Source organism: Variovorax sp. dw_308 (genome assembly GCF_019207085.1).
GTDB lineage: Bacteria > Pseudomonadota > Gammaproteobacteria > Burkholderiales > Burkholderiaceae_C > Variovorax.
This window is the reverse complement of record NZ_JAATOM010000010.1, coordinates 168,762-223,443: the sequence shown is the minus strand read 5'-3', so window position 1 is coordinate 223,443 and position 54,682 is coordinate 168,762. Positions and strand designations below refer to the sequence as shown.

The window sequence follows — 54,682 nt, the reverse complement described above, 5'->3', positions numbered from 1 at the left end:
CTGCTGTTCGCCGTGTGGGCCTGCGCGCCGCTGGTGGCCTGGTGGAGCAGCCGCCCGCCGTCGCAGGCAGGGCCGCAAGCGCAGTTGCCCGCCGACGAGCGCGACTACCTCGCCACCGTCGCGCGCGACACCTGGCGATTCTTCGAGAAGGTGGTCGGCGCCGAGGACAACCACCTGCCGCCCGACAACCTGCAGCTCGAGCCGGAATTCACTGTCGCGCACCGCACCTCGCCGACCAACATCGGCATGTACCTGCTCGCCACCTGCTGCGCACGCGAGTTCGGCTGGATCGACAGCGCCGCGCTGGCCGCGCGCATCGGCGCGACACTCGACAGCGTGGAGCGCTTGCCCAAGCATGACGGCCACCTCTTCAACTGGTACGAGACGCGCTCGCTGGAGGTGCTGCGGCCGGCCTATGTGTCGAGCGTGGACAGCGGCAACCTGGCGGGCCACCTGATGGCCGTGGCGCAGGCCTGCCGGGTGCGTGCGCGCGACGGCGGCGCCGCCCTGGACGCACTCGAGTCCCTCGCGCGGCGCTGCGACACGCTCGCCGGCGCAATGGACTTCAGCGGCCTCTACGACGCCAAGCGCCACCTCTTCCACATCGGCCTGCGCGCCGACGAGCACGTGCTCGATGCGAGCTACTACGACCTGCTGGCTTCCGAATCGCGGCTGTTGAGCTTCATCGCGATTGCCAAGGGCGATGTGCCGCGCCGCAACTGGAGCGCGCTCGGCCGGCCGTACGTCACCGTCGGCGTGCGGCCCGGGCTGAAGTCGTGGTCGGGCTCGATGTTCGAGTACCTCATGCCCGGCCTGGTGATGCCGGAGCCGGACGATGGCTTGCTGCAGGTGGCCAGCATTGCCGCCATTCGCGAGCAGCAGGCCTTCGGCGTGGCGCAGCAGTTGCCGTGGGGTGTCTCGGAGTCCGCGTACTACGCGCGGGACCATTCGCTCGCCTACCAGTATTCGCCCTTCGGCGTGCCCCGGCTGGCCTTGCGTCGCACGCCGCTCACCGACCGGGTCGTGGCGCCCTACGCCAGCCTGATGGCCGCGCAACTGGCCCCGCATGAGGCGGTGCTCAACCTGCGACGGCTGGAGTCGCTCGGCGCGCGCGGCGAGCTCGGCTTCTGCGACGCGGTCGACTTCACCGTCTCGCGCCAGGCCGAGGGCCAAGCCTTCAGCGTGGTGCGCAACTTCATGGCGCACCACCAGGGCATGTCGCTGGTGGCGCTGTGCAACCTGCTGTGCGGCGAGGCGCCGCGCCGCTGGTTTGGCGAAACCGCGCTGGCCGAGGCCTACGCGGCCCTGCTGCAGGAGCGCACGCCGCGCCAGGTCATCGGCAGTGCCGACCCGCGCACGCCGCCCGAACCCGCGAACGGCGATGCCGCGCCGGTGTTCCAGCCACGCACCGTCGATCCGATGGTGCCCGGCTTCCAGCCCACGCACCTGCTCTCCAACGGCCGCTACACGGTCGCGTTGCGGGCCAACGGCGCCGGCGTCAGCCGATGGCAGGCCTTCAACGTCAGCCGCTGGCGCGACGATCCGCTGCGCGATGGGTATGGCACCTTCTTCTACGTCCGCGACAGCGACAGCAGCCTCTCATCGCTCACGGCCCTGCCGGCACCGGGCGCGGAGTGGCGCTACCGCACCCGCTTCCTCGCCGACCAGGTGCAGTTCGACGCGAAGGGCCCCGGCCTGCAGGCGCGCACCACCGTGCTGATCAGCCCCGAGGACGACACCGAGCTGCGTACCGTGACGCTGCACAACACCAGCGACCAGACGCGCGAGTTGGAGCTGATCTCCTGCTTCGAACCCGTGCTGTCGCTGCCCAAGGCCGACGAGGCCCATCCCGCCTTCGCCAACCTCTTCGTCGAGACGCGCTGGGAGCCGACCTGGCGGGCGCTGCTCATGACGCGCAAGCCGCGGCTGCAGGGCGATCCGGTGGTGGCCGCGGCGCATTTCGTCGCGGCGGTCGATGCGCACATGCTCTCGGTGGAATGCATGGCGGACCGGCGCGCCTTCATCGGGCGCAACGGCCGGCTGTCGATGCCCGCGCTGGACCCGCAGCCGATGACGCCCGACGGCGCACCGATCAACGGACTCGACCCGATCGCCTGCCTGCGGGTGCGCCTGTCGATCCGGCCCGGCGCCACGGCGCGCGTGACCTTCGCGACGGCAGCGGCCGACAGCACCGACGCGCTCATCCCCGTGATCGACCGCTACCTGCAATTCACGCTCGTCGAGCGCGCCAGCCGCATGGCCGCGACGCTGGCGCAGGTGCGTCTGCGCGACCTCGACATCGGGCCGGCGCAAAACCTCGCGCTGCAGGACCTGACCACCATCCTGACCTACACCACGCCGCGGGTGATGAGCGATCGCGGCCTCATCGACCTGCGGCTGCTGTGGCGCTTCGGCATCTCGGGCGACAAGCCGATCGTGCTGGTGCACATTCATTCCGGCACCGGCATGGGCCTCATCAACACGCTGCTGCGCGCCCAGCCCTGGTGGGGCTTTGGCGGGGTGGCCTGCGACCTGGTCGTGCTCAATGCGGAGGCCGCTTCGTACCAGATGCCGCTGCAGCGCGAGATCGAGGCCCTGCGCGATCGCATCAGCCACCAGACGCAGAACAGCTTTCCGCGCAACGACTCCGCCGGCTTCTACCTGTTGCGCGACGAGGAGGTGACGCCCGCGGAGAAAGCGGCGTTGTCGAGCCTGGCGCGGGCGGTGTTCACGGCCGATGGGCGGCCCCTGGAACTACAGGTGGCCGCGTTGCGCGAGCCCGCACCAATCACGCCATCGCCGGGCCAGGCCTCTACGACAACCAGCGTGCCGCTGCTGGCGCCGCTTAGAAGCGCGGCCACGTCGGACAGGGCCGCTCACGCGGTCGTCGGCGACTTCGACGCGGCCAGCGGCGAATTCCGCTTCGATGTCGACGCGACGCACCGGCCCGAACGGCCCTGGATCAACGTGATCGCCAATGCCGGGTTCGGCTTCCAGATCTCGGAGGCGGGCGCAGGCTACACCTGGGCCGTCAACAGCCAGATGCAACAGCTCACGCCCTGGTCGAACGATCCGGTGCAGGACCCCGCGTTCGAGCACTACCTGTTGCAGGACCTCGACTCGCGCGAATTGCTGCCGCTCACCCCCGCGGGTCGCGGCCCGGGCAGCGACGCGGTGCATCGCGTGCGGCACGGACAGGGCTACACCGTGTTCGAGTGCACGCACGGTGGGCTGGTGTTGGCGACCACCTTCTTCGCCGACCGCGACGACAGCGTGAAGCTGGTGCAGGTGGAGGTCCGGCACGAAGGCGCCACGCCGCGCAACCTGCGGGCGCTGGCGATGGCCGAATGGCAATTGGGCCCGGCGCGCGGCGCGCGGCGCACGGTGCATTGCTGGAAGCCCGACGACCTGCCCGCCGTGTTCGGCCAGCAACGCGAATCGAGCACCGGCATGGGCGGCGGCACGGCATTCCTGATGCTTGCGGGGCTGCAGGCGGCGACGCACTGGACTTGCGACCGCAACGAGTTCTTCCGCCGTGGCGGCGTCGAGATCCCCAGCGCATTGGGGCGACGCGCAGGCAGCGGGCTCGATGCCTGCGCGGCCATCGCTGGCGACTTCACGCTCGCGCCGGGACAGACGATGCGCTTTGCCTTCGCGCTGGGCTACGCAGCCGATGCGGCGGCCGCGGCACAGCTGGCCACCCGATGGCAGCAACGCGACGTGCCTGCGGCCCTGGCGCAGGCGCGAGGCTTCTGGGACGAACTGCTGGGCCGCGTGCAGGTGCGCACTCCCGATCCGCTGTTCGATGTGCTGGTCAACCGCTGGCTGCTCTACCAGACGCTCGCCTGCCGGCTGTGGTCGCGCGCCGGCTTCTACCAGGCCGGCGGCGCCTTCGGCTTTCGCGATCAACTGCAGGACGCGATGGCCTTCGCCGCCATCGACCCCGCGCGCCTGCGCAACCAGATCTTCGTCAACGCCGCACGCCAGTGGCCCGAGGGCGACGTGCAGCACTGGTGGCACATGCCGGGCGGCGCCGGCGTGCGAACGCATTTTTCCGACGACCTGCTGTGGCTGCCCTTTGCATGCGCGCACTATGTCGAGGTCACGGCCGATGCCAGCCTGCTCGACCAGCCGGTGTCCTTCATCGAGGGCCCGCAGATTCCACCGGGTGCCGAAGACGCGTACTACGTGCCGCAGACCAGCGACCAGGTGGCCACGGTCTACGAGCACGGCGCACGCGCCATCGACCACAGCCTCACGAAAGGCGCGCACGGCCTGCCGCTGATGGGCACCGGCGACTGGAACGACGGCATGAACCGCGTGGGCAGCGAAGGCAAGGGCGAATCGGTGTGGCTGGCCTGGTTCCTGTGCGCGGTGGTCGAGCGCTATGCGCCGCTGGCGGATGCGCGCGGGGAACACGAGCGGGCGTCCAGGTGGCGGGCTGCGCGCGATGGCTGGATCGGCGCGCTGCACGATGCGGGCTGGGATGGCGCATGGTTCCGGCGCGCCTTCTTCGACAATGGCGCGCCGCTCGGCTCGTCGGCCAACACCGAATGCCGCATCGACCTGATCGCGCAGGCGTGGTCGGTGTTGTCGGGCGCGTCGACCCCTGCCTTCACCGACAAGGCCATGGCGGCGCTGAGGCAGCAACTTGGCGACGAGCAGGCCGGGCTGCTGCGCCTGTTGACGCCACCGTTCGAACACTCGGCCAACAGCCCCGGCTACATCCAGGCCTATCCACCGGGCGTGCGCGAGAACGGCGGGCAGTATTCGCACGGCGCCGTGTGGGCCTTGATGGCGCAGGCGCTGCAGGGCGACCATGAGGCTGCGTGGCGCAGCTTCGAGGGCCTGAGCCCCGCGCACCGGGCACGGCATCCGCAGCGCGGTCCGGTCTATGAGATCGAGCCGTATGTGATGGCCGGGGATACCTATGGCGCCCCACCCTATGTCGGGCGCGGCGGCTGGAGCTGGTACACCGGCTCCGCGGCCTGGATGCATCGCGCGGCGGTCGAGACGCTGCTGGGGCTCGAACTGCGTGGCCCGACATTGCGCATGACGCCACGCGTGCCGGCGCACTGGCCCGGGTTCGAGATCACGCTGCGGCTCGATGGGCGTACGCTGCGGGTGCGCCGGGGAGAAGTCGACGGGGGCGACGCGGACACGCATTCAGTCCGGGTCGGCGAGTGGATCGACTGGCACGCGCTGCCGCTGGATGGCGTGCTGCGGGTTGCCTGATGTGCTCGCTCCAGGAGGCCGTGCGGCAGAACATCGATCACGGAAATCTGGACGCCGCATCCCTCTTCGCTAGGAGAGATGGGTTCTCGCTAACCCCTACGGCAACAGTTCGTTGACGATCTGACACTGGCCCTGCCCAATATTGGGCGGAGGAGAACACCATGATCAAGAACATTGCCATTGCCGCCTGCGCTTGCCTGCTTGTGAGCGGTGCATTTGCGAGAGGCGGCGGCGGCCACTCTGGTTACAGCTCGGGGACGGGGGTCAACAGTTCAAGCCACTCCATCAGTGGCTACTCGAAATCGAACGGAACCTACGTCGCCCCCTCGCACGCCACCAATCCGAACAGCACCAGGAGCGACAACTACTCGACTCGCGGAAACTTCAATCCGTACACCGGCAAGCCCGGAACGAAGTAGCCGCGGCACGATTGGAATCTGGCGGGCGGCGTCACGTTTTTACTTTGCAAGGCTTGAGGTAGTGACGCCCGCCTCGGCGGTTGCATGGAAAGGCCGGCGCAGTTGGATGCCTGGGGCTCGGAGCCGCATCCCGGCCATGAGCAACCTCGTGGGACTCGACAGCTAGGCCTGTGCACGCGACGCCGCCGTGACGTGATGAAGGTCGGCGACCTCCACTTCGCAGCCAACCTCGCCGTCGAGCAAGAGCCACAGCGCGCTCCCGTCCTGCTCGTAAACAACGTCTGCGATGGGATAAATGTCTGTGAGCGAGCAACGCTTGGTCTGCACGTCCTTGAGGATGCCGAACATCGGCAAGCCGTCATTGTTGGCAATGTCGATGGCACTCCACAGGCTCTTGCGGTTGTTGTTGTTCACGCCTGGCTTTTCTTTGGCGACCCTGTACCAATACGATCCGCTTGCGCGATCCTTCCTGATGGCGCATTCGCGCACGACAGGTGCCGTCTTGGTCTGGTGGTAGTTCCACAAGGTCATCACAAACTTGGTCGCATGACCTTTTCGGGCCAGCGGCATCAGTACGTCGAAGGCGTACCAGCGTTGGCCCGGTGCAAGCACATCCTGTTGAAGATATGCCGCGTTGTGTTCGGAGGTGAATTTGCTTTTGTCGGTCATCGGTTCGTTGTGCAAGGGTGCATGGCACATGCCGACGCTTCTGCAGTCTGATTGTCGTAGTGGACTCGGCAGCCTTCGTGGGCATTTCGGTTGAATCATGGCCCACGATGGATCGCCAGGAAATCCAGCCTAGAGACCCTTCTCGATCATGTCCAGCAATTGCTGCCCCAGCGCCTCCGCATGCTTCTCCGGCACGCCGCGCAACGGGCCTTCGATCATCAGCAGGGCCAGCCCATGGACGCCGGCCCACGCCAGGAACTCGGCGCCCTGCCGGCGCGCAGCAGGCATCGCACCCGCCGCGACCATGCGGTCCAGTGCCGCGCCCAGCAATTGGAACGGGTTGAGGCCGCCGGGCCCCACCGCGCCCGGTCCGGCGTTCAGAGGCTCCAGCAGTTCGGGCTGGCCGAAGAAGGCGGTACGAAACAACCCCGTCTGGACGCGCGCGAAGCGCAGGTAGCCTGTGCCGACGGCACGCAAACCGGCGCGTGCCAGGTCCGTAGCCCTGCCCTTGGCGGGGACGGCGGCAAGCTCCTTCTCCATCGCAGCAGCCACTGCTGACAGCGCCGCGGCGCGCACCTCCCGCAGCAACTCGAGCCGGCTCGCAAAGTGGCGATAGGCCGCGTTGGGCACGACGCCGGCACGACGCGTCGCCTCGCGCAGCACCACGGCCTCGGGCCCGCCGCCTCGCGCGAGCTCGATACCCGCCTCCAGCAAGGCGCGCCGCAAGTCCCCATGCCGATAGCTGTCGCGGACCGGTGGCGGAGTGGGCTCTGTGCGCATTTGTTTCCAATGTGGACGCTGTCCATTATGTCTGCTATCTTTTGTGGACGGCGTACACAAACCACCCTTTTCCACCTGAAAGGAACTGCATTGAGCACCAAGATCTTCGTCAACCTCCCCGTCAAGGACCTCGACAAGTCGGTGGCCTTCTTCACCGCGCTGGGCTTCAAGTTCAACCCCCAGTTCACCGACAAGAACGCGACCTGCATGATCGTCAGCGAAGAGGCTTTCGTGATGCTGCTGGTCGAGCCCTTCTTCAAGACCTTCACGCCCAAGCCGATCAGCGACGCGCACAAGAGCACCGAGGTGCTGGTCTGCCTGTCATGCGAGAGCCGCGGGGAGGTGGACGACATGGTCGCCAAGGCCGTGGCCGCCGGGGGCGCCACGCCCAACAAGGCCAACGACCACGGCTTCATGTACCAGCATGGCTTCCAGGACCTGGACGGCCATCTCTGGGAACTCGCATGGATGGACATGAGCGCCATGCCCGCCAACCCCTGACCTCAACGCAAGGAGAACCCGTCATGAAAGTCCAACCCTATCTCTTCTTCGACGGGCGCTGCGAAGAAGCGCTCGAGTTCTACCGCTCCGCCCTCGGCGCAAAGGTCGGCATGGTGATGCGCTTCAAGGACAACCCCGAGCCGCCGCAACCGGGCGGGCCCGGCAGCGCGCCGGGCAACGACAACAAGATCATGCATGCCGAGTTCACCCTCGGCGAATCGCTGCTGATGGCCTCCGACGGCTACGCGACAGGCAAGCCGGAGTTCAAGGGCTTCTGCCAGTCGATCAGCACCAGGGACGATGCCGAGACCCAGCGCATCTTCGACGCGCTGGCCAAGGGCGGCTCGGTCCGGATGCCGCTGGGCAAGACCTTCTTCGCGTCGTCCTTCGGCATGGTCGAGGATCGCTTCGGCATGCCGTGGATGGTGATCACGCAGCACGACTGAACCTTCGAAGGCGCTGCGACGCTGCCGGGTTCGCCCCGGCACAACCCCTTGGACAGGCCCGCAAGTGGCTACACTGCACGCCCGCTGACCAGCGTGCCGCCCAAGGAGACAACTTGATGCGCAAGCGATTCGTCGTTCTGGCCGCCGTCTTCGCGGCCCTGTGGTTTCAAGGGCTGGCGGCGCATGCCGCGTCTCCCTTGCCGCGCCTCAAGATCGACCCGGCCCAGACCACCGTGTCGGGCCTGTCCTCCGGCGGCTTCATGGCCAACCAGCTCGGCTACGCCTACTCGGCCACCTTCCGCGGCGTCGGCGTCTTCGCAGGCGGCCCCTACATGTGCGCCGGCCACAGCTACTACACGGCCTGCATGTACAACGCGACGATCAGCAGCCAGATGCTGAACACGATGCAGTCCGACCTCAACAACTGGAGCGACACCGCGATCGACAGCAAGGCGAACGTCGCGCAGCAGAAGGTCTACCTCTTCGTCGGCAACAGCGACACCACCGTCGGCCCCAATCCGATGAACGCGGTGCAGACGCAGTACACGGCCAACGGCGTGGCCGCCGCCAACCTCGACTATGTCAAGCGCGCCAGCACGGCCCACACCTTTCCGACCGATTTCGACGGCGCCGGCAACAACAGCTGCAACTCCGCCGCCTCTCCCTACATCAGCAACTGCGGCTACGACGGCGCCAAGGCCGCGCTGACCCGCTTCTACGGCACGCTCAACGCCCGCAACAATGCGCCAGCCGCCGCCAACTACGTCGAGTTCGACCAGACCGCATTCACCGGCAATGCCGGCATGGCGCATACCGGATGGATCTACGTCCCTTCGGAATGCGCGAGCGGCGCCGCGACCTGCCGGCTGCACGTGGCGCTGCACGGCTGCCAGCAGAACTACGCCACCATCGGCGACAAGTTCATCAAGAACACCGGCTACACCCGCTGGGCCGACACCAACCGCATCGTCGTGCTCTTCCCGCAGACCCGCGTCGACAACACGAGCCACCCGACATCGGCCAGCGGCACGCTGCCCAACGGCAACGGTTGCTGGGACTGGATCGGCTGGTACGGCAGCAACTTCGCCCAGCGCGCCGGCAGCCAGCAGGCGGCCATCAAGGCCATGGTCGACCAGATCGCTTCCGGAGGTAGTGGAAGCGGCGGCGGTGGGGGCGGCGGCGCATTGCCCGCGCCCACGGGTGTCACGCTGTCCGCGGCGACATCCAGCAGCATGACCATCGGCTGGACCGCGGTGGCCGAAGCCACGGGCTACAACGTCTACCGCAATGGCAGCAAGTCGAACGCCGCGCCCGTTGCCGCCACCAGCTTCACCGACACTGGCCTGGCTGCGGGCACGTCCTATTCATGGACCGTGGCAGCCGTCGATGCCTCGGGGGTCGAAGGCGCCGCCTCGACGCCGGCCACGGGCACCACGACGGGCGGCGCCGCCGCCTGCTTCACCGCGTCGAACTACGCGCACGTCAGCGCCGGGCGCGCCTACGTCAGCATGTGGCTTGCCTTTGCCAATGGCTCGAACCAGTTCATGGGCCTGTGGAACATCTTCGCCACGACCACGCTGAAGCAGACCGGCCCCGGCTACTACGTGCTCGGTAGCTGCCCGTAATCGCTATTGCTGCTGGTGCCCTGCCTGCAGCATCGCGCCCATCTTCTGGTGGATCAGGTTGATGGCCTTGAGCGGGCGCAACATGACCTTGAACTCGACGATCTGGCCCACGTCGTTCCAGGTGATCATGTCGACCCCGTTCACGCTGATGCCATCCATCTCGACCTGGAACTCCAGCACCGCATGGTCGGCCGCCACCGTCTCGCGCAGGTAGCGGAAGCTCGGGTTGAAGAACACCCGGAAGGCGGCCGTGAGGTACTGCAGCGTCACCGCCTTGCCGACCTGCGGCGTATGGACCACCGGCGAATGAAAGACCGCATCGTTCGCCAGCAAGGCCTCCAGCCCCTTCGAATCTCGCTCGCGCACCAGTTGATGCCAGGTGGCGAGCACTTCGCTGCCGATACCGCTTGTGTTGTTCATGATGTTGACGGTGTTTCTTCGATTCCAAGTTCAGCGCATACGCGTGCCACCAGCGCCTTGAGGCTGGCCACTTCCGATTCCAGCCGGGCCACGTTGGCCTTGAGCGCCGCCACCTCGCCGAGCGAAGCCTCCGCGCCCGCAGGCTCCGGACCCGCCGCATCTTCCACGGGCGGCCCGCTCAGCAGATGCGCCCAGCGGTTCTCGCGCGCGCCGGGCAGCCGCGCCAGCTTGACCACCAGCGCACCGGCCGGTCGCTCCGCCAGTTCTTCGAGGAAGCCCTCCACCGAAGAGATGTCGGCGAAGTTGTGCATCCGGTCGCAGGCGATGCGCAACTCGCCCGGCGTCTGCGGGCCGCGCAGCATCAGCACGGTCAGCAGCGCAATCGACTGCGACGGCACCCGCAGCACGCGGTCGGCATTGTGCGCGTAGCGGAAGGCGCGGCCACCGCTCGATTCCGAGACCAGGCTGTAGCCCTTGAGGCTGTCGAGCGCGGCCTGCGCCTGCGTGTCGGTCACCTCCAGCACCGGGTTGCGGCTGGTCTTCTGGTTGCAGCCGGAGACGACCGCGTTGACCGTCAGCGGATAGCTGTCGGGTACGGTGCGCTGTTTCTCGGCCAGCACGCCGAGCACGCGGGTTTCGATCAGCGACAGGACAGGCAGGGTTGTCGACATGGCGTCCTCAACCTCCCGCGATGCGGCTCACCAGCGCCTTCGTGAATTCGGCCGTGCCGGCGCTGCCGCCGAGGTCGCCGGTGCGCACCTTGTCGATGTTGAGCGTCTCGTCGATCGCCTTGCGCAGCCGCGTTGCAAGCTCCGGCAACTTGCAGTGGTCGAGCATCAATGCAGCCGCCAGCAACAGCGCGGTCGGGTTCGCGATGCCCTTGCCCGCGATGTCCGGCGCCGAGCCGTGCACCGCTTCGAAGATCGCCGCATTCGTGCCGATGTTCGCGCCCGGCGCCATGCCCAGTCCGCCGACGAGTCCCGCCACCAGGTCCGACAGGATGTCGCCGAACAGGTTGGTCGTCACCAGCATGTCGAACTGCCAGGGGTTGAGCACCAGCTTCATCGCGCAGGCGTCGATGATCACCGTGTCGAGCTCGAACTGGCCCTTGTACTTCTTCTCGTAGAGGTCCAGGCCGGTCTCCAGGAAGATGCCGGTCAGCGCCTTCATGATGTTGGCCTTGTGCACGATCGTGACCTTCTTGCGGCCCGTCGCAACGGCCGTCTCGAAGGCGTATTCGAGCAGGCGGCGGCTGCCTTGGCGCGTGTTGATGCCGGTCGCCATGGCCACCGCATGCGGGTCGCCATCGATCGGCACATAGTGTTCATGGCCGATGTAGAGGCCTTCGAGGTTCTCGCGCACCACCACCAGGTCGATCTTGTCGTAGCGCCCGCCGGGCACGATGGTGCGGGCCGGCCGCAGATTGGCATACAGCTCGAACTCCTCGCGCAGGCGCACGTTCGACGAGCGATAGCCGCCGCCCGACGGTGTCTCGAGCGGCCCCTTCAATGCGAGGCGCGTGCGGCGGATGCTGTCGAGCGTGGCCTTCGGTAGTGGGTCGCCGGACGCCTGCACGCCGCCGAGTCCGGCGATCTGACGGTCCCATTCGAAGGGCGCCTTCAATGCGTCGAGTGCGGCGAGCGTGGCGTCCACGATCTCGGGGCCAATGCCGTCGCCGGGGATGAGGGTTGCGGGGATGGGAGTGGTCATCGGTGCGTTTCCGTGAATCGGGGAATGGGGTCGAGGCGAGCCAGAGGCCGCCCGGGGTCCGAAAGCATACGCCGGGAGTCGTCGCTTCAACCGTGCCTGGTGAGCAGGCGCAGCACGGTATTCCATGCGCGTGTGGTGGCGGGCAGGCCGAGTGTCTTCTCCAGATACGCATTCGGGCTGCCGGGGCTCTGGCCGAACTTGTGCACGACGCTCAACACCTCGCTGTCGGTCACATGGACGATCTGCACATCGCCGCGTGGCGAGATCACGGGCAGGTTTCGAGGCACGACCGCATCTGCGTGCAGGAAGGTGATGCAGAACTCATAGACCGATGCGCGGTCGACCCCTTCGAATGGGGCCGCATCGGCCAGTGCCGCCAGCGACGCCAGTTCGCGCACAAACACCGGCTCGCACAGCCCGCAGCAAGCCGTCAACGATTGGGCGGCCTGGTCCAGCAACGCGTCGACTGGCCGCGCGCCCGCATCGAACGCGATCGTCCCGTTGGTCAGGAACGACTGCGCCGCCGCTGCCCCTGCATCGATGAACGCCTGTTCGAACTGCGCCCGCGTCGGGCTGTTCGGCCGCCCGAGGTTCAAGTTGCGAAAAAAGGCCGCATGGTGCATGGCCGGAGCATCGTAAGGCTGGCCCACCTAAAATGCGGGTCCGGCCCGGCCAGCGTGCCCGCGACCGCACCACCCCGTCTTCTGTTCCCCTCCCCTGGAAAGCGCCCTCCATGTCCCCGCGCAAGCTCTTCGTCACCACCGCCCTGCCCTATGCCAACGGCAAGTTCCACATCGGCCACATGATGGAGTACATCCAGGCCGACATCTGGGTGCGGTTCCAGCGAATGAACGGTGCCGAGGTCAACTTCGTCTGCGCCGACGACGCGCATGGCGCGGCCATCACCATCGCCGCCGACAAGGCCGGCGTCTCGCCGCAGCAGTTCGTGGCCACCATCGCGGCGGGCCGCAAGCAGTATCTCGACGGCTTCCACATCGCCTTCGACAACTGGCACTCGACCGACGCACCGGAGAACCACGAGCTCGCCCAGCAGATCTACCGCGACCTGCGCGACAAGTCCGGCCTCATCACCAGCAAGAGCGTCGAGCAGTTCTACGACCCCGAGAAGGGCATGTTCCTGGCCGACCGCTTCATCAAGGGCGAGTGTCCCAACTGCCATGCCAAGGACCAGTACGGCGACAACTGCGAAGTCTGCGGCGCCGTGTATTCGCCCACCGACCTCATCGAGCCGTACTCGGCGCTGTCCGGCGCCAAGCCCGAGCTGCGCAGCTCCGAGCATTTCTTCTTCAAGCTGTCCGACCCGCGCTGCGAGGCCTACCTGAAGGAATGGACCGCTGCGCCCGGCCACGTCCAGCCCGAGGTGCAGAACAAGATCCGCGAATGGCTCTACAAGGACGACGAAGGCAAGGGCGGCCTCGGCGACTGGGACATAAGCCGCGATGCGCCCTACTTCGGCATCGAGATCCCCGACGCGCCGGGCAAGTACTTCTACGTCTGGCTCGACGCGCCGGTCGGCTATCTCGCGTCGCTGAAGAACCTGCTCGACGCGCGCTGCATCGAATCCGGTGGCGACGGCATCAGCTACACCGAATACATGGCCGACCCGGAACTGGAGCAGGTGCACTTCATCGGCAAGGACATCATCACCTTCCACACGCTGTTCTGGCCCGCGATGCTGCACTTCAGCGGCCGCAAGGCACCCGACCACATCTTCGTGCACGGCCACCTCACCGTGAGCGGCGAGAAGATGAGCAAGAGCCGCGGCACCGGCATCGATCCGCTGCGCTACCTCTCGGTCGGCCTGAACCCCGAGCACCTGCGCTACTACATCGCGGCCAAGCTCAGCGGCCGCAACGAGGACATCGACTTCAACCCCGATGATTTCGTGGCGCGCGTCAACAGCGACCTGGTCGGCAAGTTCATCAACATCGCGAGCCGCAGCGCCGGCTTCATCGGCAAGCGCTTCGGCGGCAAGCTGGGCGCGGTGACGGGCGACGGCGAAGCGCTGCTGGCCACGCTGCGCGCCGAGGCCGACAGCATCCGCACCTTGTACGACGGCCGCGACTACGCCCGCGCGCTGCGCGACACGATGGCGCTGGCCGATCGCGTGAATGAATACGTCGATGCCAACAAGCCCTGGGAACTGGCCAGGAAGCCCGACATGGAGGCGCGGCTGCACGATGTCTGCACGGTCTGCATCGAGGCCTTCCGCCTGCTCGCGCTGTACCTCAAGCCGGTGCTGCCGGCGCTGGCGAGCAGCGTCGAAACCTTCCTCAAGATCGAGGCGCTGCAATGGCCCGACGCCGCGATGGCGCTCGGCGCAGGCCATGCGATCAACGACTACAAGCACCTGATGCAGCGCGTCGATCCCGCCTTGCTCGACAAGCTGTTCGAGTCCGACGAGCCCGCGGTTGCAGCACCCGCTGCCGCACCGGCGAAGGCCGCAGCCAAGTCCGCCGCTGCGGCACCCGCCAGCGACCCGGACGCCCCCGGCGGCGAAGCACTCGCCCCGACCATCACCATCGACGACTTCGCCAGGATCGACCTGCGCATCGCGAAGATCCTGGCCTGCGAGAAAGTCGAGGGCTCGACCAAGCTGCTGCGCCTGACGCTGGACGCGGGCGAGCCGCAGACCCGCAACGTGTTCAGCGGCATCGCCTCGGCCTACCAGCCCGAGCAACTGGTGGGCAAGCTCACCGTGCTGGTCGCCAACCTCGCGCCGCGCAAGATGAAGTTCGGCATCAGCGAAGGCATGGTCCTGGCCGCCAGCCACGCCGACGAGAAAGCCAACCCCGGCATCCATGTGCTCGAACCGTGGCCGGGCGCGACGCCTGGCATGCGGGTGCGTTGAGGTTCAGAATCCGGCCATGACGCATCCATCGCATCGCCTGGTCATTGCTGCCATGTTGGCGGCGCTCCTCAGCCTGCTGGGCGGCTGCGCCGTGGTCTCCGTTGCCAGCACCGCTGTGAGCGTGGGCGCCGGCGCGGTCGGCCTCGCGGCGGATGCCGCCATCGGCACCGCCAAGATCGGCGGCAAGGTCATCGGCGCCGCGGCCGATGCCGTGTTGCCGGACAGCAAGTAGTCACGTGATCCGGGAGGCCGCGCACACAATAGGCGCATGTCCTCCCGCCCCCGATTCGCCCGCTTCCGCCCCCGGTTGATCGACACACTGGCGAGCTACGACCGGGCGCGCTTCTTCAAGGACGTCGGTGCCGGCGCGACGGTCGGCATCGTCGCCTTGCCGCTCGCCATGGCCTTCGCCATCGCTTCCGGGCTCAAGCCCGAAGCCGGCCTCTGGACCGCCATCATCGCGGGCTTCCTGATCTCGCTGCTGGGTGGCTCGGCCGTGCAGATCGGCGGGCCCGCAGGCGCGTTCATCGTCATTGTCTACGGCATCCTGGAGCGCTACGGCCTGGCCAACCTGCTGATCGCGACCGCCTGCGCGGGCGTGCTGCTCTTCCTGCTCGGGCTGTTCAAGCTCGGCACACTCGTGCGCTATGTGCCGGTGTCGATCGTGGTCGGCTTCACCAACGGCATCGCCATGCTGATCCTGATCTCGCAGTTGCGCGACTGGTTCGGCTTGCGCATCGACAAGATGCCGGCCGACATGTTCTCGCAGCTCAAGACCCTGGCCGCGCATGCCCACACCGTCAACCTCCACGCCTTCGGGCTCGGCGTGGTGTGTCTCGCCGGCCTGTTCGTCTGGCCGCTGCTGTTGCGCGGCGAGTCGAAGCTCGGCCAGAGGGTGCACAGGGTGTTCGGGCGCGTGCTCGAAGCGCGCGCCGTTCAATTGGGCGCGCGCATGCCGGGGCCGATCGTCGCGCTCGTCACGCTGAGCCTGGTGTCGTGGTTCTTCGAATTCCCTGTCGAAACCATCGGCACGCGCTTCGGCGGCATCCCGCAAGGCTTGCCGGCCTTCGAGCTGCCCGCCTTCAGTTGGGAGACTGTCAAGCAACTCGTCACGCCGACCGTGACCATCGCCTTGCTCGGCGCCATCGAATCGCTGCTGTGTGCGCGCGTGGCCGACCAGATCAGTGGGCAGCCGCGCCACGACCCCAACCAGGAGCTGATGGCGCAAGGCATTGCCAACATCGTTGCGCCCTTCTTTGGCGGGATGCCGGCCACCGGCACCATTGCGCGCACGGTGACCAACGTGCGCTCCGGCGGCAGCTCACCCGTCGCGGGCATCGTGCATGCGCTGACGCTGCTGGCCGTGGTGCTCCTGCTGGCGCCACTGGCCGTGCACGTCCCGCTGTCGGTGCTGGCCGGCATCCTGCTCTTCGTGGCCTGGAACATGGGCGAATGGCGCGAGTTCACGCCCTACCGCCTGCGCCACTTCAGCCGGCACTACCGCCTGCTGATGCTCGGCACCTTCTTCCTGACGGTCGTGTTCGACCTCACGGTGGCGGTGCAGGCCGGCGTGGTGCTGGCCTGCGCGCTGTTCATCCGGCGCATGAACGCGCTGTTCACGGTGGAGCTGGTGTCGATGCAACCCCCCGTCATCACCTACAGGCTCTACGGTGCGCTGTTCTTCGGCGCCGCGGCCCGTCTCGACGAAACCATCGGCGCAGTGGAGCGCGCGCCCCGCGGCATGACGGTGGTGCTGGACGCGATGCACCTCATTTCACTCGACGCCACCGGCCTCGATGCGCTGCGCCAACTGCACAAGGCCGTGCTCTCGCGCGACGGCTTGCTGCGCCTCGAATCGCTGCAGCCGCAACCGCGCGAGGAGATCGAGCGCTCGGGCTTCGCCGCGGAACTGGCGGCGGCGAGGGCGGAGCCATTGCGGGCGGCTGGCATGGATGAAGCCCGCTGAATCCGGACTGACGGACGCGAAGCACGCGACGCTGAAGGGGTGAACGAACGCTGCCGAAATCCGACTGCACGCAAAGGTTCCGCGAAGGACGCGAAAGGAGACAAATAGCGAAGCGGGCGCCACCGGGGCGGCGATCGGCGATGGCCAACGACCCACTTCAAAAATTTCTTTGGTATTCCTTTCGCGTCCTTCGCGTAACCTTCGCGCCCTCTGCGTACGGCTGTCCGATTCCGCATTCCTGACCCGCCAACCCAAGGCTATGGCGCCTCCGCCCCTCGATCCGCCGAAGACCCGCTGCGCACCACGCGCTGGTCGCCGTTGAGCACCGCCGTGAACACCATCGGCGAATTCGGCGGCTGCATCCAGCGCCATTCCCATTCGTATTCATTCTTCAGCGGATAAGGCGTCACCTTGGCCGGCTTGCCGAGCATCCTGCGCAGGTTCTCCATCGACATGCCCGGCTGAACCTTTGCAAAGTTCTCGGGCGTCAGCACCTGGCGCAACGCACTCATCTTGCCGTCCGGGCCGATGGTGATCATGTAGTTCTTCTGGCCCGCGGGCTGGCGGTTGTATTCGAAGACGCGCCCGCCGGCCGGACCGTCCCAGATGTTCTCCGGCGGCCCGAACCTGGCACGCACGTCGGATTCGGCGGCGACGCCCTCCTCCAGTTCGCTGATGTTCTTGTTGTCGCAAGCCGCCAGCGCGAGCAACGCGCCCAGTGCCATCGCGATCCAGCGCGTCCGCCCGGCCCCGAATATGCGTTGTGTCACCTGTGCCATCCCGTCCCCGGTAAAATTCGCGTCCAAAGGCCCAGTCTATGTCCATCTTCAATCGCCCCCACTACCGCTCCGACGTCACCAACTTCATCGACGAGTTGAAGCGGCAAAAGCCCAACCTCGAGGCCGAGCAGCGCGCCGGACGCGCCCTCTTGTGGGACAAGCACGTCGACCGCAGCCTGCAGGACGAGTACGCCGAAGGCGATGTGCCGCAGCAACCCTACGTCTACCAGACGCAAGTCAAGTAAGTGCCGCTTTCGGCCCGTGGCAACCGCCAGCCCCGTGTGCGGCGCTCTCCATCTTGCATCTGAGCCATGATCCGCACACTCGCCGACGACGACGGCGCCACGGTCCTGTCGCCCATGCCTGAGGTCGTGGACCAGGTCGCGCTCGCGCGCCTCTATGGCGAGCCGCTGTTCGCCCTGCCGAACGACCTTTACATCCCCCCCGAAGCGCTGCAGGTCTTCCTCGAAGCCTTCGAAGGTCCGCTCGACCTGCTGCTCTACCTGATTCGCAAGCAGAACTTCAACATCCTCGACATCCCGATGGCTGGCCTCACGCGCCAGTACCTGACCTATGTCGAGGAGGTGCGTCGCACCAACCTCGAACTGGCGGCCGAGTACCTGCTCATGGCCGCCATGCTGATCGAGATCAAGTCGCGCATGCTGTTGCCGCCACGCAAGACGGCCGAGGGCGAAGAGGCGGAAGACCCGCGCGCCGAACTGGTGCGGCGGCTGCTCGAATACGAGCAGACCAAGATGCAGGCCGCCGCCATCAGTGCCCTGCCGCAGCATGGCCGCGACTTCTGGAAGGGGCAGGTCTACATCGAGCAGTCGCTCAAGCCGCGCTTTCCCGATGTGAACGTGGTCGACCTGCGCGACGCCTGGGCCGACATCCTCAAGCGCGCCAAGCTGGTGCAGCACCACAAGATCTCGCGCGAGGAACTCAGCGTGCGCGAGCACATGAGCATCGTGCTGCGCAAGCTGCAGGGCCGCCAGTTCATCGAGTTCGAGAACCTGTTCGACGTGGACCGCGGCGTGCCGGTGCTGATCGTGACCTTCATCGCCATGCTCGAACTGGGCAAGGAAACGCTGATCGAGATCACGCAGGCCGAGGCCTTCGCCCCGATCTACGTGCGGCTGGCCTACTCGCCGACCTGAGCGCGTCGACCGGCGGCCGAAGCCCCAGGCCCGGCCGGCGACCCGACTCGCGAGCTCTACTGCGCGAAGCAGTACAACAAGCCCGCGCCACCCGTCTTCTTGAGCGCTTCCATGCCGCAACCCTGCGTCGCGTGCGACGAGTTCCAAGACTTGGCCGGTGCCGATTCGTCCAGCCCCGTGCGGTCATGGTGCCCGACGATGGCCGAGCCGTCACCGCTCTTGGTCCAGTTGCCGCAGGTGGTGTCCTTGTCCCCGGGCACGGCGCGACCGTCGGGCGACGAGCCGGTCAGGATGTCATGCATGTTGGTGGCATCGCCACGCCCCATGATCGTCTGCCCGCTTTCCGTCAGTACCGACACCTTGTTCAACATGTTGACGCCGTGCAGTTCGTCGACGCTGGACGCCACCAGCACGCCCTTGGCGTTGTACCAGGGGCCCTTGCCGATGCGATCGCGCGCGTTGACGCCGGGACTGCCGGTGGTGCTGAGGTAGGCACGCCATGTGCGCCCGCCCGCCCCGACCTTCGCGGCCAGGCTCTGGCAATAGTTGTCGGCACCTGAAAGGCCGCCGAAATTGGCACCCTGCCCGGGATTGGCGCTGGTCACGAAAAAGCTCATGGGCTTGGGGCCCGTCCCGGGAACCAGTCCCCCGGAGCCACAACCCGCGATCGCCGCAACCGCAGCCAGAGAAAGTACGAGTGAACCTGTGTGCCGACGAGCCATTGGAGTCTCCTTGTGAATTGAGGCGCCCACGCTAACCGAAGCCGGTGAGCGCTTCAATCAGCCTTCACCCGACCATCACCTGACTTCAGCGAAATAAATTCAAGGAGATCCGGGCCAGATCTGCCATCAGGCGGTGCGCCTCGGCGAGGGTCAGCGTCGCCTAACCCGGATCGGCCGAGGGTTCGCGTCCCATCAGGTTCGCAAGCGCCTGCACGGGGCTGACCGCGCCATCCAGCAGCGCGACCACGCCTTCGGCGATCGGCATCTCGATTCCAAGCAAGCGCGCCCGCTGGACGACGGTGCGCGCGCAATACACGCCCTCGGCCACATGGCCCAGCGAATCGACGGCCTGGGCCAGCGTGCGGCCCTGCGCCAGCAGCAGCCCGACCTTGCGGTTGCGCGACAGGTCGCCGGTGGCGGTGAGTACCAGGTCTCCAAGACCCGACAGGCCCATGAAGGTCTCCGCCCGCGCGCCCAGCGCCAGGCCGAAGCGCGTCATCTCCGCCAGGCCGCGCGTGATGAGCGCGGCGCGGGCGTTGAGTCCCAGCGCCAGCCCGTCGCACAAGCCGGTGGCAATGGCCAATACGTTCTTGACGGCGCCGCCGACTTCCACGCCAACGATGTCGTCGTTGCCGTAGACCCGCAGCGCCGGCCCGTGAAAGGCCTCGACCAGGAGATCTCGCACCTGCGCGTGCGCGCTCGCGGCCACCAGCGCGGTGGGGCGACCTTGGGCCACCTCCTGCGCGAAGCTCGGGCCACTGAGAACGCCTGCCATCAGGCCGGGCGCCACTTGCGCCCGGATTTCATGGGCGAGCAGGCCAAAGGGCTGGTCCGTGCCGACCACAGGCTCCACCCCCTTGGACAGCCAGGCCACCGGCACCTTGAGCGCGCGCAACAAATGCAATTGGCCGCGCAGGGCGGCCATGGGGGTGGCAATGATGACGAGATCCGCGTCCGCATAGGCCTGCGGGGCCTCGCCGGATTGCACCGAGAGCATCTCCGGAAAGGACGCCCCGGGCAGGTAGCGCGCGTTTTCACGCGCGGCATTCATGTGGCCGACTTGCGCCGCGTCACGACCCCAGAGCGTGACCCCGTGGCGCGCACCGGCGTTCACTGCGAGCGCAGTGCCCCAAGCCCCTGCGCCGAGGACGCAAATCTTCATGCGGCGACGGGGCCCGGTCTTTTGGCGTTACTGCGTGACCGCAGGCGCCGGCTGGGTCGAAGCAGCCTGTGCCTGCTGCTGCTCGTACATCGCCTGGAAGTTGATTTCAGCCAGATGCACCGGCGGGAAGCCGCCGCGCTGGATCACGTCGGCCACGTTGCCGCGCAGGTACGGGTAGACGATCTGCGGGCAGGCGATGCCGAGGATCGGGCCCATCTGGTCTTGCGGCAGGTTGCGCAGTTCGAAGATGCCGGCTTGCTTGGCTTCGACGAGGAACACGGTCTTGTCCTTGACCTTCGTCTGCACGGTGGCGGACACGGTCACTTCATAGATGCCGTCGGCCACGGGCTGGGCGTCGACGCCGAGCTGGATGTCCACGGTCGGTTGCTCGGCTTCAAGCAGGATGGCGGGCGAATTGGGTTGTTCCAGCGACAGGTCCTTCAAGTAGACGCGCTGGATCTGGAATACGGGGTCTTGGGTGTTGTCTGCCATGCTGAGCTTTCGATATTCAAAGGAGTGCAGGCCGCGGAGGTCCCCCTGCGGGCTTGCTTGTTGGAGCCATCGATTATGGCCTGCCGCCCGGGGCGATCCGGTTCGACGAACGGTCAGGAAGATTGCAAAAGTGGTACTAGTCCACCACGACCGTCCAGCGCGATGAGGTCGTCGCAACCGCCGACATGGGTGTCGCCGATAAAGATCTGTGGCACCGTGCGACGCCGTGTGACTTCCATCATGGTCGCGCGTGCGTCGGGGTCCATGTCGATCCGGATTTCCTCGATCTGGGCCACGCCCTTCGACTTGAGGATCTGCTTCGCGCGAATGCAGTAGGGGCAAACGGCGGTGGTGTACATCTTGACGGGTTGCATGTGCAGGGTCAGGCCTTTTCGATGGGCAGATTAGCGTCTTTCCAGCCCTTGAGTCCGCCGGCCATGGCTTGGGCCTGTTCGTAGCCGAGTTTCTTGGCGGTGGCCACGGCGCGATTGGCGCGAGCGCCGGTGGCGCAGACCAGGATCAATGGCACGGTCTTGTTCTTGACGGTGGCGGCGAGTTTTTCCTCGAGCAGCTTGAGTGGCACGTTCTTCGAGCCGGTGACGTGGCCGGCCGCGAACTCTTCCGGCTCGCGCACGTCCACCACCTGGGCCCGCGAGCGATTGATCAGTTGCACCGCCCCCTGCGCCGTCAGCGTGCCGGTGTTGGCGCCACGCAGCAGGGGCCAGGCCAGCATGCCGCCCGAGCTGAGCATGATCAGCAGCAGCATCCAGTTGTCGACGATGAATTTCACGATGTTCCTTGGGAGATTGGATTTGGCAAAGCCTGAGATTTTAGAATGGCGGGTTACGCCCACCCCGCACCCCTACGCCAAAGGCCCTCTCACATGCACAAGCTGGTACTGATTCGCCATGGCGAATCGACCTGGAATCTCGAAAATCGTTTCACCGGCTGGACCGACGTCGACCTGACCGAAACCGGCGTCGAGCAGGCCAGGCAGGCCGGCCGGCTGCTCAAGGCAGAAGGGTATGAGTTCGACGTGGCCTACACGAGCGTGCTCAAGCGCGCCACCCGCACGCTCTGGCACACCCTCGACGAACTCGATCGCACCTGGCTGCCGGTCGTGCATTCCTGGCGCCTGAACGAGCGCCACTACGGCGGCCTGCAGGGCCTGAACAAGGCGGAAACTGCCAAGAAGTACGGTGACGCGCAGGTGCTGGTCTGGCGCCGCAGCTATGACACCCCGCCGCCGCCGCTCGCCGCCGACGATCCGCGCAGCGAACGCGGCGACGTCCGCTATGCCAAGCTGGCGGCGGATCAGGTGCCGCTGACCGAATGCCTCAAAGATACCGTGGCGCGCGTTTTGCCCTTCTGGAACGAATCGATGGCGCCGGCCATCCGCAGCGGTCGCCGCATCGTGGTGGCGGCGCACGGCAACTCGATCCGGGCGCTGGTCAAGTACCTCGACGGCATCTCCGACAGCGACATCGTGGGCCTCAACATCCCGAACGGCATTCCCCTGGTCTACGAGCTCGACGAGGAACTGAAGCCGCTGCGCAGCTACTACCTGGGCGATGCCGAGGCCGCCGCCAAGGCCGCCGCGGCGGTCGCGTCCCAAGGCAAGGCATAAAGCCACATCCGTTCACAGTTGCGCGGAACCCCGCGCGGCAATGTTGTTCGAAGGTGTGTATATTGATTCGGGCCTCAACGCCGACACTCTCAGGAAGCTCCACATGGGCCAAAAACTCAAGACCACCGGTTGGGTTGCAGCAGGCGTCGTCGCCGGCGTTCTCACCACCGTTTCACTGCAAACCGTCGCGCGCGGTTCGCTGGCCCCCTTGCCGCTGGAAGAACTCCAGCAACTCGCTGCTGTGTTCGGCATGGTCAAGACTGACTATGTCGAGCCGGTCGACGAGAAAAAGCTGATCTCCGACGCCATCTCCGGCATGGTGGCCGGGCTCGATCCGCACTCCCAGTATTTCGACAAGAAGTCCTTCAAGGAATTCAAGGAAGGCACGAGCGGCCGCTTCGTGGGCGTCGGCATCGAGATTTCGCAGGAAGACGGGCTGATCAAGGTGGTCTCGCCCATCGAGGGCTCGCCCGCGTTCCGCGCCGGCCTCAAGCCCAACGACCTGATCACCAAGATCGACGACACCGCGGTGCGCGGCCTGAGCCTCAACGAGGCCGTCAAGCGCATGCGTGGCGAGGCCGGCACCAAGGTGCTGCTCACCATCTACCGCAAGGACGAGAACCGCACCTTCCCGGTCACGATCACGCGTGAGGAAATCCGCACGCAATCCGTGCGCGGCAAGATGATCGAGCCGGGTTACGCCTGGATCCGGCTGTCGCAGTTCCAGGAGCGCACCGTCGACGACTTCGTCAAGAAGGTGGAAGAGCTCTACAAGCAGGACCCGAACATGAAGGGCATGGTGCTCGACCTGCGCAACGACCCGGGCGGCCTGCTCGACGCGGCCGTGGCCATCTCGGCCGCCTTCCTGCCGCAGAACGTGACGGTAGTTTCGACCGACGGGCAGTTGGCCGAAAGCAAGTCCATCTACAAGGCCGCGCCCGAGTTCTACCAGCGCCGTGCCGGCAGCGACCCGCTGCGCAGCCTGCCGGGCGCCTTGAAGAACGTGCCGCTGGTGGTGCTGGTGAACGAAGGCTCGGCCTCGGCCAGCGAGATCGTGGCCGGCGCACTGCAGGACCACAAGCGCGGCATCGTGATGGGCAGCCAGACCTTCGGCAAGGGCTCGGTGCAGACAGTGCGACCGCTCGGCCCCGACACCGGCCTGAAGATCACCACCGCGCGCTACTACACGCCGAGCGGCACCTCGATCCAGGCCAAGGGCATCGTGCCGAACGTGCTGGTCGACGAAAGCGCCGAAGGCAGCCCCTTTGCCGCGCTGCGCATGCGCGAGGCCGATCTCGACAAGCACCTGAACAGCGGCCAGGGCCCGGAAGACAAGAGCCCCGAGCGCGAAAAGGCCCGCGACGAAGCCCGCAAGCGCCTCGAGGAAGAAGCCAAGAAGCCGCCGCAGGACCGCAAGGTGCCCGAATTCGGCTCCGACAAGGACTTCCCGTTGATGCAGGCCCTGAACCAGCTCAAGGGCCAGGCCGTGGTGGTCAGCAAGACGCAGACCATCGTCGAAAACAAGGAAGAGAAGAAAGAGAACTGATCTCCCTGCCGTCGGCCTCCTCGGAGGCCGATGTTCTTTCGGGGGACAGCTTCTTCCCGGCGCATGGAAGACCACGACCTGCTGCGCTATTCGCGCCACATCCTGCTGGAAGAGTTCGGAATCGGCGGCCAGGCGCGGGTCTCGGCCGCGCACGCGCTGGTCATCGGCGCGGGCGGGCTGGGCTCGCCGGCCGCGCTGTACCTGGCGGCCGCGGGCGTCGGCAAGATCACGCTGGTCGATGACGACACGGTCGACCTGACCAACCTGCAGCGCCAGATCGCGCACACCACGGCGCGCGAGGGCCAGGCCAAGGTGGCGTCGGCGGCCGCGGCCATGCTGGCGATCAATCCGACGATCGTGGTGGAAGCCCTGGTCCAACGCGCCGATGCCGATGCACTGTCCCGGCTCGTGGCCGACGCCGACGTGGTGCTCGACTGCAGCGACAACTTTGCGACACGCCAGGCCGTCAACCGCGCCTGCGTGGCGCAGGCCAGGCCGCTGGTGGCGGGCGCGGCCATCAGGTTCGACGGGCAACTGAGCGTGTACGACGTGCGCGATCCAGCCTCGCCCTGCTACGCCTGCCTGTTTCCGCCGGACGCCGAGTTCGAGGAGACACGTTGCGCCGTGCTCGGCGTCTTCGCGCCGGTGGTCGGCACCATCGGCACGCTGCAGGCCCATGAGGCGCTCAAGTTGCTGGCCGGCATCGGCGGATCGCTGACCGGCCGGCTGCTGATGTTCGACGGCCGCACCACGCAGTTCGATACGCTGCGGACGGCGCGCGATCCGCATTGCAGCGTCTGCGCGCAGCGGTCGGCCTGACAGGCCTTCAGTTCTGCGGCTGCCGGGCCCCGGTGGCTTTGGCGGCGCCCTTGGCAGCCTCTGCTGTCCCCGGCTTGCCCGCCTCGGCCAGGACGCCCTTGCAATCCGCATCCACGCCCGGCCCCGATTCGAAGGTGGCGGCCAGCGCCAGCATCGGCGTGATCGCGCCCAGTGCCAACGCCGTCAGCCCGCGTGCGGCGAGCGGGCCGGGTTCGACGCCGATGGTCGGCGAGCCGAAGGTGCCGCCGACGATGAGCGGCGTGCGCACCGAAAGGATGCTCATGTCCTTCGGCTTCTGGTCGATCACGAAATGCATCGTCTCGTCAGCGAGGTTGGCCTGTCCGGTGGCGTGGAACACGGTGTCCGTCGTGTCGAACACCAGGCCGCGTCCCTGCGCGACGCCCTTGTTCACATCGAAAGCCAGAGCGGCGCAGCGCAGCGTGACCGTCCGGTCCCCGCGCAGGATGAACTTGATCACCTCCCCGCCATCGAGCCCCGCGAATTCGAGCAGCAGGTTGCTGAACTCGCCGCGGCCGGTGATCGCGGCCACGTCACCCGATGCGCCAGCAAGCCAGCTCGCGACCGACTTGCCGCGACCCGACAGGTTGATGCGCCCGTCGAGCTTGCCGAAGCTGGTCTTCAGCGTGTCCACTTTCGGAATCAGCCGGTTGATCTGCATGCCGTGGACATCGAGCGACGCGCGGATGTCCGCCGGGTCCTGCCGGGCATCGATGCGGATGGCGCCGGCCACCTTGCCATTGGCCACGCCAAGGTCGAGCGGGTCCAGCGTCAGCACGCTGTCCAGCAGTTTCACATGCACGCTGCCGCGATCGAGCGGCACCTCGCGCACGTTGCGGATCTTGTCGGCGGTGTACTGCACGTCGGCATTCATGGCGCGCAGGCGCTCGAAGTCGAGCGTGGCGGTGGGGAGTACCTTGCGGCCGGGATCGCGGCGTGCGCGCTTGACCTGGGCGATGCTGGGCGGCGCCTCGACGCCTTCGATGGCCTTGGCGGAACGCTCCGTCGGCGGCAGGCCGATCAGCGGGCCCAGGTCGTCCATGTCCATCACCCTGGAGTGCAGCGTGCCGTCGAGTTGCGGCGTCTTCGGCGCCTGGTCGAAACGCATGTCGCCGGCGATGTCCGACAACCCGAGCCGGCCTTTCATGCCCTTCACCTCCCACAGCTTGCCTTGCTTGCGCAGTTCGCCGGCGAGCGCGTAGGGAGAGGTCTGCGGCAGCGCGATGCCCAGCAGCGGAAAGAGTTCGCCCAGTGTCTGGCCCTTGAGCTGGAAGCGAGCGTCGATGCCGTCGAGGTCGGCCAATGCCGCCACGGTGCCCTGTGCAGACAGCTGGGTCTTGCCGGCGGCAGCCTTGATCTCGAGCGGGAACGGCGGCTGGCCGGTGGCGGTGAGCTGGAGCACGTTGCCGGTGCGGCCCTCGGCCGTCAACGGCTGGCGCTTGTACTTGCCCTTGACCCGGAAGTCGAGCGGCAACTCGCCGCGGGTGGTGTCGTAGCTGAAGTCGGCGTGGATGTCGACGCCCAGGTGCTCGGCCAGGAAATTGACGCCGCCACCATCGACCTGGAGCAGTCCGATGGTCGGCACGGTGGAGGTGTCGCCGGTGTCCTTGCCGAGCGCCCAGGTGCGCCGGCCGTCTTCCTCCATCTGCAGGCCCATGACGGGAGAGACCAGGGCCAGCCGCGGTATGACGACGCGGCCCGAGAGCAAGGGCCAGAGCCGGATCTCGAACTCCGCCCGCTTCGCGCGCACAAGGTAGGGCTCGCGCGCCCACGTCGGGTTGGCGAAGTCGACGCCGTCGAACACGATGGTGGCCCCGCGCCAGCCGGGGTGGACGTCCAGGTGGCGCGTGACCTCGAACTGCCGCCCGGTCTTCTCGCTGACGTAGCGGTTGAGCGGCACTCGCAAGACATCCCACGGGAAGAACAGCAGCACCAGCATGAGCACCCCCAGCAGCACCGCGAACGCAACGGCCATGCGCAGCCAGGGCGATGACCGGGACGGCGGCGGGGACGGTTGGATGGCGACCATCCGCGCACCTTGATCGATGCGAGCGCCGCAGGGGGTCGGTTCGCGGCGGCAGAGGGTGTGGGGCGATGCCTACGGTCGCGCGATGGTCGGAATGGTCCTACAGCCCAGGTTGCCGCCAACTTGCATGATGTGAAGGTCCGCAAGCGGGGATAGGCAACGCCGCATGGCCCACACATTGAAGACTTTCATCGTCGAAGACAACCAGACGATTCGTGAGAATTTGGCGGGCACGCTTGAGGAACTGGCCGCGGTATCAGCCGTGGGATATGCCGCGACCGAGAACGAGGCGCGCGCCTGGCTGCGCGAGAACCGCGACGGATGGCACCTTGCCATCGTCGATCTCTTCCTGAAGCAGGGCAGCGGCCTCGGGGTGTTGCAGGAAATCCTGGTGCGCCAAGCCTGGCAGCAGGTGGTGGTGTTGAGCAACTACGCCACTGCTGAAGTACGCAGGCGCTGCGCCGATCTTGGCGTGGACGCCGTTTTCGACAAATCCAATGAAATCGATGCCCTGGTCGACTATTGCATTGCGCAAGCCGCGCGGATCAACACCCCCGGGGGTTGATCTGAACTCAATCGATCAGCTTGTTCTTCAGCGCGTAGTACGTGAGGTCGCTGTTGGACGACAGGTTCATCTTCTCCATCAGCCGGGTGCGGTAGGTGCTGACAGTCTTGACGGAGAGCGACAGCGTCTTGGCGATGTCGCCGGCCGTCTCGCCCTTGGCCAGCTTCAGGAAGACCTGGAACTCGCGCTCGGACAATTGCTCGTGGGGGGCTGCGTCGTCCTTGCGATCGAGCTGGCGGGCGAGCAGTTCGGCCACGGCCGGGGTGATGTAGCGGCGGCCCAGCGCGATGGTGCGGATGGCGTTGACGATCTCGATCGGATCGCATTCCTTGTTGAGGTAGCCGCTCGCGCCCTGGCGGATCAGGTTCATCGCGTAGTGCTCCTCGGGGTAGCCGCTGAGGATCAGGATGCCGACGTCGGGCGCCTTGGCGCGGATCATGGCGAGCGCGTCGATGCCACTCTGGCCGGGCATGGAAAGGTCCATCACCAGCACGTCGAGTTCGGTGGTGCGCACCAGTTCGATCGCCTCGCGGCCGCTGGCCGCCTCGCCCGCCACCCGCAGGTCCACGTGCTCCGAGAAGAACTGCCGCAGGCCGGAGCGCACGATGGCGTGGTCATCCACGATGCCAATCTTGATCATCATTTACTTTCGAGGTTCTCTGGCGGTCTTGCACGCCGCCATTCGCCGCTCCCCGGTCGGCGTCGATTATTCCCGAATTTGAACCGGGCACGTTTCGCGGAGACCCCGACCCCATGCGCTGGCTAGCGTTTCCACGGATCGCCCTCAGCCTGACGCTGGCAACGCTGGCCGCGCTGGTGCTGATCGGCATCAACGAGGCCGGCTTCCGGGAATCGAGCCACGCGCTGGAGGACATCGGCGAGGCGCAGCGGGCGCGGGTGGCGCTCAACGAGTTGCTGCAGGACGTCCTCGACGCCGAAACCGGCCAGCGCGGCTACCTGCTGACGGGCGAGGTGCGCTACCGCGAGCCCTATGACACGGCCGTCACGCAGATCGGCGGCAACCTGGCCAGCCTGCGCGCGCTCTATGCCACGCGACCGGACGAACTCGCACGCACCGAACGCCTGGCCGAGCACGTCGCGCGCAAGCTGGCCGAAATGGACGTGAGCATCCGCCTGCGCGAGCGGGGCAGCGAGGACGCGTGGAAGTTCGTCCTGACCACTGACGTCGGGCGCGAGGAAATGAACGCGATCCGCGCCGAGGCCAACGAACTCATCGCCATGAGCAACCGCTCCCTGATGGTGGGCCAGGTGCAGATCAGCAAGTCGCTACGGCTGGCACGGCTGGGCATCGCGCTGGTGGCCCTGGCGGGGCTGTTCGCGTTCTGGCTCTACCTGCGGCAGACCCATGCGCTGCGCCTGGCCGGCGAGCGGCAGCAGGAAGCCCTGCAGCATGAACGCAACGCGCTGGAGGCCGAGGTGAGCGAGCGCACCGCGACGCTGGCCGAGCTGGCCACCCATCTCCAGAACGTGCGCGAGACGGAGCGCGGCTTCCTCGCGCGCGAGCTGCACGACGAGCTCGGCTCGCTGCTGACCGCGGCCAAGCTGGACGTGGCGCGCCTCAAGTCGCGACTGGCCGACTCGCCGGACGCGTCGCAGCGCCTGCAGCACCTGACCGAACTGCTCAACAGCGGCATCGCGCTGAAGCGGCGCATCATCGAGGACCTGCGCCCCTCCTCTCTTTCCAATCTCGGGCTGGTGGCCTCGCTCGAGATCCTGGGGCGCGAGTTTGCAGACCAGTCCGGCATTGCGGTCGAGATGGCGCTGGAGCCGGTGACGCTGGACGAATCGCGGCAGCTCACCATCTATCGCATGGTGCAGGAGTGCCTGACCAACATCGGCAAGTACGCGCAGGCCACCGAGGCGACCATCGTGCTCAAGAACTACGACAACCACGTGATCGTGGAGGTCGGCGACAACGGCACGGGCTTCGACGTGAACAGCATCCGGCCGGCGACGCACGGGCTGGCCGGCATGCGGCACCGGGTGCAGGCGGCCGACGGAAAACTCACGGTGGCATCCACGGTCGGCAAGGGCACGCGACTGAGCGCGATGCTGCCCGCGCCACGGCTATGAGCGGGGCCACACTGTGGTGGCAGCTCTCCTACGCTCCCCGCCCGCGGCTGCTGACAGGTCGGGGGATGGCGGCACCCTACGCTCGTGGCTCGCCCGTTCAAGCCTTTGAACGTCTTATCCCAACTTCGAGGGCAATGCCCCGGTCAGGAGTTCAGCATGTTGCACTATGCCGTCGTATTTCTGGTGATCGCCCTGGTCGCCGCGTTGTTCGGCTTTGGCGGAATTGCCGCCAGCGCCGTGGGTATCGCGAAGATCCTTTTCGTCGTCTTCATCGTGCTGGCGCTTGCGAGCATGATCGCTGGCTTGATACGCAGGGGCTAGCACCGCTACGATTCAAAGCCTTGCTTCTCGAAAAACTATCACTCTCCCGGAACAGGAAACCGTCATGAACGCAACTGCCAAGACTCCCTCGCAACTCGCCGACGACGCCCGCCAGACGGCGAACGACGCAGTGGAAACCACCCGCGCCTATGCGCAGAACGCCGTCAACGCGGCCGGCGAGAAGGTGCGCGACCTGCGCGGCTCGGTGGAGCCGGCGGTCGAGCAACTCGCCAACCGTGTGCAGCAGGCGGTGCAGCGCGGACTGGAATCAGCGTCCAAGACGAGCGCTCGCGCGCAGCGCCAACTGGACCAGGCCGCCGATGTGACGGGCCGGTACATCGCGGACCAGCCGGTGCGCTCGGTGCTGCTGGCGGCCGCCGCCGGTGCCGCCATCACCGCGCTGATCGTGCTGGCCAGCCGCCGCCGCGACGACTGATCGATCCATCCATCGAGATTGAGGTAGTCCGCCAACGCCAGGCCCTTGCAGCAACCCCCGAAGCACCATGCTCCATCCGATTTTCTCCACGGTGCTCGGGCACCCCGAACTCATTGCAAACCACCTGGCGAACTACGCCGCGCTGGTGCGCGAGGAAGGGGCCGCGGCGGGCCGTGTACTGGTCGGGCGCCTGGTGGCGGGCGTGCTGGCCGCCGTCAGCGCCATGCTGGCGCTCGGGCTGATTGGCACCGCCGTGATGCTCGGCGTGCTGCATGGCAGCTTCCATTGGGTGCTTGCGGTCGTGCCAGGGGTTGCGGTGGCGATCGCGGTGATGGCCGGGCTGTATGCCGGCCGCGCCTCGCCCTCTTCCAGGGCCTTCGAGGAAGTGCGCGCGCAACTCGATGCCGACGTGCGCGCCTTGCACCTCGCCGGAGAGCGCCATGACCATTGACCACAACGCCCTGACGGCGCAACAGCGCCTTGCCGTATCCCGGCGTGCGCTGGTACGGGAAATGAACGGTGGCGCGCCGCAGGAACTGCCCTTGCGCGCCAGCGCGTACGAAAGTGCCACGACCGGGAGCGGCGCCGGTTTCCTGGAGCACTTTGCCTGGGCCAAGGTCGGGCGCAAGGTGGTCGAGCGCTGGTGGCGTCGCCATCCGGCCAATGCGGCGACCCAACTCGCCCGCCCCTTCCTGGACCGGTATGCGAAGGAGCAGCCTGGCAAGCTCGTGGCGATTGCAGCGACGAGCGGCGCGCTGATCGTGCTGGCCAAGCCCTGGCGGCTGCTGTCGGTCACGGCCGTGGTCACTGCCCTACTGAAGTCATCTGATATTGCTGACATGGTGACCACGCTGATGCAGAAAAACTCGTCCACTCCACGAAAGGACGAACAATGACTACAGCTACCCTGGAAGCCCCCACCGAACACCTGGTGCTGGACGAGTCGGCACTGAAAGCCGCGTCACGCAGCCTGGACGACGGTGTCTTGACCCCGAGCTACGGACCCTGGCGCGACGACATCGTCAAGCTGCTGAACGGCGCCCTGGCCACCGAACTGGTCTGCGTGCTGCGCTACAAGCGGCACTACTTCACCGCCGTCGGCGTGGATTCCTTGTCGATTGCCGATGAGTTCCTGGTCCACGCCAACGAGGAATCGGCGCATGCCGACAAGATCGCGGAACGCATCGTCCAGTTGGGAGGCGATCCGGATTTCAGCCCCGATTCCTTGCAGTCGCGCAGCCATGCCGAGTACGACGATTCCAAGGACCTGCAGTCGATGATCCGGGCGAACCTGGTCGCCGAACGCATCGCGATCGAAGCCTATCGCCAGATGATCACGCTGATCGGCGACAAGGATCCGACCACCCGGCGCATGCTCGAAGAGATCCTCACGCAGGAGGAAGAGCACGCGGACGAGTTGAAGGACTGGCTGCAATAAGCTCCCATGTCGCATGAAAAAGCCCGGCATCGACCGGGCTTTTTCATGAGGCAAGAACAACGCTCACATCTTCACTTCAAGCTTGTTGTCAACCGAACTCACGCCTTCAACGCCCTTGGCAATGTCTTCGGCGCGAGCCTTTGCAGCGGCAGTCGGCGCGGGACCGTTGAGCGTGACTGCGCCACCCTTGGTGTCGACGTTGATCTTGACGGCGCTCAGATCCGGGTCCTTGGCCAGCCCCGCGGAGACGGAAGCCGTGATGGCCGCGTCATCCACCTTGGCTGACACGCTCGAGCCCGCGTCCTTGACGGCTTGCGTCGCCTCGGCCGCGCCCTGCTTCATGCTGGAGCCCGCCGAAGCCGCTCCCGCCTCGGTCTTCGCCTTGGCGTCAGCCGCTGCCTCCTTGGTGGTGGTCACGGCCGAGTCGACCTTTTCGCCCAAGCTTGTCTTCGGCGCTTGCTTGTCGCACCCGCCCAGGGCGAGCGCGCACCCGGCGACGAGAAAGGCCAACACGGCGCGCGGCCGTGTTGATTTCTGGTGCAAAACGTTCATGGTGATTCCTCCGGAAATTCCACTGTCAATGCCGGCCGGCCGCGTTGCAATCTGTGCTGCGGCGCGGCTGACGGCGGTGCGTCAGAGCTTGTCTGCGCCCGTCTTGATGGCGTCCTTCACCTTTTCCCTGGCGTCGCCGTAGCTGCTCTGAACCTTGCCGGCGGCCTGGTCCGCGACCCCTTCGGACTTCAGCTTTTCGCTGCCGGTCACCTTGCCCGTCGCTTCCTTGATCTTGCCCTTCGCGTTCTCGACGCGTCCTGCAACCTGGTCCTTGTTCATGGCGTTTCCTTCCAAAGTTTCAAATGATCCATGACCCGGGATGGGCCACGAGTTCAATCTAGGCTTCTGGGACATACGCAGGGGGAGCACATCGCCCGTCCTGCTGTAGGACGGTTCAGGCGCTGACGATCCAGCCTTCCAGCGGATCGGCGCCTGGCGGCAGCCCCCATCCGGGCTGCGTGGACGCCCAGGCCGCCTGCATCAGGCACAGCACGGCGTCGAGCCGGTCACCCTGCGCGTCGGCGAGCAGCCCGGCCCGCTGGGACGCATCCAGCGCCAACCGGAGACCCAGGCGTCGGCTGCCGGCGGTGCAGAGCGCATCGAGCAAGTCCGTCCGCGCGGCGCTGCGTTCCGGCGTCTGCCGGGCCCGGTCGTCGGCCTTGTAGCTGCGCCGCCCGATGAGTTCGCGCGCCAGCAGCCCCGGGTAGGCTTCGAGCGCGACACGCGCAGCCCCGCCATCGATCGAAGCATCGTGGGCCGGCACGCACGCTCCAGCCGCCAGCAAGCGCGGGATGCCCGCATGCAGCATGAAGGCCACTGGCGGATTGACCCATTTCATCGACGGGCTGGAGCCTGCGGGACCATCGGTTGCCCGATGCGCGAACTTGCCGCCGATGGGCCGGGCGGCGCAGAAGGCGGCGAAGTCGGCGCGGATCGCGGCGCGGCTCATGCCCGCGTAGTGCGCCATCGATGCGGCCCACTGCAGGGGCCAGCCCAGTTGCACGACCAGTTCGCGCGGCAGGCCGAACGGAACGTCGAATCCCCCCACCCATGCCGGCGTCCGTGCGAGCCATTCGCCCCATGCGTCGAGCGTGTCGAAGGCGTGCAGTTGCGCAAGGTGCACGACGCTGCCATCGAGCGCGCCCTGCGCGATGACGATGGGCTTGCGCTTCGTCGGCGCACTCGAGAAGTCGCAGCCCAGCAGCAATGCCATCGCACCCTCAGCCGAGCGCCAGGGCGATCACCCCGGCGGCAATGAACGCCGCCCCGGCCAGCCGCAGCAAGCGATCGCCCTCGCGCAGCAGATGCCCGCCGATGAGCGCCGCGAACAGCATCGACACCTCGCGCGCTGGCGCCACATGGGAGATCGGCGCCTGCTGCACCGCATACAGCACCAGCACATAGGACACCGGGCTGATCACCGCCACCAGCAGGGCGTACTTCCATTGCAGTCGCCAGAGCCGGGCCGCCTCCGCCCGATCGCGCAGCGCGGCCGGCAGCAGCAACACCACGCGCACGAAGCCGCCAAAATAGTCGACCAGGATCGGCGACATCGCGAGCACCTTGACCGCGTAGCTGTCCGTCACGGTGTACGCGGCGATGAATGCACCGGTCAGCACGCCATAGCGCAAGCCCTTGTGCACCCGCGCGCGACGCGCCGGATCCTGGGTCGCGCGCCAGAGCTGGGGGCCGCCCGCGACGAGGAACACGCCGAGCACCACGCCCACGATGCCCGCCAGCCCGGTGAGGCTGATGCTTTCGCCGAGGAACAGGATCGCGAACAGCGACGAGAGCAGTGGCCCCGAGCCGCGCGCCAGCGGGTACACCACCGTCAGGTCGCTCTTGCGGTAGCCGCGCAGCAAGGTGACGTAATAGACCACGTGCAAGGCGCCGCTGGCGACGATGAAGCCCCATTCGGTCCAGCCCCACAGGGGCACGACGTTCCAACCCAGCGCGATGCCCAGTGGCGCCCAGACGATCATCAGGAACACGCCGCTCTGCAAGGCAAAGCGCGCATCGCCGTTGGCCTTCTTGGCCGCGATATTCCAGCTGGCGTGGATCACGCCGGCCAGGAGGATCAGGCCGAACGCGGAGAGAGGCAAAGGAGACTCAGGGCCTGCCGACGATGGCAGCGGTGGCCATCAGTTCTTCGAGCAGCGCCATCGAGGCCCTGCCGGAGACGGCATAGGGGTCGAGTTCGGGCTTCTCGAAGTAGCGCAGCAAGGTGGCCTGGTGCACCTTGCTGAGCTGGACCTGCCCCATGGTCCAGCCACCGAAGCGGCGCTCCTGGATTTCCTCGAAGGCCAGCAGCATCACGTCCTTGTGGCGCGGGTCGCGCTGGATGTGGCCGTAAAGCTCGCTGACCTGCATCCGACCGCCCTCGATCGCTTGGAGGAAGGTGCCGGCGCCATAGCAAAGGATGCCGGTGATGCCGCAGGAGGTGTTGTGCACGCGCGATTGCGCGAGGATGGCGTCGACAGCGGGTGCACTGCTGTCGGCGGCGCGGCTGGCGTAGAGGAGGCGGACAAGCATGTTCAGCCTTTCCGTGGAAGCAGGGAAAGGAATTCGCGCCGCAACGACGAGTCCTTGAGGAACACGCCGCGCATGACCGAGTTGATCATCTTGCTGTCCATCTCCTTCACGCCGCGCCATTGCATGCAGAAGTGCTCGGCCTCCATGACCAGGGCCAGGCCGTCGGGCTGGGTCTTTTCCTGGATCAGGTCGGCCAGTTGCACCACGGCTTCTTCCTGGATCTGCGGCCGGCCCATGGTCCACTCGGCAAGGCGGGCGTACTTGGACAGGCCGATCACGTTGGTGTGCTCGTTGGGCATCACGCCGATCCACAGCTTGCCGATGATCGGGCAGAAGTGATGCGAGCAGGCGCTGCGCACGGTGATCGGGCCGACGATCATCAGCTCGTTCAGGTGCTCGGCATTGGGGAACTCCGTCAGCGAAGGCGGCGGAACGTAGCGGCCCCTGAACACCTCGTTGAGGTACATCTTGGCGACCCGGCGCGCGGTGTTGTCGGTGTTGTGGTCGTTCTCGATGTCGATCACCAGGCTTTCCAGCACCGTCTTCATCTTGACCTCGACCTCGTCGAGCAACGCCTCCAGGTCGCCGGGCTCGATGAACTCGGCGATGTTGTCGTTGGCATGGAAGCGCTTGCGCGCCGCCAGGATCCGCTCGCGGATCTTGACCGAGACCGGCGTCCCCTCGTCCTCGTCTTCCCCGCCTTCGGGGCGCTCTACAGCGTCGATTTTCTTCAGCATCTGCTCATCCTAACCGCGCCGCTTGGGTGGCCGGCGCATGCCATCAATTCGCCAATGACAACGAAAAGTCGGTGACCAGCGGCAAGTGGTCCGACATGCGCGCCCAGATCGGCCCGCGCGGCACATGGCAAGCCACCGGCGACAGGTGGCGACCATAGATGAAGTCGAGCTGCGTCACCGGCAGGCGCGAAGGATACGTGAGCACGCGCGGCCCGCGCAGGTCGTGCGAATCGCGCATGCCCATCGCGTTCATGGCCGAACGCATGCGGGCGCCCCAGTCGTTGAAGTCGCCTGCGACGATCACCGGCTCGCCGTGCGGCACCTCGCGTGCGATGAATTCATTGAGTTGCGCCACCTGGCGCACCCGGCTGCCCTTGATCAGGCCCAGGTGCACCACGATGGCGTGCACCGGCCTGCCCTCGATATCGATGACCACATGCAGCAAGCCGCGCTGCTCGAAGCGATGGTCGGAAATGTCCTGGTGCCCCTGGCTCAGCACCGGCCAGCGCGTGAGCAAGGCATTGCCATGCTCGCCATGCCGGGTGATCGCATTGGTTTCGTATACCGCCGTGTAGCCTTCGGGCGCGAGGAAGTCGGCCTGCGGCATCGCCGGCCAGCGGGTGAAGCGCGCCGCCGCCTGGCGGTTCACCTTGCGCACTTCCTGCAGGCAGATGATGTCGGCGTCGAGTTGCTCGACGGCATGGCCCAGGTTGTGGATTTCCAGCCGCCGCGCCGGTCCGATGCCTTGCACCCCCTTGTGGATGTTGTAGGTCGCGATCCGCAGGTTCATGCTCATGCCGCAAATTGTGGCAGCAACAGGATGGCTTCTGCATTCGACGGCGAAAAGCATGCGTCGGCGGCCTCGCAGTACGGCAGCCATCGCCAGGCGGTGTGTTCATGCGGATTGAGCCGCGGCTCGATGCGCCCCGGCACGCACAGGCCGAAGAGGTGTTCGGTGTTGTGCGTCACCCCGGCGGCATAGCGGGCGCGCCAGCGAGGGTAGATCTCGTAGACGTTGCGCAACTGCCAGTCGACCAGCTGCGGGGCGAGAACGCTACCCTTGCCGCAATCGATGCCGGTCTCCTCGGCCACCTCGCGCGCGGCGGTGAGCGCCAGCGCCTCGTCCGCCGTGTCCTTGCTGCCGGTCACCGACTGCCAGAAGTCGTCGGCATCTGCGCGCTGGATGAGCAGGACGTCGAGCGCCGGCGTGTGGATGACGACCAGGACGGACTCGGGGATCTTGAAGGGGCGGTCAGAACCCACTGATGACCGCATTGAGCGCACCTGTGATTTCGGATGCTCGATGGGTCAATGAAGCTACCGGCTTGCCGAGCATCCGCACCGTCGCGGGAGCGGCGAGGTGCGCCATCAGCGACAAGGCTTCTCCCTCGATCTGGACCACTGGACACAAGTTGACGGGGACGTTGCGGCTTGCCACGCCAACCCTGGACAACGGCATCACGAATCGAGTGTTCAACTGCCCGATGAATTGGCTCTGCACATCGACGACGTAGGGCGTGGACTGCCGGGACGCGGGCTGCGGATTCACGTAGACGTCAAACTGCGCCATTCATCCTTGCTCCGGCCATGCAACCAGCCCGTCGCACCACAGGCCGTTGGCCTCGACCTCCGCGTTCTGCGCGGCGAGCCAGTCCTTGTACGTTTCGTTGAATTCGCGCTGACGCTGGGCCACGCTCTTGCGCCCCGCATTCTTCAGGGCTTCGTAGTGTTCAGCGGAAAGAATGACGGTATCGATCCGACCATCCTTCTCGACGAGAACCGGCTCTCTCTTTGCTTGAGCGCAAAAGTAGCCGAAACGATTCTTGGCCTCGGTGGCAGTGACAGTCATGGCGTCTCCGTAATGAACGGCATTAGCCATTTTAGCCAACAAAAAAGGCGCCCTGCATGAGGCGCCCTTTCATTGCGGTGCTGCGTCTCAGGCCGGCTGCTGCACGTTCCGCAGCCGGATGTGCAACTCGCGCAGCTGCTTCTCGTCGACCGGGCTCGGCGCCTGCGTCAGCAGGTCCTGCGCGCGCTGGGTCTTGGGGAATGCAATCACGTCGCGGATCGACTCTGCGCCGGTCATCAGCATGACCAGCCGGTCCAGGCCGATGGCGATGCCGCCGTGCGGGGGCGCACCATATTGCAACGCATCCAGCAGGAAGCCGAACTTGAGCTGCGCGTCCTCGGCACTGATCTTCAGCGCGCGGAACACCTTGCTCTGCACTTCCTCGCGGTGGATACGCACCGAGCCGCCGCCCATCTCGATGCCGTTGAGCACCATGTCGTAGGCCTTGGCGACGCACTTCTCCGGTGCGGTGTCCATGAGGTCTTCATGGCCGTCCTTGGGCGCGGTGAACGGATGGTGCACGGCCGACCAGCGCTGGCCTTCCTCGTCGAACTCGAACATCGGGAAATCCACCACCCACAGCGGCGCCCAGCGGTCGTCGAACAAGCCCGACTTCTTGCCGAAGGCGCTGTGGCCGATCTTCACGCGCAGCGCGCCGATGGCGTCGTTGACCACCTTCTCCTTGTCGGCGCCGAAGAACAGGATGTCGCCGTTGCGGGCACCCGTGCGCGCGATGATCTCGGCCAGCGCGGCATCGTCCAGGTTCTTCACGATCGGGCTTTGCAGGCCTTCGCGGCCGGCCGCCGCGTCATTGACCTTGATGTAGGCCAGGCCCTTGGCGCCGTAGATCTTCACGAACTCCTGGTACGCATCGATCTCCCCGCGCGACAGGCCGCCCTCGGCACCGCCGCCCGGCACGCGCAGCGCGACCACGCGGCCGCCCTTCATCGTGGCGGCGTTGGAGAACACCTTGAACTCGACGCGCTTCATGATCTCGGTGAGTTCGGTGAATTCGAGCTTGACGCGCAGGTCCGGCTTGTCCGAGCCGTACTTGAACATCGCGTCGCCGTAGCTCATGGTCGGGAACACGGGGAGGTCGATGCCGGCCGCGTTGCGGAACACGGTGCGGATCATGCCTTCGAACATCTCGCGGATTTCTTCCTCGGCGAGGAACGAGGTCTCGATGTCGATCTGGGTGAACTCGGGCTGGCGGTCGGCGCGCAGGTCTTCGTCGCGGAAGCACTTCACGATCTGGTAGTAGCGGTCGTAGCCGGCCACCATCAGCAGTTGCTTGAAGAGCTGCGGCGACTGCGGCAGCGCGAAGAAGCTACCGTCGTGCACGCGGCTCGGCACCAGGTAGTCGCGCGCGCCTTCGGGCGTGGACTTGCCGAGCATCGGCGTCTCGATGTCGATGAAGCCATTGGCATCGAGGAACTTGCGCGTTTCCATCGTGACCTTGTAGCGCAGCATCATGTTGCGCTGCATCACCGGGCGGCGCAGGTCGAGCACGCGGTGCGTGAGGCGTGTGGTCTCGCTGAGGCTGTCGTCGTCGAGCAGGAACGGGGGCGTCACCGACGGATTCAGCACCTTGAGTTCGTGGCACAGCACCTCGATCTTGCCGCTCTTGAGGTTGTCGTTGGTGGTGCCTTCGGGGCGCGCGCGCACCAGGCCCTTGATCTGAACGCAGAACTCGTTGCGCAAGCCTTCGGCCACGGCGAACTGCGCCGCGCGGTCCGGGTCGCACACCACCTGCACATAGCCTTCGCGGTCGCGCACGTCGATGAAGATCACGCCGCCGTGGTCGCGGCGACGGTTGACCCAGCCGCAGAGGCTGACGGTTTCGCCCATGAGGGCTTCGGTCACGAGACCGCAATAGTGAGTACGCATGGCCATATGAATTTCCGTTGCGCCGTGGCGGCGCATGTTGTTATCGGGTCGTCGGGAGGGCGACGGGGCCGGGAGCGACCACGCCCATCGAGACGATGTACTTGAGCGCCGCGTCGACGCTCATCTGGAGTTCGATGCAGTCGCTGCGCTTGAGCATCACGAAGTAGCCGCCGGTCGGGTTCGGCGTGGTGGGCACGTAGACGCTGAGGTATTCCTCGCCGCCAAGATGCCCCATGACCTCGCCGCCCGGCGCGCCGGTGACGAAGGCAATGGTCCAGACGCTTTCACGCGGCCACTGGATGAGGACCGCCGTGCGGAAGGCATTGCCGTTCTCGGAGAACAGGGTGTCCGACACCTGCTTGACGCTCGAATAGATCGAACGCACCACAGGAATGCGGCGCACCACGGCATCGCCCCAGCCCAGCAGGCGCTTGCCGATGAAATTGCTCGCCACGGCGCCGACCACCAGCAGGATGGCCAGCGTGAGCAGCACGCCCAATCCGCGCACGTTGTTGTCGTAGAGCCACTTCTGCCAGGCGAGCGGCAACACCCACAGCGTCTGGTCCAGCGTGTCGATGATCCACTTGAGCACCGCCAGCGTGATGAACAGCGGCACGATGACCAGCAAGCCGGACAGCAGCCATTTGCGCAAGGCGTGCATCGCAGAGGCCTCAGTCGGTCTTGGTGGCGGCAGCGGGTGCCGGGCTCGAAGCAGCAGGGGCTGGTGCGGCGGCGGGCGCGCTGGCTGCGGCAGCGGGCGCTGCCTCTGCGGGCGCTGCGGAGGCGGTGTCGCCCGCAGGCTTGGCTGCATCGCCATCGCCGGAGGGCGCGGCCTTGCCGTCACCCGGCTTCTTGCCGCCATCGCGGAAATCGGTCACGTACCAGCCCGAGCCCTTGAGCTGGAAGCCGGCCGCCGTGAGTTGCTTTTCGAACGCGCTGGCGTTGCAGGTGGGGCACACCGAGAGGGGCGCGTCAGACATTTTCTGCAGCACGTCCTTGGCGAAGCCGCAGGCGCTGCACTTGTAGGCGTAGATGGGCATGGAAATGGGGGGTCGGATGGAGCGCCAGCGTGGCCGCTCGCAAAGCCCTCGATTATAGAGCCCACCCCCTGCAGGCCACGCCCACACGGCTTTGCAGTCAAGCGCAGAAGGCCCGTCGCCGCGATCGTGCTCGCAGCATGGCAAGGCGCCCCGTCACAGTCGAGCGTTGGGCCCTATGTCAGGCCGAGGCCGTGGCCAGCGGCCGATGCGGCGTGCGCTGGTTGACCACCCACTGGGGGGCCAGCGAGCCGATCACCATGCCGAGCGCCGAGGCCAGCACGCCCGCCAATTGCCCCGGGAACGCCTCGCCCCAGGGCATGGCCATGAACAGCAGCCAGACGCCGATGCCGAGCACCACGGCCAGCACCGCGCCCTGCGTGCTGGCCCGGTTCCAGTACAGCCCGGCCACCAGCGGCACGAACGCGCCCACCAGCGGCACCTGGTAGGCGCCGGAGACCAGCTCATAGATCGACGTGCCCTGCATGCGGATCGCATAGCCCAGCACGGCGGCGCTGAACAGCAGCACCGTGATGCGCATGGTCATCAGGTTCTCACGGTCGGTGCCGGCGGGCCGGAACTGGCGCCAGATGTTCTCGGTGAAGGTCACGCTCGGGGCCAGCAAGGTCGCGGAAGCGGTCGACTTGATGGCCGACAGCAGCGCGCCGAAGAACAGCACCTGCATCACGAAGGGCATCTTCTCGAGCACCAGCGTCGGCAGCACCTTCTGCGGATCTTCCTTGAGCAGCGTGGCGGTCTGCTCCGGCATGATCAGCAGCGCGCTGGCCACGAGGAACATCGGCACGAAGGCGAACAGGATGTATGCGACGCCGCCGATCACCGGTCCGCGGGTGGCCGACTTGACGCTGTTGGCCGACATCACACGCTGGAACACGTCCTGCTGCGGGATCGAGCCCAGCATCATCGTGATGGCCGCCGCCAGGAAGAAGATCATGTCGTGGAAGCTGGGCTCGGGCCAGAACTTGAACAGGTCCTTGCTGACGGCGAGTTCGATCACCTTGTCGGCGCCGCCAGCCATGTTGCCGGCGAACACCGCGATCACCGCCAGGCCGCTCACCAGGATGATCATCTGGATGAAGTCGGTCACCGCCACCGACCACATGCCGCCGAACAGCGTGTAGGCCAGGATCGAGACCACGCCAATGGTCATGCCCATCGGGATGCTGATGACGCCCGCCGACAGCAGGTTGAACACCAGCCCCAGCGCCGTGACCTGCGCCGACACCCAGCCCAGGTAGCTCAGCATGATGATCAGCGAGCAGGCCACCTCCACCGTGCGGCCAAAGCGCTCGCGGTAGTAGTCGCTGATGGTCAGCAGCGTCATGCGGTAGAGCTTGCCGGCGAAGAACAGGCCCACCAGGATCAGGCAGGTGCCCGCCCCGAACGGGTCTTCGATCACGCCATTGAGCCCGCCGCCGATGAACTTGGCCGGAATGCCCAGCACCGTCTCCGACCCGAACCAGGTCGCGAAGGTGGTCGTCACGATCATGTAGAGCGGCAGGTGCCGCCCGGCGATGGCGAAGTCGGTGGTGTTCTTGACGCGGCGGGCCGCGATCAGCCCGATGGCGATGGTGATCAGCAGGTAGACGATGACCAGGGTCAGCAACACGGCGGCTCTCCTGAAAGCAAGGAAGGTTGCGAATGAAAACTAGAAAAGGCGGATGCGCAGGATGAACTGGAATGCAAGAAGACCCAATACAAAACCCATGCCACCGTAGATGATCGCCTGCAGCAGCTTGTTGGTTCGCTTCTGAGCGGCCAGCAGTTCGAGCAGTTCCCGGCGGTGGTCGGCGGGCCGATTTTCCAGGAAATCATGCAGCAGGCGCGGCAGTTGGGGCAGCAGCTTGGCGTAGCGCGGCGCCTCGGCGCGCAACTGCGCCAGCAGCCGCTTCGGCCCGATCTGGTCGACCATCCACTTCTCGAGGAAGGGCTTGGCCGTGGCCCAGAGGTCCAGTTCCGGATCGAGCTGGCGGCCCAGGCCCTCGATGTTGAGCAGGGTCTTCTGCAACAGCACCAGTTGCGGCTGGATCTCGACCTGGAAGCGGCGCGACGTCTGGAACAGGCGCAGCAGCACCATGCCCAGCGAGATTTCCTTCAGTGGCCGGTCGAAGTACGGTTCGCACACGGTGCGGATGGCGGCTTCCAGCTCATCGACGCGGGTGGTCACCGGCACCCAGCCGCTTTCCACGTGCAGCTCGGCCACGCGCTTGTAGTCGCGCCGGAAGAAGGCCGCGAAGTTCTGCGCCAGGTATTCCTTGTCGACCTCGGTCAGCGTGCCGATGATGCCGAAGTCCAGCGAGATGTAGCGCCCGAAGGTGGCGGCATCCAGGCTCACCTGGATGTTGCCGGGGTGCATGTCCGCATGGAAGAAGCCGTCGCGGAACACCTGCGTGAAGAAGATCGTGACCCCATCGCGCGCGAGCTTCGGCACATCGACGCCGCCGGCGCGCAAGCGCTCGATCTGCGCGATCGGCACGCCCCGCATCCGCTCCATCACCATCACGTCCGGATGGCAGAAGTCCCAGAAGATCTCGGGGATGAGCACCAGGTCCAGCTCGGCCATGTTGCGACGCAACTGGGCCGCGTTGGCGGCCTCGCGCACCAGGTCGAGCTCGTCATGCAGGTACTTGTCGAACTCCCCGACCACCTCGCGCGGCTTCAGGCGCTTGCCGTCCGGGGACAGCTTCTCGATCCAGCCGGCCATCATGGCCATCAGCGCCAGGTCCTTCTCGATCACGCCGCGCATGTTGGGCCGCAGCACCTTCACGGCCACGTCGCGCAACTCGCCCGCGCGGGTGCGCAGGATCGCGAAGTGCACCTGGGCAATGGACGCGCTGGCCACGGGCTCTTCCTCGAACTGCACGAACACCTCGCCGACGGGCCGGCGGAAGGCGCGCTCGATGGTCGCGATGGCCACGCTCGACGGGAACGGCGGCACCTGGTCCTGCAGGCGCGCGAGCTCGTCGGCGATGTCGGGCGGCAGCAGGTCGCGCCGCGTGGACAGCACCTGGCCGAACTTCACGAAGATGGGTCCCAGGCCCTCCAGTGCCTCGCGCAGGCGCTGGCCGCGCGGCGCCTCGAGGTTGCGGCCCACTGCCAGAAGGCGGGCGACCCGCACGAGCCAGGGCTTGTCGAAGCTGGTCAGCACCAGCTCATCCAGGCCGTAGCGAAGCGCGACCCAGACGATGTAGATGCCGCGGTAGAAACGCCTCATTCGCGGCCCGACGATGCCGCGGCGCGACCGGCGCGGTCACCGACGAACTGGCGCAATGCGCCCACCACGCGACGCGCGCCGTTGCCGATGGCATGGGCCGGCACATCGCCGATGAGGCGGGCCAGGTCGTCCTCGACGTCCCAGCGCACGTGGTCGACCAGCCAGTTGACCTCGGCCGCCAACTGTACGTCGCCGACGATCTGCACCTCCGGCTTGTCGCCGCGCAGGCCGCTGCGCACGAGGTCGATCGGGGAATCCTGCATGACGGTGAGCGTGAGGTCGGCAGTCGCGCCCTGGGGGGCGAGATCGAGCAGTCCGGCCGGCGTGGCCACCAGCTGCATCGTGATGAAGCGCCACTGGAAACGCACCACGTTGCCCTGCTGGCGGATCAGGCGCTGCTGCGCTTCCGGTTCCTGCTGCAGCACATGGTTGAGGAACAGCACTGCCCGGTGCTGGATTTCGTGAACCACCCACGGCGGTGGCTGCAGACGCTCGCCGACACGGTTGAACAGGTCGCCGAGAAAGGCAAATGGGGACGATGGTGTGGCCATGTCCCCATTATCGGTTGAGCCGGCACTGAAGCCGGTGGGTGCACCCTTATTGCAGCGCCTGCACGCCCGCCACCAGCCAGCCGCCCTGGCCGCCCGTGGGCTTGCTCATGTTCCACACTTCGCGGAACGGGCTCGGGCCGGCCGACGCGTCCTCTCGAATCATTCCGGAGAACTCGACGCTGGCCAGGTAGACGTCCGGCAATTCCTCGATGCCCAGCAGCTTGGCGTCGAGCATCACCACCTCGGTCTTGTTGGGCTGGCCGCCCGTGTGGCTTTCGCGCTCGGCCAACTGCATGCGGATTTCGCCCAGCATGGTGTCCGTCATCATCGAGCGCAGCATGCCGAGGTCGTTCTTGTCCCAGGCGTCCTGCAGCGTCACGAAGTTGCGCTTGGCCGCGGCCAGGAAGCCTTCGGTGTCGAAGCCCGCCGGAATGCCCCAGCTCTGCGAGCCGGCAAGCGCCGAGCCGATCATGCTGCCGCCGGCCGCGCCTGCTGCGCCGGCCATCGAGGAACCATGCGACGGCGTGGCATCGAAGGTGGCGCCTTGGGGTTGCTCCCAGGGGCGCGCCGAGGCGTCGTTGCCGACATTCGCGGGCTTGTATTGCGCCGGCGCGCCGGCATTGCCGGGACCGCCGGCCCCTTCGAAGGCGAAGCCACCCGGACGCCCACCAGCCGGCCGCGAGCGCGCCGCAAAGATGCGCCATACGACGACCGCGGCCAGCACCAGCAGACCGATCAGCAGGATGTTGCCGAAGGCGGCGCCCAAGCCCAGGGAGTTGGCCAGCCACGCGAGGCCGAGGCCCGCAGCGAGGCCACCAAGCATGCCCATCCATGGACGCTTCGGCGCCGCGGCGGGCGGCGTTGCAGGCGCCGGCGTTGCGGGCTTCGCGGCGGCCGCGTTGTTGGTCACGTTCTGCGAGGGCGCGGACGGTGCGGCGGCCTCTCGTTGCGTGACGTTGCTCGACTGGCGGCCCATCGACTTGCCGCCGCCCATGCGTGCCGCGTCGGCCTGCACGCTGACCAGCGCCATGGCGCAAACCAGCAAGACCGATCCAATTCTTCTCATGACGTCTCCTCTGTAGTTGCCGTTCAACGGCTGATGCTTCAACACTTGATTCCAACATGCAGGGCAACCACGCCACCCGTCATGTTGTGATAGTCCACATGGCCGAAACCGCCCTCTTTCATGAGGGTCTTGAGCTGCTCCTGCCCGGGATGCATGCGGATCGATTCCGCCAGGTAGCGGTAGCTCGCGTCGTCGCCCGCGACCAGCTTGCCGAGCCGGGGAAGCACGCTGAACGAATACCAGTCGTAGGCCTTGGCCAGCGGCTTGGCCACCTTCGAGAACTCCAGCACCAGCAGCTTTCCGCGAGGCTTGAGCACGCGGTTCATTTCCTTGAGCGCCAGGTCCTTGTGCGTCATGTTGCGCAGCCCGAAGGCGACCGTGACCACGTCGAAGTGATTGTCGGGAAAGGGCAGCTTCTCGGCGTCGCAGACCAGCGTGGGCAACGCGACGCCGGCATCGAGCAGGCGGTCGCGGCCGGTGCGCAGCATCGCTTCATTGATATCGGTGTGGACCACCTGGCCGCTGGCGCCCACCTTCTTTGCGAATGCCAGCGCGAGGTCGCCCGTGCCGCCGGCGATGTCCAGCACCCTGGAGCCTTCGCCCACGTTGGCGACCATGACCGTGTAGGCCTTCCACGCGCGATGCAGGCCGGCCGACATGAGGTCATTCATGACGTCATAGCGGGACGCGACCGAGTCGAACACGCCACGAACGCGTGTCGCCTTGTCCTTCTCTTCGACCGACTCGAAGCCGAAATGGGTTGTACTCATGCGCCCGATGTTAGGGCGTAAGTGCCGATATCAATCCGACAACCCGTCGGGCCGGCGGGTATTACCGCCTCTGGTGACGCGTCGGAGGTTCAGTGCGAAGCGCAGCCGTGGCCGCCCTTTTCGACCATCGGGGCATCGCGGTCGACGCCGGCCGCCTTGAGGCGTGCTTCGTATTCGGCCCACAGCTGGGACTGCTTCGCACCCAGTTCATAGAGCAGGTCCCAGGAGAAGATGCCGGTGTCATGGCCGTCGCTGAAGACAGGCTTGACCGCGTAGTTGCCGACCGGCTCCAGCTCGACCAGCGTCACGTCGCGCTTGCCGGTCTGCAGCACTTCCTGACCCGGGCCATGCCCCTTGACCTCGGCGGACGGCGAGTTGATGCGCATCAGTTCGAAGGGGATGCGAAAGGTCGCGCCATCGGAGAAGCCGATTTCCAGCACACGCGACGCGCCATGCACGGTGATCGATTGCGGCGTCGGTGCGCCGGATTGCAGGCCTGCCATGGATTGGATCGGTTGTCGAAAGTGAAGAGCCCGCGCAGTATGCCCCGCTTGCGATGGGAATGCCGCGGTCTTACTCCCCTCTCCCTACGGGAGAGGGCTGGGGTGAGGGCAACTGCCCCTTCAAAAGGGGCAAGCGCCCCGCCGCCCTCGTCACACCAATACCCGCTCGATCCCACCATGGTTGGCGGCGGCCACGTACTCCGGCAGCCACTGCTCGCCCAGGATCTTGTTGGCCATCTCGACCACGATGTAGTCGGCCTCGAGCAAGCCGTTGTTCAGGTCGTTGCCATAGCGGGAGAGGCCCTGGAGGCAACTCGGGCAGCTGGTCAGGATCTTGACGTTGTCCTTGGCGCCGACCTTGCCGGATTCGCGCAGCTCGGCCTCGCCCTTCTTCAGCTCCTCTTCCTTGCGGAAGCGGATCTGCGTCGAGATGTCGGGCCGCGTCACGCCCAGCGTGCCGGACTCGCCGCAGCAACGATCGTTCTTGAGCACGTTGTCGCCGACCAGCGCCTTCACCGTCTTCATCGGGTCCTGCAGCTTCATCGGGCTGTGGCAGGGGTCGTGGTACAGGTAGCCGGCGCCTTGCGACGTGTCGAGCGTGATGCCCTTCTCGAGCAGGTACTCGTGGATGTCGATGATCCGGCAGCCCGGGAAGATCTTGTCGAACTGGTAGCCCTGCAGCTGGTCGTAGCAGGTGCCGCAGCTCACCACCACGGTCTTGATGTCAAGGTAGTTCAGCGTGTTGGCGACGCGGTGGAAGAGCACCCGGTTGTCGGTGATCATCTTCTCGGCCTTGTCGAACTGGCCGCTGCCGCGCTGCGGGTAGCCGCAGCAGAGATAACCCGGTGGCAGCACCGTCTGCACGCCCGCATGCCAGAGCATCGCCTGAGTCGCCAGGCCGACCTGCGAGAACAGGCGCTCCGAGCCGCAGCCGGGGAAGTAGAACACCGCCTCGGTCTCTGCCGTGGTCGCCTTCGGGTTGCGGATGATCGGCACGTAGTCCGCATCCTCGATGTCGAGCAGCGCGCGCGCCGTCTTCTTCGGCAGGCCGCCCGGCATCTTCTTGTTGATGAAGTGGATGACCTGTTCCTTGATGGGCGCCGGGCCCAGCGTGGCGGGCGGTGCGGCGGTCTGCTTCTTCGCCAGGCCGCGCAGCAGGTCGTTGGCCATGCGCTGCGCCTTGAAGCCGATGTCGACCATGCCGACGCGCATCGCCTTGATGGTCTGCGGATTCGTCGCGTTGAGGAACAGCATCGCTGCCGCATTGCCCGGACGGAACGACTTCTGGCCCATCTTGCGCAGCAGGTTGCGCATGTTCATCGACACATCGCCGAAGTCGATCTTCACCGGGCAAGGCGTGAGGCACTTGTGGCAGACCGTGCAGTGGTCAGCCACGTCCTCGAACTCTTCCCAGTGCTTGATGCTGATGCCGCGGCGCGTTTGCTCCTCGTAAAGGAAAGCCTCGACCAGCAGCGAGGTCGCGAGGATCTTGTTGCGCGGCGAATAGAGCAGGTTGGCGCGCGGCACGTGCGTCGCGCACACCGGCTTGCACTTGCCGCAGCGCAGGCAGTCCTTGACGCTGTCGGCGATGGCGCCGATGTCGCTCTGCTGCATGATGAGCGACTCGTGGCCCATGAGGCCGAAGCTTGGTGTATACGCGTTCGTGAGGTCGGCGTGGATCAACGCGCCCTCACCCCTGCCCTCTCCCGCAAGCGGGAGAGGGGGCAATTCACTCCCTCTCCCGCTTGCGGGAGAGGGCCGGGGTGAGGGCAGCCCGCGCAGCAGCTTCCCCTTGTTGAACCGCCCCTCAGGATCCACCCGCGCCTTGTATTCCATGAACGGCCGCAGCTCCTCGTCGCTCAGGAACTCCAGCTTCGTGATCCCGATCCCGTGTTCCCCCGAGATCACCCCATCCAGCGAGCGCGCCAGCGCCATGATCCGCACCACTGCCGCATGGGCCGTCTGCAGCATCTCGTAGTTGTCGCTGTTGACCGGGATGTTGGTGTGGACGTTGCCGTCGCCCGCGTGCATGTGCAGCGCGACCCAGACACGCCCCTTGAGCACGCGCTGGTGGATGGCATTGACCTCGTCCAGGATCGGCGCGAATTCCGCTCCCGCGAAGATCTGCTGCAGCGGCGTGCGGATCTGCGTCTTCCAACTCGCGCGCAGCGTGTGATCCTGCAGCTGCGGAAACAGCGTATCCACATCACGCAGCCATTCGGCCCACAGCGCGCGCACCTCCTGCACCAGCGCGGTCGCCTGCGCCACGCGGTCCTCCAGCAGTTCCGCCGAGGGAATGTCGTTGGCATCGTCGGTCTTGCCGAGCGGCAGGTTGCCACGCGCGAAGAAGGCTTCAAGCGCCTGCGCAAAGGCCAGCTTGTTCTGCAGGCTCAGCTCGATGTTGATGCGCTCGATGCCATCGGTGTACTCGGCCATGCGCGGCAGCGGGATCACCACGTCCTCGTTGATCTTGAAGGCGTTGGTGTGGCGGCTGATGGCCGCGGTGCGCTTGCGGTCGAGCCAGAACTTCTTGCGCGCCTCCGGGCTGATCGCGATGAAGCCTTCGCCGCTGCGTGAATTGGCGATGCGCACCACTTCCGACGTGACGCGGGCCACGTCGTCTGCGTTGTCGCCCGCGATGTCGCCGAACAGCACCATCTTCGGCAGGCCGCCGCCGTGCTTCTTCGACTTGGTCGCGTAGCCGACCGCCTTCAGGTAGCGGTCGTCGAGATGCTCCAGGCCAGCGAGCAGCACACCCGAGCGCTTCTGCTCGGCGAACATGAAGTCCTTGATCTCGACGATGCTCGGCACCGCGTCCCTGGCATTGCCGAAGAACTCCAGGCAGACAGTGCGCGTGTGCGCCGGCATGCGGTGCACGACCCAGCGGCAGCTGGTGATCAAACCGTCGCAGCCTTCCTTCTGGATGCCCGGCAGGCCAGAGAGGAACTTGTCGGTAACGTCCTTGCCGAGGCCCTCCTTGCGGAAGGTCTTGCCGGCGATCTCGAGGCGCTCCGTGCGCAGCCTGGTCTTGCCGTCGGCAGCGAAGTACTGAAGCTGGAACACCGCGCTTTCCGCGTCGTGGATCTTGCCGAGGTTGTGGCCGATGCGCGTGACTTCGAGCCATTCAGCCTGCGGCGTGACCATGCGCCAGGAGGCAAGGTTGTCGAGCGCGGTGCCCCACAGCACGGCCTTCTTGCCGCCGGCGTTCATGGCGACGTTGCCGCCCACGCATGAAGCCTCGGCGGAGGTCGGGTCGACCGCGAAGACGAAGCCCGCGCGCTCGGCCGCATCGGCAACGCGCTGGGTGACGACACCGGCTTCGCTCCAGATCGTCGGCACGGGTTGGTCGAGCCCCGGCAGCGAGACCATCTCGACCTCGGTCATGGCCTCCAGCTTCTCGGTGTTGATGACCGCGCTGTTCCAGGTCAGCGGGATCGCGCCGCCGGTGTAGCCGGTGCCGCCGCCGCGCGGAATGATGGTCAGGCCCAGTTCGATGCAGCCCTTGACCAGCAGCGCCATCTCGGCCTCGGTATCGGGGCAGAGCACGACGAAGGGATATTCCACGCGCCAGTCGGTGGCGTCGGTGACGTGCGACACGCGCGAGAGGCCATCGAACTTGATGTTGTCCTTGGCCGTGAGCTTGCGGAATGCGCGCGTGGCCTTGCGGCGCAACGCGGCCACGTCCTTGAACATGAGGTCGAAAGTGGCAATGGCCTGCGACACCAGGCCGGCCAGTTCGCCAACGAGCGCATCGCGCTGGGCGTCGATGTCGGGTGTGCGGCGCTTGCCCACTTCGGTGAGCCGGTGGTTGAGCGCATCGACGAGCTGGCCGCGGCGGCGCGGGTTGTCGAGCAGGTCGTCGACCAGGTATGGATTGCGCTGCACGACCCAGATGTCGCCCAGCACCTCATAGAGCATGCGGGCCGAGCGGCCGGTGCGGCGCTCGCTGCGCAGCACTTGCAGCAGTTCCCAGCCGCGCGCGCCGAGCAGGCGGATCACGATTTCGCGGTCGGAGAAGCTGGTGTAGTTGTACGGGATCTCGCGGAGTCGCACGGGCTCTTCGGCCTGCGACAACAACGCGGTCAACGCGGTCGGAGCATTCATCGGGGATGGCCTCGGTCGGGCGCAGCGCGCCCACTAACCAGGGGGCCGATGATTTTAGGTCAGGGGGCTTGGGCTTTGCGGTTGGGGTGGTTTAGGGCTCTTCTCCGCGAAAAGCGCCCGGTACGCGGTACGGGCCGTCCGACCCTACTTCGCCGGCCCCTTCGGGGCTACCCTGCGCTGCTCGCGTATCGCGGGGTCTGGCTCGAACTCGCCTTCGGCTCAGACAATCGCCAGCCCTGATCCGCGAAACGCTGCGCTGCTCGGCGGCGCAGAAGGGTCGGCCAGCCCGTACCGCGTACCAGGCTTGGGGGGTGCGGACGCCCGCGCCCCTATTGGGAGGGGGGGTGCTCTCACCCCGGCCCTCTCCCAGAGGGAGAGGGAGGAAGACCAACAGCCTGCCCATGGCGACGAACTGCGTTAGCAAGACCACCGGCGTGCCCACGGCGGCGGGTGGTGTGCGGTGCGGGTTGGGCGATCCCTTCTGCGGTGCTGAGGAGCGCAGCGTTTGGCGGATCAGGGCCACATGCTGTTTGAGCGAAGCGAGTTCATGTGGACCCCGCCAAACGGGAGCACCGCAAGGGACCCGCGAAGCGGGCGCCGCAGTAGGGTCGGCTGGCCCGTACCGCATGCCGCCCGCCGACGCGCCCCGAACCGTAACGCAACCGCAGCGGCCGCGGCCGCGGCAGCCAGACCGCTAGAACAACACCCGACTCCGAATCGTCCCCGGCACCTGCGCCAGCTTCTCCAACGCCAGGTCCGACGACTCCGCGTCGATGTCGATCACCACGTACCCCACCTTCTCGTTCGTCTGCAGGTACTGCGACGAGATATTGATCTGGTTGTCCGCGAACACCTGGTTGATCGCCGACAGCACGCCCGGCACGTTGGCATGGATGTGCAGCAGGCGATGCTTGCCCGGATGCGCCGGCAGCGCCACTTCGGGAAAGTTGACGGACGACGTCGAGGTGCCGTTGTCGCTGTACTTCACCAGCTTCTCGGCCACCTCCAGCCCGATGTTGGCCTGCGCCTCCATCGTCGAGCCGCCGACGTGCGGCGTCAGGATCACGTTGTCCAGCCCGCGCAACGGCGACTGGAACTCCTCGTTGTTGCTGCCAGGCTCGACCGGGAACACATCGATCGCGGCGCCACGCAGCTTCTTTGCCTTGATCGCCTCGGCCAGCGCCTCGATCACCACGACCGAGCCGCGCGCCGCGTTGATCAGCACGCTGGCCGGCTTCATCGCTGCAATCTCGGCCGCGCCGATCATCCATTTCGTCGAGGCAAGCTCCGGAACATGCAGCGTCACCACGTCGCTCTGGCCCAGCAACTCATGCAGGTCGGCGACCTGGCGCGCATTGCCCAGGGGAAGCTTGCTCACGACGTCGTAGAACGCCACCTGCATGCCCAGCGACTCGGCCAACACCGACAGCTGCGTGCCGATCGATCCATAGCCCACGATGCCCAGCGTCTTGCCGCGGATCTCGTTGGAATTCGCAGCCGACTTGAGCCAGCCGCCGCGATGCGAGATCGCGTTCTTCTCGGGAATGCCGCGCATCAGCAGGATCGCCTCGGCCAGCACCAGTTCGGCCACCGAGCGGGTATTGGAATACGGCGCGTTGAACACCGCCACGCCGCGCTCCCGCGCCGCGTTCAGGTCCACCTGGTTGGTGCCGATGCAGAAGCACCCCACCGCCACCAGCTTCGATGCGCTCGCCAGCACATCGGCGGTGAGCTGGCTTTGCGATCGGATGCCCAGGAAGTGCACGTCCGCAAGCTTCGCCTTCAGCTCTTCGCCCTGCAGTGCCTTGGGCAGGGTCTCGATCTGCGAATACCCCGCGCCGCGAATCACATCGAGCGCCGACGGGTGCACGCCTTCGAGCAACAGGAACTTGATCTTGCTTTTGTCGAGGGAGGTCTTGGTCATCCCCAAAGGCTAGCATGGTGCGCCGCAACATACGCACTGTGCGGCCATGCCCGCCGCAGACCGCCAACGCAGAGGATGCGCGGTCCACGGCAGACTTCATCGGAGTCTTCCGAAGGGTTTCCCCGCTTGGACCGGCCGCGTTGCCTATGCGACAAACGCGCCTCGGCACTGTCATGCAGTTGCCCTAACATCCGCGCCTTTCCCAATCCCGCCTCAGGAGTTTTTCATGCGATTCAAGACGCTCGCCTTCGTCTCGGTGCTGGCCGCCACGGTGGCTGGCACGGCACAGGCCCAGGCCCCGACCGAGATCCAGTGGTGGCACTCGATGGTGGCCGTCAACAACGAGTGGGTGAACGACCTGGCCAAGCAGTTCAACGAGAGCCAGAAGGAATACAAGATCGTCCCGACTTACAAGGGCAGCTACGACGAGTCCATGACCGCCGCGGTCGCCGCCTTCCGCGCCGGCAACGCACCCGACATCCTGCAGGTGTTCGAGGTCGGCACGGCCACCATGATGGCCAGCAAGGGCGCGATTGTGCCGGTCGGCCAGGTCATGAAGGACGCGGGCGAGAAGTTCGACCCCAACGCCTACATCTCCGCCGTCGCCGGTTACTACACCGCGCCCAACGGCCAGATGCTGAGCTTCCCGTTCAACAGCTCGACCACCATCTTCTACTTCAACAAGGACGCCTTCAAGGCCGCCGGCCTGCCGACCGACAAGGCGCCGACAACCTGGCCCGAGGTGGTCAACGCTGCCGCCAAGCTGAAGGCTGCTGGCCACAAGTGCCCGTTCACGACCGCGTGGCAGGGCTGGACCCAGCTGGAGAGCTTCTCGGCCTGGCACAACGTGGAGTACGCCACCAGGAACAACGGCCTGTCCGGCCTCGACGCGCGCCTGAAGGTCAACTCGCCGCTGCACCTGCGCCACATCGAGAACCTGGCCAACATGGCCAAGCAGGGCCTGTTCATCTACAAGGGCCGCGGCAACGTGCCTGAGGCGTCGTTCGTGTCGGGCGAGTGCGCCATGATCAACACCTCCTCCGGCTTTTACGGCAACGTGGCCAAGAACGCCAAGTTCGCCTACGGCCTGGCGCCCCTGCCCTACTACCAGGACGTGCCCGGCGCGCCGCAGAACACCGTCATCGGCGGCGCCAGCCTCTGGGTGATGTCGGGCAAGAAGCCGGCCGAATACAAGGGCGTGGCCAAGTTCTTCAGCTTCATCTCGACGCCCGAGGTTCAGTCCGCCAGCCACAAGCGCACCGGCTACCTGCCGATCACCACTGCCGCCTACCAGCTCACCGAGAAATCCGGCTTCTACAAGGAGAACCCGGGCACCGACGTGGCCGTGACGCAGATGATCCGCAAGGTGACCGACAAGAGCCGCGGCATCCGCTTGGGCAACTACGTGCAGATCCGCGCGATCGAGGACGAGGAGCTCGAACAGGTCTGGAACGGCAAGAAGAGCGCGAAGGAAGCGCTGGATGAAATCGTGAAGCGCGCCGACGAGCAGCTGGAACGCTTCCAGAAGGCCAACAAGGGCTGACGCGCCGGTAGACTCGCCCGGCCCGCCGACATCAGCCGGCGGGCCTTTTTTCTTCCGAGGCCCCATGGAAAAACGCGTCACTTTCCGATCGAGCTGGCTGCCCTGGGCACTGCTCGTGCCGCAGATGGCGGTCATCATCGTGTTCTTCTTCTGGCCGGCCGGGCAGGCGATCCTGCAGTCGATGCAGCAGCAGGATGCCTTCGGCACATCGGTCGACTTCGTGGGCCTGGACAACTTCAGGCAGTTGTTCGAGGACCCCGCCTACATCGCCTCATTCAAGACCACGGCGATCTTCTCCGCGCTGGTGGCCGGCATCGGCATCGGCATCTCGCTGCTGCTCGCGGTGTTCGCCGACCGCATCCTGCACGGCGGCATGTTCTACAAGACCATGCTGATCCTGCCCTATGCCGTGGCGCCGGCGGTGGCCGCGGTGCTTTGGGTGTTCATGTTCTCGCCATCGCTGGGCGTGGTGGCCTATGCGCTCGGCAAGCTCGGCTTCGAGTGGAACCACCTGCTCAACTCGCGCCACGCCATGACGCTGATCGTC

The 54,682-nt window shown here is 66.4% G+C and carries 57 protein-coding genes (1 of these 57 running past the window's edge); 22 read left to right on the top strand and 35 right to left on the bottom strand.

What is annotated here, in order from left to right:
• The coding region (locus HCU76_RS20660; protein ID WP_371319866.1) for a GH36-type glycosyl hydrolase domain-containing protein at positions 1-5,235 on the top strand (5,235 nt) is incomplete at its 5' end.
• A gap of 161 nt (positions 5,236-5,396) precedes the next feature.
• On the top strand, positions 5,397-5,654 hold the full coding sequence (locus HCU76_RS20655; RefSeq protein ID WP_218510502.1) for a hypothetical protein: 258 nt from the start codon (positions 5,397-5,399) through the stop codon (positions 5,652-5,654).
• A gap of 162 nt (positions 5,655-5,816) precedes the next feature.
• Here HCU76_RS20655 and HCU76_RS20650 read toward each other — a convergent pair whose 3' ends face one another.
• Both HCU76_RS20650 and HCU76_RS20645 read right to left on the bottom strand, forming a co-directional pair.
• A complete protein-coding gene (locus HCU76_RS20650) occupies positions 5,817-6,323 on the bottom strand; it encodes a hypothetical protein (RefSeq protein ID WP_213953260.1) in 507 nt (168 codons plus the stop codon).
• Between the two features lie 129 nt (positions 6,324-6,452).
• Positions 6,453-7,103 carry a TetR/AcrR family transcriptional regulator gene (locus HCU76_RS20645; RefSeq protein ID WP_213953259.1) on the bottom strand — a complete coding sequence of 217 codons (651 nt, stop codon included), beginning with the start codon at positions 7,101-7,103 and terminating at the stop codon, positions 6,453-6,455.
• 90 nt (positions 7,104-7,193) lie between these two features.
• Between HCU76_RS20645 and HCU76_RS20640 the strand changes: the two genes are divergently transcribed.
• From HCU76_RS20640 to HCU76_RS20630, 3 genes are all read left to right on the top strand, one after another.
• Positions 7,194-7,604 (top strand): VOC family protein, encoded by a 411-nt coding sequence (locus tag HCU76_RS20640; protein ID WP_213953258.1) that lies wholly within the window; start codon positions 7,194-7,196, stop codon positions 7,602-7,604.
• Positions 7,605-7,627: 23 nt separating this feature from the next.
• Entirely contained in the window at positions 7,628-8,050 is a 423-nt protein-coding gene (locus HCU76_RS20635) for a VOC family protein (RefSeq protein ID WP_213953257.1), read from the top strand.
• Between the two features lie 116 nt (positions 8,051-8,166).
• Positions 8,167-9,675, top strand: coding sequence for a fibronectin type III domain-containing protein (locus HCU76_RS20630; protein WP_213953256.1), 1,509 nt, complete (start codon positions 8,167-8,169; stop codon positions 9,673-9,675).
• 3 nt (positions 9,676-9,678) lie between these two features.
• Here HCU76_RS20630 and HCU76_RS20625 read toward each other — a convergent pair whose 3' ends face one another.
• The 4 genes from HCU76_RS20625 to HCU76_RS20610 all read right to left on the bottom strand — a co-directional run bounded on the left by HCU76_RS20625 (position 9,679) and on the right by HCU76_RS20610 (position 12,428).
• Entirely contained in the window at positions 9,679-10,095 is a 417-nt protein-coding gene (locus HCU76_RS20625) for a nuclear transport factor 2 family protein (RefSeq protein ID WP_218628093.1), read from the bottom strand.
• Positions 10,092-10,766: a YceH family protein gene (locus HCU76_RS20620; RefSeq protein ID WP_213953255.1), complete on the bottom strand. Its 675-nt coding sequence runs from the start codon at positions 10,764-10,766 to the stop codon at positions 10,092-10,094. The genes HCU76_RS20625 and HCU76_RS20620 overlap by 4 nt, the downstream gene beginning before the upstream one ends.
• A 7-nt stretch (positions 10,767-10,773) precedes the next feature.
• Positions 10,774-11,805, bottom strand: coding sequence for an isocitrate/isopropylmalate dehydrogenase family protein (locus tag HCU76_RS20615; protein WP_213953254.1), 1,032 nt, complete (start codon positions 11,803-11,805; stop codon positions 10,774-10,776).
• An 86-nt stretch (positions 11,806-11,891) separates the two neighbouring features.
• A complete protein-coding gene (locus HCU76_RS20610; protein ID WP_213953253.1) occupies positions 11,892-12,428 on the bottom strand; it encodes a DUF1697 domain-containing protein in 537 nt (178 codons plus the stop codon).
• Between the two features lie 110 nt (positions 12,429-12,538).
• Between HCU76_RS20610 and metG the strand changes: the two genes are divergently transcribed.
• The 3 genes from metG to HCU76_RS20595 are packed head-to-tail and all read left to right on the top strand — an operon-like array spanning position 12,539 to position 16,643.
• Positions 12,539-14,677 (top strand): methionine--tRNA ligase, encoded by a 2,139-nt coding sequence (gene metG / locus HCU76_RS20605; RefSeq protein ID WP_213953252.1) that lies wholly within the window; start codon positions 12,539-12,541, stop codon positions 14,675-14,677.
• A gap of 16 nt (positions 14,678-14,693) precedes the next feature.
• A complete protein-coding gene (locus HCU76_RS20600; protein WP_213953251.1) occupies positions 14,694-14,909 on the top strand; it encodes a hypothetical protein in 216 nt (71 codons plus the stop codon).
• Positions 14,910-14,945: 36 nt separating this feature from the next.
• Positions 14,946-16,643, top strand: coding sequence for a SulP family inorganic anion transporter (locus HCU76_RS20595; protein WP_213953250.1), 1,698 nt, complete (start codon positions 14,946-14,948; stop codon positions 16,641-16,643).
• 257 nt (positions 16,644-16,900) lie between these two features.
• Here HCU76_RS20595 and HCU76_RS20590 read toward each other — a convergent pair whose 3' ends face one another.
• On the bottom strand, positions 16,901-17,368 hold the full coding sequence (locus HCU76_RS20590) for an outer membrane protein assembly factor BamE (protein WP_213953313.1): 468 nt from the start codon (positions 17,366-17,368) through the stop codon (positions 16,901-16,903).
• Positions 17,369-17,460: 92 nt separating this feature from the next.
• Between HCU76_RS20590 and HCU76_RS20585 the strand changes: the two genes are divergently transcribed.
• Positions 17,461-17,667, top strand: coding sequence for a DUF3460 family protein (locus HCU76_RS20585; protein WP_213953249.1), 207 nt, complete (start codon positions 17,461-17,463; stop codon positions 17,665-17,667).
• 66 nt (positions 17,668-17,733) lie between these two features.
• The gene (locus HCU76_RS20580; protein WP_213953248.1) at positions 17,734-18,579 is read left to right on the top strand and encodes a ScpA family protein; all 846 of its coding nucleotides are present in this window, start codon (positions 17,734-17,736) and stop codon (positions 18,577-18,579) included.
• A gap of 56 nt (positions 18,580-18,635) precedes the next feature.
• On the opposite strand, the gene HCU76_RS20575 is transcribed toward HCU76_RS20580, so the two are convergent.
• The 5 genes from HCU76_RS20575 to HCU76_RS20555 all read right to left on the bottom strand — a co-directional run bounded on the left by HCU76_RS20575 (position 18,636) and on the right by HCU76_RS20555 (position 21,745).
• Positions 18,636-19,301: a hypothetical protein gene (locus HCU76_RS20575; RefSeq protein WP_213953247.1), complete on the bottom strand. Its 666-nt coding sequence runs from the start codon at positions 19,299-19,301 to the stop codon at positions 18,636-18,638.
• A 160-nt stretch (positions 19,302-19,461) separates the two neighbouring features.
• The gene (locus tag HCU76_RS20570) at positions 19,462-20,463 is read right to left on the bottom strand and encodes an NAD(P)H-dependent glycerol-3-phosphate dehydrogenase (RefSeq protein WP_213953246.1); all 1,002 of its coding nucleotides are present in this window, start codon (positions 20,461-20,463) and stop codon (positions 19,462-19,464) included.
• A 27-nt stretch (positions 20,464-20,490) separates the two neighbouring features.
• A complete protein-coding gene (gene secB / locus HCU76_RS20565) occupies positions 20,491-20,955 on the bottom strand; it encodes a protein-export chaperone SecB (RefSeq protein ID WP_213953245.1) in 465 nt (154 codons plus the stop codon).
• 113 nt (positions 20,956-21,068) lie between these two features.
• Positions 21,069-21,329, bottom strand: coding sequence for a glutaredoxin 3 (grxC, locus tag HCU76_RS20560; RefSeq protein WP_213953244.1), 261 nt, complete (start codon positions 21,327-21,329; stop codon positions 21,069-21,071).
• A gap of 8 nt (positions 21,330-21,337) precedes the next feature.
• Positions 21,338-21,745 carry a rhodanese-like domain-containing protein gene (locus HCU76_RS20555; RefSeq protein WP_213953243.1) on the bottom strand — a complete coding sequence of 136 codons (408 nt, stop codon included), beginning with the start codon at positions 21,743-21,745 and terminating at the stop codon, positions 21,338-21,340.
• Positions 21,746-21,838: 93 nt separating this feature from the next.
• Between HCU76_RS20555 and gpmA the strand changes: the two genes are divergently transcribed.
• The 3 genes from gpmA to HCU76_RS20540 all read left to right on the top strand — a co-directional run bounded on the left by gpmA (position 21,839) and on the right by HCU76_RS20540 (position 24,947).
• Complete coding sequence (gene gpmA, locus HCU76_RS20550; protein ID WP_218510501.1) at positions 21,839-22,582, top strand: 2,3-diphosphoglycerate-dependent phosphoglycerate mutase; 744 nt, start codon at positions 21,839-21,841, stop codon at positions 22,580-22,582.
• 103 nt (positions 22,583-22,685) lie between these two features.
• Positions 22,686-24,128 (top strand): S41 family peptidase, encoded by a 1,443-nt coding sequence (locus tag HCU76_RS20545; RefSeq protein ID WP_218510500.1) that lies wholly within the window; start codon positions 22,686-22,688, stop codon positions 24,126-24,128.
• A gap of 63 nt (positions 24,129-24,191) precedes the next feature.
• Entirely contained in the window at positions 24,192-24,947 is a 756-nt protein-coding gene (locus tag HCU76_RS20540; protein ID WP_213953240.1) for a molybdopterin-synthase adenylyltransferase MoeB, read from the top strand.
• 7 nt (positions 24,948-24,954) lie between these two features.
• Here the strand turns inward: HCU76_RS20540 and HCU76_RS20535 are convergent, their stop codons facing one another.
• A complete protein-coding gene (locus HCU76_RS20535) occupies positions 24,955-26,940 on the bottom strand; it encodes an AsmA family protein (RefSeq protein ID WP_371319868.1) in 1,986 nt (661 codons plus the stop codon).
• Positions 26,941-27,157: 217 nt separating this feature from the next.
• On the opposite strand from HCU76_RS20535, the gene HCU76_RS20530 reads away from it, so the two are divergent.
• Positions 27,158-27,556: a response regulator gene (locus HCU76_RS20530; RefSeq protein WP_213953238.1), complete on the top strand. Its 399-nt coding sequence runs from the start codon at positions 27,158-27,160 to the stop codon at positions 27,554-27,556.
• Positions 27,557-27,563: 7 nt separating this feature from the next.
• Here the strand turns inward: HCU76_RS20530 and HCU76_RS20525 are convergent, their stop codons facing one another.
• Complete coding sequence (locus HCU76_RS20525; protein WP_019656595.1) at positions 27,564-28,196, bottom strand: response regulator transcription factor; 633 nt, start codon at positions 28,194-28,196, stop codon at positions 27,564-27,566.
• Between the two features lie 113 nt (positions 28,197-28,309).
• Between HCU76_RS20525 and HCU76_RS20520 the strand changes: the two genes are divergently transcribed.
• The 6 genes from HCU76_RS20520 to HCU76_RS20495 all read left to right on the top strand — a co-directional run bounded on the left by HCU76_RS20520 (position 28,310) and on the right by HCU76_RS20495 (position 31,845).
• Positions 28,310-29,650, top strand: coding sequence for a CHASE3 domain-containing protein (locus HCU76_RS20520; RefSeq protein WP_218510498.1), 1,341 nt, complete (start codon positions 28,310-28,312; stop codon positions 29,648-29,650).
• A gap of 156 nt (positions 29,651-29,806) precedes the next feature.
• Positions 29,807-29,971, top strand: a complete 165-nt coding sequence (locus tag HCU76_RS20515; protein WP_213953236.1) for a DUF1328 domain-containing protein — start codon at positions 29,807-29,809, stop codon at positions 29,969-29,971.
• A gap of 64 nt (positions 29,972-30,035) precedes the next feature.
• Complete coding sequence (locus HCU76_RS20510) at positions 30,036-30,407, top strand: hypothetical protein (RefSeq protein ID WP_218510497.1); 372 nt, start codon at positions 30,036-30,038, stop codon at positions 30,405-30,407.
• Positions 30,408-30,474: 67 nt separating this feature from the next.
• Positions 30,475-30,858 (top strand): phage holin family protein, encoded by a 384-nt coding sequence (locus HCU76_RS20505; RefSeq protein ID WP_213953234.1) that lies wholly within the window; start codon positions 30,475-30,477, stop codon positions 30,856-30,858.
• Positions 30,848-31,303, top strand: a complete 456-nt coding sequence (locus tag HCU76_RS20500) for a hypothetical protein (RefSeq protein WP_218510496.1) — start codon at positions 30,848-30,850, stop codon at positions 31,301-31,303. Before HCU76_RS20505 ends, HCU76_RS20500 begins: the two co-directional genes overlap by 11 nt.
• Entirely contained in the window at positions 31,300-31,845 is a 546-nt protein-coding gene (locus tag HCU76_RS20495; RefSeq protein WP_218510495.1) for a bacterioferritin, read from the top strand. Before HCU76_RS20500 ends, HCU76_RS20495 begins: the two co-directional genes overlap by 4 nt.
• Positions 31,846-31,908: 63 nt before the next feature.
• Here HCU76_RS20495 and HCU76_RS20490 read toward each other — a convergent pair whose 3' ends face one another.
• The 21 genes from HCU76_RS20490 to serA all read right to left on the bottom strand — a co-directional run bounded on the left by HCU76_RS20490 (position 31,909) and on the right by serA (position 52,592).
• Positions 31,909-32,397, bottom strand: a complete 489-nt coding sequence (locus HCU76_RS20490; RefSeq protein WP_218510494.1) for a BON domain-containing protein — start codon at positions 32,395-32,397, stop codon at positions 31,909-31,911.
• Between the two features lie 81 nt (positions 32,398-32,478).
• Complete coding sequence (locus tag HCU76_RS20485; RefSeq protein WP_213953230.1) at positions 32,479-32,676, bottom strand: CsbD family protein; 198 nt, start codon at positions 32,674-32,676, stop codon at positions 32,479-32,481.
• Between the two features lie 115 nt (positions 32,677-32,791).
• A complete protein-coding gene (locus tag HCU76_RS20480; RefSeq protein ID WP_213953229.1) occupies positions 32,792-33,610 on the bottom strand; it encodes a DUF429 domain-containing protein in 819 nt (272 codons plus the stop codon).
• Positions 33,611-33,617: 7 nt separating this feature from the next.
• Positions 33,618-34,499 (bottom strand): DMT family transporter, encoded by an 882-nt coding sequence (locus HCU76_RS20475; RefSeq protein ID WP_213953228.1) that lies wholly within the window; start codon positions 34,497-34,499, stop codon positions 33,618-33,620.
• Between the two features lie 7 nt (positions 34,500-34,506).
• Positions 34,507-34,929 carry a BLUF domain-containing protein gene (locus HCU76_RS20470; protein ID WP_218510493.1) on the bottom strand — a complete coding sequence of 141 codons (423 nt, stop codon included), beginning with the start codon at positions 34,927-34,929 and terminating at the stop codon, positions 34,507-34,509.
• A 2-nt stretch (positions 34,930-34,931) separates the two neighbouring features.
• Positions 34,932-35,666, bottom strand: a complete 735-nt coding sequence (folE, locus tag HCU76_RS20465; RefSeq protein WP_218510492.1) for a GTP cyclohydrolase I — start codon at positions 35,664-35,666, stop codon at positions 34,932-34,934.
• Positions 35,667-35,709: 43 nt separating this feature from the next.
• Positions 35,710-36,462: an endonuclease/exonuclease/phosphatase family protein gene (locus tag HCU76_RS20460; RefSeq protein WP_218510491.1), complete on the bottom strand. Its 753-nt coding sequence runs from the start codon at positions 36,460-36,462 to the stop codon at positions 35,710-35,712.
• A complete protein-coding gene (gene nudB, locus HCU76_RS20455; protein ID WP_371319865.1) occupies positions 36,459-36,929 on the bottom strand; it encodes a dihydroneopterin triphosphate diphosphatase in 471 nt (156 codons plus the stop codon). The genes HCU76_RS20460 and nudB overlap by 4 nt, the downstream gene beginning before the upstream one ends.
• Complete coding sequence (locus HCU76_RS20450) at positions 36,919-37,236, bottom strand: CcdB family protein (RefSeq protein ID WP_218510489.1); 318 nt, start codon at positions 37,234-37,236, stop codon at positions 36,919-36,921. The genes nudB and HCU76_RS20450 overlap by 11 nt, the downstream gene beginning before the upstream one ends.
• Positions 37,237-37,515: a type II toxin-antitoxin system prevent-host-death family antitoxin gene (locus HCU76_RS20445; RefSeq protein WP_218510488.1), complete on the bottom strand. Its 279-nt coding sequence runs from the start codon at positions 37,513-37,515 to the stop codon at positions 37,237-37,239.
• 87 nt (positions 37,516-37,602) lie between these two features.
• A complete protein-coding gene (gene aspS / locus HCU76_RS20440) occupies positions 37,603-39,408 on the bottom strand; it encodes an aspartate--tRNA ligase (RefSeq protein WP_218510487.1) in 1,806 nt (601 codons plus the stop codon).
• 34 nt (positions 39,409-39,442) lie between these two features.
• On the bottom strand, positions 39,443-40,063 hold the full coding sequence (locus tag HCU76_RS20435; RefSeq protein WP_218510486.1) for a DUF502 domain-containing protein: 621 nt from the start codon (positions 40,061-40,063) through the stop codon (positions 39,443-39,445).
• A gap of 10 nt (positions 40,064-40,073) precedes the next feature.
• On the bottom strand, positions 40,074-40,442 hold the full coding sequence (locus HCU76_RS20430; protein WP_218510485.1) for an FmdB family zinc ribbon protein: 369 nt from the start codon (positions 40,440-40,442) through the stop codon (positions 40,074-40,076).
• A 178-nt stretch (positions 40,443-40,620) separates the two neighbouring features.
• Positions 40,621-42,069 (bottom strand): sodium:solute symporter family protein, encoded by a 1,449-nt coding sequence (locus tag HCU76_RS20425; protein WP_218510484.1) that lies wholly within the window; start codon positions 42,067-42,069, stop codon positions 40,621-40,623.
• 39 nt (positions 42,070-42,108) lie between these two features.
• Positions 42,109-43,674 (bottom strand): ubiquinone biosynthesis regulatory protein kinase UbiB, encoded by a 1,566-nt coding sequence (ubiB, locus tag HCU76_RS20420; RefSeq protein ID WP_218510483.1) that lies wholly within the window; start codon positions 43,672-43,674, stop codon positions 42,109-42,111.
• Positions 43,671-44,225: a hypothetical protein gene (locus HCU76_RS20415; RefSeq protein ID WP_218510482.1), complete on the bottom strand. Its 555-nt coding sequence runs from the start codon at positions 44,223-44,225 to the stop codon at positions 43,671-43,673. Before HCU76_RS20415 ends, ubiB begins: the two co-directional genes overlap by 4 nt.
• 46 nt (positions 44,226-44,271) lie before the next feature.
• Entirely contained in the window at positions 44,272-45,291 is a 1,020-nt protein-coding gene (locus HCU76_RS20410) for a Tim44 domain-containing protein (protein ID WP_218510481.1), read from the bottom strand.
• A gap of 38 nt (positions 45,292-45,329) precedes the next feature.
• The gene (gene ubiE, locus HCU76_RS20405) at positions 45,330-46,061 is read right to left on the bottom strand and encodes a bifunctional demethylmenaquinone methyltransferase/2-methoxy-6-polyprenyl-1,4-benzoquinol methylase UbiE (RefSeq protein ID WP_218510480.1); all 732 of its coding nucleotides are present in this window, start codon (positions 46,059-46,061) and stop codon (positions 45,330-45,332) included.
• Positions 46,062-46,150: 89 nt separating this feature from the next.
• On the bottom strand, positions 46,151-46,564 hold the full coding sequence (locus HCU76_RS20400) for a gamma-butyrobetaine hydroxylase-like domain-containing protein (protein WP_218510479.1): 414 nt from the start codon (positions 46,562-46,564) through the stop codon (positions 46,151-46,153).
• Between the two features lie 150 nt (positions 46,565-46,714).
• Positions 46,715-50,668, bottom strand: a complete 3,954-nt coding sequence (locus HCU76_RS20395; protein WP_218510478.1) for an FAD/FMN-binding oxidoreductase — start codon at positions 50,666-50,668, stop codon at positions 46,715-46,717.
• Between the two features lie 694 nt (positions 50,669-51,362).
• A complete protein-coding gene (gene serA, locus HCU76_RS20390; protein ID WP_218510477.1) occupies positions 51,363-52,592 on the bottom strand; it encodes a phosphoglycerate dehydrogenase in 1,230 nt (409 codons plus the stop codon).
• A 226-nt stretch (positions 52,593-52,818) separates the two neighbouring features.
• Here serA and ugpB point away from each other — a divergent pair, with 226 nt between their 5' ends.
• Positions 52,819-54,135: a sn-glycerol-3-phosphate ABC transporter substrate-binding protein UgpB gene (ugpB, locus tag HCU76_RS20385; RefSeq protein ID WP_218510476.1), complete on the top strand. Its 1,317-nt coding sequence runs from the start codon at positions 52,819-52,821 to the stop codon at positions 54,133-54,135.
• A gap of 64 nt (positions 54,136-54,199) precedes the next feature.
• Positions 54,200-54,682, top strand: the 5' portion of a protein-coding gene (gene ugpA, locus HCU76_RS20380) for a sn-glycerol-3-phosphate ABC transporter permease UgpA (RefSeq protein WP_218510475.1). 399 nt of this gene lie beyond the right edge of the window; only the first 483 of its 882 coding nucleotides appear in the window; its start codon is at positions 54,200-54,202; its stop codon lies beyond the right edge, outside the window.

Excerpts from the sequence above, each read along its gene's own strand:
- ubiE (WP_218510480.1), bottom strand. The coding sequence starts at position 46,061 with ATGAGTACAACCCATTTCGGCTTCGAGTCGGTCGAAGAGAAGGACAAG.
- HCU76_RS20575 (WP_213953247.1), bottom strand. The coding sequence starts at position 19,301 with ATGGCTCGTCGGCACACAGGTTCACTCGTACTTTCTCTGGCTGCGGTT.
- serA (WP_218510477.1), bottom strand. The coding sequence starts at position 52,592 with ATGACCAAGACCTCCCTCGACAAAAGCAAGATCAAGTTCCTGTTGCTC.
- HCU76_RS20625 (WP_218628093.1), bottom strand. The coding sequence starts at position 10,095 with ATGAACAACACAAGCGGTATCGGCAGCGAAGTGCTCGCCACCTGGCAT.
- HCU76_RS20610 (WP_213953253.1), bottom strand. The coding sequence starts at position 12,428 with ATGCACCATGCGGCCTTTTTTCGCAACTTGAACCTCGGGCGGCCGAAC.
- HCU76_RS20655 (WP_218510502.1), top strand. The coding sequence starts at position 5,397 with ATGATCAAGAACATTGCCATTGCCGCCTGCGCTTGCCTGCTTGTGAGC.
- HCU76_RS20650 (WP_213953260.1), bottom strand. The coding sequence starts at position 6,323 with ATGACCGACAAAAGCAAATTCACCTCCGAACACAACGCGGCATATCTT.
- aspS (WP_218510487.1), bottom strand. The coding sequence starts at position 39,408 with ATGGCCATGCGTACTCACTATTGCGGTCTCGTGACCGAAGCCCTCATG.
- HCU76_RS20570 (WP_213953246.1), bottom strand. The coding sequence starts at position 20,463 with ATGAAGATTTGCGTCCTCGGCGCAGGGGCTTGGGGCACTGCGCTCGCA.
- HCU76_RS20445 (WP_218510488.1), bottom strand. The coding sequence starts at position 37,515 with ATGACTGTCACTGCCACCGAGGCCAAGAATCGTTTCGGCTACTTTTGC.
- HCU76_RS20400 (WP_218510479.1), bottom strand. The coding sequence starts at position 46,564 with ATGGCAGGCCTGCAATCCGGCGCACCGACGCCGCAATCGATCACCGTG.
- HCU76_RS20450 (WP_218510489.1), bottom strand. The coding sequence starts at position 37,236 with ATGGCGCAGTTTGACGTCTACGTGAATCCGCAGCCCGCGTCCCGGCAG.
- HCU76_RS20505 (WP_213953234.1), top strand. The coding sequence starts at position 30,475 with ATGCTCCATCCGATTTTCTCCACGGTGCTCGGGCACCCCGAACTCATT.
- folE (WP_218510492.1), bottom strand. The coding sequence starts at position 35,666 with ATGCTGAAGAAAATCGACGCTGTAGAGCGCCCCGAAGGCGGGGAAGAC.
- HCU76_RS20435 (WP_218510486.1), bottom strand. The coding sequence starts at position 40,063 with ATGCACGCCTTGCGCAAATGGCTGCTGTCCGGCTTGCTGGTCATCGTG.
- HCU76_RS20585 (WP_213953249.1), top strand. The coding sequence starts at position 17,461 with ATGTCCATCTTCAATCGCCCCCACTACCGCTCCGACGTCACCAACTTC.
- HCU76_RS20540 (WP_213953240.1), top strand. The coding sequence starts at position 24,192 with ATGGAAGACCACGACCTGCTGCGCTATTCGCGCCACATCCTGCTGGAA.
- HCU76_RS20535 (WP_371319868.1), bottom strand. The coding sequence starts at position 26,940 with ATGGCCGTTGCGTTCGCGGTGCTGCTGGGGGTGCTCATGCTGGTGCTG.
- HCU76_RS20480 (WP_213953229.1), bottom strand. The coding sequence starts at position 33,610 with ATGGCATTGCTGCTGGGCTGCGACTTCTCGAGTGCGCCGACGAAGCGC.
- HCU76_RS20510 (WP_218510497.1), top strand. The coding sequence starts at position 30,036 with ATGAACGCAACTGCCAAGACTCCCTCGCAACTCGCCGACGACGCCCGC.
- secB (WP_213953245.1), bottom strand. The coding sequence starts at position 20,955 with ATGGCAGACAACACCCAAGACCCCGTATTCCAGATCCAGCGCGTCTAC.
- HCU76_RS20495 (WP_218510495.1), top strand. The coding sequence starts at position 31,300 with ATGACTACAGCTACCCTGGAAGCCCCCACCGAACACCTGGTGCTGGAC.
- ubiB (WP_218510483.1), bottom strand. The coding sequence starts at position 43,674 with ATGAGGCGTTTCTACCGCGGCATCTACATCGTCTGGGTCGCGCTTCGC.
- HCU76_RS20620 (WP_213953255.1), bottom strand. The coding sequence starts at position 10,766 with ATGTCGACAACCCTGCCTGTCCTGTCGCTGATCGAAACCCGCGTGCTC.
- HCU76_RS20615 (WP_213953254.1), bottom strand. The coding sequence starts at position 11,805 with ATGACCACTCCCATCCCCGCAACCCTCATCCCCGGCGACGGCATTGGC.
- HCU76_RS20410 (WP_218510481.1), bottom strand. The coding sequence starts at position 45,291 with ATGAGAAGAATTGGATCGGTCTTGCTGGTTTGCGCCATGGCGCTGGTC.
- HCU76_RS20490 (WP_218510494.1), bottom strand. The coding sequence starts at position 32,397 with ATGAACGTTTTGCACCAGAAATCAACACGGCCGCGCGCCGTGTTGGCC.
- HCU76_RS20430 (WP_218510485.1), bottom strand. The coding sequence starts at position 40,442 with ATGCCCATCTACGCCTACAAGTGCAGCGCCTGCGGCTTCGCCAAGGAC.
- HCU76_RS20530 (WP_213953238.1), top strand. The coding sequence starts at position 27,158 with ATGGCCCACACATTGAAGACTTTCATCGTCGAAGACAACCAGACGATT.
- HCU76_RS20580 (WP_213953248.1), top strand. The coding sequence starts at position 17,734 with ATGATCCGCACACTCGCCGACGACGACGGCGCCACGGTCCTGTCGCCC.
- HCU76_RS20415 (WP_218510482.1), bottom strand. The coding sequence starts at position 44,225 with ATGGCCACACCATCGTCCCCATTTGCCTTTCTCGGCGACCTGTTCAAC.
- HCU76_RS20600 (WP_213953251.1), top strand. The coding sequence starts at position 14,694 with ATGACGCATCCATCGCATCGCCTGGTCATTGCTGCCATGTTGGCGGCG.
- ugpB (WP_218510476.1), top strand. The coding sequence starts at position 52,819 with ATGCGATTCAAGACGCTCGCCTTCGTCTCGGTGCTGGCCGCCACGGTG.
- HCU76_RS20485 (WP_213953230.1), bottom strand. The coding sequence starts at position 32,676 with ATGAACAAGGACCAGGTTGCAGGACGCGTCGAGAACGCGAAGGGCAAG.
- HCU76_RS20515 (WP_213953236.1), top strand. The coding sequence starts at position 29,807 with ATGTTGCACTATGCCGTCGTATTTCTGGTGATCGCCCTGGTCGCCGCG.
- HCU76_RS20395 (WP_218510478.1), bottom strand. The coding sequence starts at position 50,668 with ATGAATGCTCCGACCGCGTTGACCGCGTTGTTGTCGCAGGCCGAAGAG.
- HCU76_RS20500 (WP_218510496.1), top strand. The coding sequence starts at position 30,848 with ATGACCATTGACCACAACGCCCTGACGGCGCAACAGCGCCTTGCCGTA.
- gpmA (WP_218510501.1), top strand. The coding sequence starts at position 21,839 with ATGCACAAGCTGGTACTGATTCGCCATGGCGAATCGACCTGGAATCTC.
- HCU76_RS20635 (WP_213953257.1), top strand. The coding sequence starts at position 7,628 with ATGAAAGTCCAACCCTATCTCTTCTTCGACGGGCGCTGCGAAGAAGCG.
- HCU76_RS20525 (WP_019656595.1), bottom strand. The coding sequence starts at position 28,196 with ATGATCAAGATTGGCATCGTGGATGACCACGCCATCGTGCGCTCCGGC.
- HCU76_RS20645 (WP_213953259.1), bottom strand. The coding sequence starts at position 7,103 with ATGCGCACAGAGCCCACTCCGCCACCGGTCCGCGACAGCTATCGGCAT.
- HCU76_RS20545 (WP_218510500.1), top strand. The coding sequence starts at position 22,686 with ATGGGCCAAAAACTCAAGACCACCGGTTGGGTTGCAGCAGGCGTCGTC.
- grxC (WP_213953244.1), bottom strand. The coding sequence starts at position 21,329 with ATGCAACCCGTCAAGATGTACACCACCGCCGTTTGCCCCTACTGCATT.
- metG (WP_213953252.1), top strand. The coding sequence starts at position 12,539 with ATGTCCCCGCGCAAGCTCTTCGTCACCACCGCCCTGCCCTATGCCAAC.
- HCU76_RS20460 (WP_218510491.1), bottom strand. The coding sequence starts at position 36,462 with ATGAGCATGAACCTGCGGATCGCGACCTACAACATCCACAAGGGGGTG.
- HCU76_RS20470 (WP_218510493.1), bottom strand. The coding sequence starts at position 34,929 with ATGCTTGTCCGCCTCCTCTACGCCAGCCGCGCCGCCGACAGCAGTGCA.
- HCU76_RS20590 (WP_213953313.1), bottom strand. The coding sequence starts at position 17,368 with ATGGCACTGGGCGCGTTGCTCGCGCTGGCGGCTTGCGACAACAAGAAC.
- HCU76_RS20595 (WP_213953250.1), top strand. The coding sequence starts at position 14,946 with ATGTCCTCCCGCCCCCGATTCGCCCGCTTCCGCCCCCGGTTGATCGAC.
- HCU76_RS20630 (WP_213953256.1), top strand. The coding sequence starts at position 8,167 with ATGCGCAAGCGATTCGTCGTTCTGGCCGCCGTCTTCGCGGCCCTGTGG.
- HCU76_RS20520 (WP_218510498.1), top strand. The coding sequence starts at position 28,310 with ATGCGCTGGCTAGCGTTTCCACGGATCGCCCTCAGCCTGACGCTGGCA.